Source organism: Achromobacter sp. ACM04, from assembly GCF_014851465.1.
GTDB classification, from domain to species: Bacteria; Pseudomonadota; Gammaproteobacteria; order Burkholderiales; family Burkholderiaceae_B; genus Achromobacter; species Achromobacter aegrifaciens.
In genome coordinates this window covers 557,325-613,784 of the sequence record NZ_JACUZS010000002.1, presented here as the reverse complement: position 1 = coordinate 613,784, position 56,460 = coordinate 557,325, and the positions used below count along the sequence as shown (strand labels likewise).

General features: G+C 67.0%; 50 protein-coding genes (1 of these 50 cut by a window edge). 26 read left to right on the top strand and 24 right to left on the bottom strand.

Features of this window, described 5'->3' with window-relative positions; translation table 11 throughout:
- Positions 1-175 precede the first annotated feature (175 nt).
- The 4 genes from IB259_RS13680 to IB259_RS13665 all read left to right on the top strand — a co-directional run bounded on the left by IB259_RS13680 (position 176) and on the right by IB259_RS13665 (position 3,415).
- Positions 176-640, top strand: coding sequence for a MarR family winged helix-turn-helix transcriptional regulator (locus IB259_RS13680; protein WP_054451854.1), 465 nt, complete (start codon positions 176-178; stop codon positions 638-640).
- 6 nt (positions 641-646) lie between these two features.
- Entirely contained in the window at positions 647-1,555 is a 909-nt protein-coding gene (locus tag IB259_RS13675; RefSeq protein ID WP_054451853.1) for a LysR family transcriptional regulator, read from the top strand.
- Positions 1,556-1,635: 80 nt separating this feature from the next.
- A complete protein-coding gene (locus IB259_RS13670) occupies positions 1,636-2,316 on the top strand; it encodes a DsbA family protein (RefSeq protein WP_225596852.1) in 681 nt (226 codons plus the stop codon).
- Positions 2,317-2,401: 85 nt separating this feature from the next.
- Entirely contained in the window at positions 2,402-3,415 is a 1,014-nt protein-coding gene (locus IB259_RS13665; RefSeq protein ID WP_192329299.1) for a cyclase family protein, read from the top strand.
- A gap of 1 nt (position 3,416) precedes the next feature.
- On the opposite strand, the gene IB259_RS13660 is transcribed toward IB259_RS13665, so the two are convergent.
- The 3 genes from IB259_RS13660 to IB259_RS13650 form a co-directional block, all read right to left on the bottom strand.
- Entirely contained in the window at positions 3,417-4,028 is a 612-nt protein-coding gene (locus IB259_RS13660) for a TetR/AcrR family transcriptional regulator (protein ID WP_192329297.1), read from the bottom strand.
- Positions 4,025-4,648 carry an NAD(P)H-dependent oxidoreductase gene (locus IB259_RS13655; RefSeq protein ID WP_119451884.1) on the bottom strand — a complete coding sequence of 208 codons (624 nt, stop codon included), beginning with the start codon at positions 4,646-4,648 and terminating at the stop codon, positions 4,025-4,027. Before IB259_RS13655 ends, IB259_RS13660 begins: the two co-directional genes overlap by 4 nt.
- 129 nt (positions 4,649-4,777) lie before the next feature.
- Positions 4,778-5,485, bottom strand: coding sequence for a GntR family transcriptional regulator (locus IB259_RS13650; RefSeq protein ID WP_192329295.1), 708 nt, complete (start codon positions 5,483-5,485; stop codon positions 4,778-4,780).
- Between the two features lie 114 nt (positions 5,486-5,599).
- Between IB259_RS13650 and IB259_RS13645 the strand changes: the two genes are divergently transcribed.
- From IB259_RS13645 to IB259_RS13630, 4 genes are all read left to right on the top strand, one after another.
- Positions 5,600-6,454: a fumarylacetoacetate hydrolase family protein gene (locus tag IB259_RS13645; RefSeq protein ID WP_054451848.1), complete on the top strand. Its 855-nt coding sequence runs from the start codon at positions 5,600-5,602 to the stop codon at positions 6,452-6,454.
- Between the two features lie 82 nt (positions 6,455-6,536).
- Positions 6,537-7,556, top strand: coding sequence for a tripartite tricarboxylate transporter substrate binding protein (locus IB259_RS13640; protein ID WP_119451885.1), 1,020 nt, complete (start codon positions 6,537-6,539; stop codon positions 7,554-7,556).
- A 69-nt stretch (positions 7,557-7,625) separates the two neighbouring features.
- A complete protein-coding gene (locus IB259_RS13635; protein ID WP_082400792.1) occupies positions 7,626-8,612 on the top strand; it encodes a tripartite tricarboxylate transporter substrate binding protein in 987 nt (328 codons plus the stop codon).
- Between the two features lie 47 nt (positions 8,613-8,659).
- Entirely contained in the window at positions 8,660-9,598 is a 939-nt protein-coding gene (locus tag IB259_RS13630) for a VOC family protein (RefSeq protein ID WP_199728348.1), read from the top strand.
- An 18-nt stretch (positions 9,599-9,616) separates the two neighbouring features.
- On the opposite strand, the gene IB259_RS13625 is transcribed toward IB259_RS13630, so the two are convergent.
- From IB259_RS13625 to IB259_RS13610, 4 genes are all read right to left on the bottom strand, one after another.
- Positions 9,617-10,768, bottom strand: coding sequence for an acyl-CoA dehydrogenase family protein (locus IB259_RS13625; RefSeq protein ID WP_054451844.1), 1,152 nt, complete (start codon positions 10,766-10,768; stop codon positions 9,617-9,619).
- A 4-nt stretch (positions 10,769-10,772) separates the two neighbouring features.
- On the bottom strand, positions 10,773-11,744 hold the full coding sequence (locus IB259_RS13620; RefSeq protein ID WP_054451843.1) for a tripartite tricarboxylate transporter substrate binding protein: 972 nt from the start codon (positions 11,742-11,744) through the stop codon (positions 10,773-10,775).
- Positions 11,745-12,001: 257 nt separating this feature from the next.
- Positions 12,002-13,021, bottom strand: a complete 1,020-nt coding sequence (locus IB259_RS13615) for a nitronate monooxygenase (RefSeq protein ID WP_192329293.1) — start codon at positions 13,019-13,021, stop codon at positions 12,002-12,004.
- Positions 13,018-13,839 carry an IclR family transcriptional regulator gene (locus IB259_RS13610; RefSeq protein WP_054451842.1) on the bottom strand — a complete coding sequence of 274 codons (822 nt, stop codon included), beginning with the start codon at positions 13,837-13,839 and terminating at the stop codon, positions 13,018-13,020. The genes IB259_RS13615 and IB259_RS13610 overlap by 4 nt, the downstream gene beginning before the upstream one ends.
- Before the next feature lie 80 nt (positions 13,840-13,919).
- Between IB259_RS13610 and IB259_RS13605 the strand changes: the two genes are divergently transcribed.
- From IB259_RS13605 to IB259_RS13575, 7 genes are read left to right on the top strand one after another with little or no spacing between them, the layout of a single operon-like run.
- The gene (locus IB259_RS13605; RefSeq protein ID WP_175160295.1) at positions 13,920-15,113 is read left to right on the top strand and encodes an iron-containing alcohol dehydrogenase family protein; all 1,194 of its coding nucleotides are present in this window, start codon (positions 13,920-13,922) and stop codon (positions 15,111-15,113) included.
- 11 nt (positions 15,114-15,124) lie between these two features.
- The gene (locus tag IB259_RS13600) at positions 15,125-16,588 is read left to right on the top strand and encodes an aldehyde dehydrogenase family protein (RefSeq protein ID WP_054451840.1); all 1,464 of its coding nucleotides are present in this window, start codon (positions 15,125-15,127) and stop codon (positions 16,586-16,588) included.
- A gap of 22 nt (positions 16,589-16,610) precedes the next feature.
- Positions 16,611-17,576, top strand: a complete 966-nt coding sequence (locus IB259_RS13595; RefSeq protein ID WP_192329291.1) for a tripartite tricarboxylate transporter substrate binding protein — start codon at positions 16,611-16,613, stop codon at positions 17,574-17,576.
- Between the two features lie 60 nt (positions 17,577-17,636).
- The gene (locus tag IB259_RS13590; protein WP_054452294.1) at positions 17,637-18,386 is read left to right on the top strand and encodes an SDR family NAD(P)-dependent oxidoreductase; all 750 of its coding nucleotides are present in this window, start codon (positions 17,637-17,639) and stop codon (positions 18,384-18,386) included.
- Complete coding sequence (locus tag IB259_RS13585) at positions 18,383-18,880, top strand: MaoC/PaaZ C-terminal domain-containing protein (RefSeq protein ID WP_192329289.1); 498 nt, start codon at positions 18,383-18,385, stop codon at positions 18,878-18,880. Before IB259_RS13590 ends, IB259_RS13585 begins: the two co-directional genes overlap by 4 nt.
- Complete coding sequence (locus tag IB259_RS13580) at positions 18,877-21,012, top strand: acetate--CoA ligase family protein (protein WP_192329287.1); 2,136 nt, start codon at positions 18,877-18,879, stop codon at positions 21,010-21,012. Before IB259_RS13585 ends, IB259_RS13580 begins: the two co-directional genes overlap by 4 nt.
- Positions 21,013-21,064: 52 nt before the next feature.
- Complete coding sequence (locus tag IB259_RS13575) at positions 21,065-21,811, top strand: citryl-CoA lyase (RefSeq protein ID WP_054451836.1); 747 nt, start codon at positions 21,065-21,067, stop codon at positions 21,809-21,811.
- A 19-nt stretch (positions 21,812-21,830) separates the two neighbouring features.
- Here IB259_RS13575 and IB259_RS13570 read toward each other — a convergent pair whose 3' ends face one another.
- Positions 21,831-22,490: a glutathione S-transferase family protein gene (locus IB259_RS13570; protein ID WP_125470942.1), complete on the bottom strand. Its 660-nt coding sequence runs from the start codon at positions 22,488-22,490 to the stop codon at positions 21,831-21,833.
- Between the two features lie 326 nt (positions 22,491-22,816).
- On the opposite strand from IB259_RS13570, the gene IB259_RS13565 reads away from it, so the two are divergent.
- The gene (locus IB259_RS13565) at positions 22,817-23,866 is read left to right on the top strand and encodes a hypothetical protein (RefSeq protein WP_119451893.1); all 1,050 of its coding nucleotides are present in this window, start codon (positions 22,817-22,819) and stop codon (positions 23,864-23,866) included.
- A 200-nt stretch (positions 23,867-24,066) separates the two neighbouring features.
- Positions 24,067-25,287, top strand: a complete 1,221-nt coding sequence (locus IB259_RS13560) for a hypothetical protein (protein WP_192329285.1) — start codon at positions 24,067-24,069, stop codon at positions 25,285-25,287.
- 12 nt (positions 25,288-25,299) lie between these two features.
- Here the strand turns inward: IB259_RS13560 and IB259_RS13555 are convergent, their stop codons facing one another.
- From IB259_RS13555 to IB259_RS13545, 3 genes are all read right to left on the bottom strand, one after another.
- Positions 25,300-26,517, bottom strand: coding sequence for a hypothetical protein (locus tag IB259_RS13555; RefSeq protein ID WP_192329283.1), 1,218 nt, complete (start codon positions 26,515-26,517; stop codon positions 25,300-25,302).
- Between the two features lie 52 nt (positions 26,518-26,569).
- Positions 26,570-27,529 carry an LLM class oxidoreductase gene (locus IB259_RS13550; RefSeq protein WP_208949719.1) on the bottom strand — a complete coding sequence of 320 codons (960 nt, stop codon included), beginning with the start codon at positions 27,527-27,529 and terminating at the stop codon, positions 26,570-26,572.
- A 98-nt stretch (positions 27,530-27,627) separates the two neighbouring features.
- Positions 27,628-28,251, bottom strand: a complete 624-nt coding sequence (locus IB259_RS13545) for a glutathione S-transferase family protein (protein ID WP_054451831.1) — start codon at positions 28,249-28,251, stop codon at positions 27,628-27,630.
- A 119-nt stretch (positions 28,252-28,370) separates the two neighbouring features.
- Between IB259_RS13545 and IB259_RS13540 the strand changes: the two genes are divergently transcribed.
- Positions 28,371-29,246 (top strand): LysR substrate-binding domain-containing protein, encoded by an 876-nt coding sequence (locus tag IB259_RS13540; protein ID WP_192329281.1) that lies wholly within the window; start codon positions 28,371-28,373, stop codon positions 29,244-29,246.
- Positions 29,247-29,277: 31 nt separating this feature from the next.
- Here IB259_RS13540 and IB259_RS13535 read toward each other — a convergent pair whose 3' ends face one another.
- The 7 genes from IB259_RS13535 to IB259_RS13505 are packed head-to-tail and all read right to left on the bottom strand — an operon-like array spanning position 29,278 to position 37,707.
- Positions 29,278-30,663 (bottom strand): amidase, encoded by a 1,386-nt coding sequence (locus tag IB259_RS13535; RefSeq protein WP_192329279.1) that lies wholly within the window; start codon positions 30,661-30,663, stop codon positions 29,278-29,280.
- Complete coding sequence (locus IB259_RS13530; RefSeq protein WP_175160281.1) at positions 30,660-31,667, bottom strand: ABC transporter ATP-binding protein; 1,008 nt, start codon at positions 31,665-31,667, stop codon at positions 30,660-30,662. The genes IB259_RS13535 and IB259_RS13530 overlap by 4 nt, the downstream gene beginning before the upstream one ends.
- The gene (locus IB259_RS13525; protein WP_054451825.1) at positions 31,664-32,734 is read right to left on the bottom strand and encodes an ABC transporter ATP-binding protein; all 1,071 of its coding nucleotides are present in this window, start codon (positions 32,732-32,734) and stop codon (positions 31,664-31,666) included. Before IB259_RS13525 ends, IB259_RS13530 begins: the two co-directional genes overlap by 4 nt.
- 9 nt (positions 32,735-32,743) lie before the next feature.
- Positions 32,744-33,637, bottom strand: coding sequence for an ABC transporter permease (locus IB259_RS13520; RefSeq protein ID WP_054451823.1), 894 nt, complete (start codon positions 33,635-33,637; stop codon positions 32,744-32,746).
- A 19-nt stretch (positions 33,638-33,656) separates the two neighbouring features.
- On the bottom strand, positions 33,657-34,592 hold the full coding sequence (locus tag IB259_RS13515; protein WP_054451821.1) for an ABC transporter permease: 936 nt from the start codon (positions 34,590-34,592) through the stop codon (positions 33,657-33,659).
- A 34-nt stretch (positions 34,593-34,626) separates the two neighbouring features.
- On the bottom strand, positions 34,627-36,210 hold the full coding sequence (locus tag IB259_RS13510; protein ID WP_119451899.1) for an ABC transporter substrate-binding protein: 1,584 nt from the start codon (positions 36,208-36,210) through the stop codon (positions 34,627-34,629).
- A 57-nt stretch (positions 36,211-36,267) separates the two neighbouring features.
- On the bottom strand, positions 36,268-37,707 hold the full coding sequence (locus IB259_RS13505; protein ID WP_192329632.1) for a M81 family metallopeptidase: 1,440 nt from the start codon (positions 37,705-37,707) through the stop codon (positions 36,268-36,270).
- A 447-nt stretch (positions 37,708-38,154) separates the two neighbouring features.
- Here IB259_RS13505 and IB259_RS13500 point away from each other — a divergent pair, with 447 nt between their 5' ends.
- Positions 38,155-39,597 carry a M81 family metallopeptidase gene (locus IB259_RS13500; RefSeq protein WP_192329277.1) on the top strand — a complete coding sequence of 481 codons (1,443 nt, stop codon included), beginning with the start codon at positions 38,155-38,157 and terminating at the stop codon, positions 39,595-39,597.
- Between the two features lie 39 nt (positions 39,598-39,636).
- Here the strand turns inward: IB259_RS13500 and IB259_RS13495 are convergent, their stop codons facing one another.
- The gene (locus IB259_RS13495) at positions 39,637-40,314 is read right to left on the bottom strand and encodes a TetR/AcrR family transcriptional regulator (protein WP_119451901.1); all 678 of its coding nucleotides are present in this window, start codon (positions 40,312-40,314) and stop codon (positions 39,637-39,639) included.
- 142 nt (positions 40,315-40,456) lie between these two features.
- On the opposite strand from IB259_RS13495, the gene IB259_RS13490 reads away from it, so the two are divergent.
- The 7 genes from IB259_RS13490 to IB259_RS13460 all read left to right on the top strand — a co-directional run bounded on the left by IB259_RS13490 (position 40,457) and on the right by IB259_RS13460 (position 49,977).
- Positions 40,457-42,259, top strand: a complete 1,803-nt coding sequence (locus IB259_RS13490; RefSeq protein WP_192329275.1) for an ABC transporter ATP-binding protein — start codon at positions 40,457-40,459, stop codon at positions 42,257-42,259.
- Positions 42,253-44,007, top strand: a complete 1,755-nt coding sequence (locus IB259_RS13485) for an ABC transporter ATP-binding protein (protein ID WP_192329273.1) — start codon at positions 42,253-42,255, stop codon at positions 44,005-44,007. The genes IB259_RS13490 and IB259_RS13485 overlap by 7 nt, the downstream gene beginning before the upstream one ends.
- Positions 44,007-44,948 carry an ABC transporter permease gene (locus IB259_RS13480; RefSeq protein WP_054451809.1) on the top strand — a complete coding sequence of 314 codons (942 nt, stop codon included), beginning with the start codon at positions 44,007-44,009 and terminating at the stop codon, positions 44,946-44,948. The genes IB259_RS13485 and IB259_RS13480 overlap by 1 nt, the downstream gene beginning before the upstream one ends.
- Positions 44,948-45,895 carry an iron chelate uptake ABC transporter family permease subunit gene (locus IB259_RS13475; RefSeq protein ID WP_119451905.1) on the top strand — a complete coding sequence of 316 codons (948 nt, stop codon included), beginning with the start codon at positions 44,948-44,950 and terminating at the stop codon, positions 45,893-45,895. Before IB259_RS13480 ends, IB259_RS13475 begins: the two co-directional genes overlap by 1 nt.
- Positions 45,892-46,668 (top strand): ABC transporter ATP-binding protein, encoded by a 777-nt coding sequence (locus IB259_RS13470; protein WP_192329271.1) that lies wholly within the window; start codon positions 45,892-45,894, stop codon positions 46,666-46,668. The genes IB259_RS13475 and IB259_RS13470 overlap by 4 nt, the downstream gene beginning before the upstream one ends.
- On the top strand, positions 46,665-47,669 hold the full coding sequence (locus IB259_RS13465; RefSeq protein WP_192329269.1) for a siderophore ABC transporter substrate-binding protein: 1,005 nt from the start codon (positions 46,665-46,667) through the stop codon (positions 47,667-47,669). The genes IB259_RS13470 and IB259_RS13465 overlap by 4 nt, the downstream gene beginning before the upstream one ends.
- Before the next feature lie 100 nt (positions 47,670-47,769).
- Positions 47,770-49,977 (top strand): TonB-dependent siderophore receptor, encoded by a 2,208-nt coding sequence (locus tag IB259_RS13460; RefSeq protein WP_192329267.1) that lies wholly within the window; start codon positions 47,770-47,772, stop codon positions 49,975-49,977.
- Positions 49,978-50,014: 37 nt separating this feature from the next.
- Here IB259_RS13460 and IB259_RS13455 read toward each other — a convergent pair whose 3' ends face one another.
- The 5 genes from IB259_RS13455 to IB259_RS13435 all read right to left on the bottom strand — a co-directional run.
- The gene (locus IB259_RS13455) at positions 50,015-51,532 is read right to left on the bottom strand and encodes a thymidine phosphorylase family protein (protein ID WP_370528702.1); all 1,518 of its coding nucleotides are present in this window, start codon (positions 51,530-51,532) and stop codon (positions 50,015-50,017) included.
- On the bottom strand, positions 51,529-52,887 hold the full coding sequence (locus tag IB259_RS13450; RefSeq protein ID WP_192329265.1) for an MBL fold metallo-hydrolase RNA specificity domain-containing protein: 1,359 nt from the start codon (positions 52,885-52,887) through the stop codon (positions 51,529-51,531). Before IB259_RS13450 ends, IB259_RS13455 begins: the two co-directional genes overlap by 4 nt.
- Before the next feature lie 26 nt (positions 52,888-52,913).
- The gene (locus IB259_RS13445; RefSeq protein ID WP_192329263.1) at positions 52,914-55,268 is read right to left on the bottom strand and encodes a xylulose 5-phosphate 3-epimerase; all 2,355 of its coding nucleotides are present in this window, start codon (positions 55,266-55,268) and stop codon (positions 52,914-52,916) included.
- A 25-nt stretch (positions 55,269-55,293) separates the two neighbouring features.
- Entirely contained in the window at positions 55,294-56,175 is an 882-nt protein-coding gene (locus IB259_RS13440) for a ribose-phosphate pyrophosphokinase (RefSeq protein WP_054451796.1), read from the bottom strand.
- Positions 56,176-56,328: 153 nt separating this feature from the next.
- A protein-coding gene (locus IB259_RS13435) for a class I SAM-dependent methyltransferase (protein ID WP_119451909.1) crosses the window boundary here: on the bottom strand, positions 56,329-56,460 show its 3' portion. It continues 480 nt past the right edge of the window; 132 of the gene's 612 nt are visible here — the last part of the coding sequence; its start codon lies off the right edge, out of view — the gene reads right to left on this strand; the stop codon is at positions 56,329-56,331.

Sequence of the window (56,460 nt, the reverse complement as noted above, 5' to 3'; positions counted from 1 at the left end):
TCAGTTGGAATTTAAATCGGATTCGATTAAATCGAATGCGATTGAAGCGCATGGTAAGAAGCGCGAGTCCCGGCGTCAAGAGGCTGAAGCGAGGAAATTCGTATCAAATCGTTTACGACTGCATCGCATGCGATGTAAAGTGGCGCCATCAGGCAGACCAGATACCGAGGTGCACATGAAGCCCAAGACCCCAAACGATCCATCCCAGAGAAAGCTGGCGGAATTCCTCTGTTTCGCGGTTTATTCGACCAACCTGGCGTTCGGCCGCGTGTACCGCCCCATCCTCGACGCGCTCGGGCTCACCTACACGCAGTACGTGACGATGATTGCCCTCTTCGAAGAGGACGATCAGACGGTCGGCAGCCTGGGCGAAAAGCTCTTTCTTGAATCCAACACCCTCACGCCGATACTCAAGAAGCTCGAAGGCATGGGCTATCTGGAACGCGTGCGCGACTCGGTGGACGAGCGGCTGGTCCGGGTGCGCGTGACCGACGAAGGGCGGCGCTTGCGCGAGAAGACCGCAAGCATCAACCTGAGCGATGCTTGCGGTCTCACGGGCGATCAGTTCGCGGCGTTGAGGGAGCAGGTTGTCGCGCTGCGCGACAACCTGGTCGAGGCGGCGCGGCCGGACGGCGGTTGAACGCAGGTGGACACCTTCAACTACATGCGCGCCTTCCGGCGCATCGTCGAACTGGGCAGCCTGGCCAAGGCGGCCGAGGCGCTGGATATGTCGTCCGCCGGGCTCAGCAAGCAGTTGCGGGCGCTGGAAGCCCACCTGGGGGCCGTGCTCATCCAGCGGACCACCCGCAAGATGAGCCTGACCGACACGGGCGCGGCCTATTACGCCGAATGCTGCCGGCTGCTGGACGAACTGGACGCCCTGGAAAAATCCGTCAGGCGCGAGTCCCGCCTGGTGTCGGGGCGGCTGCGCGTGAACGCGCCGGTCTCGTTTGCCTTGAGCGTGCTGACGCCGCTGCTGGCGCGCTTTCTGCGCCAATATCCGGAACTGCGCCTGGACCTGGCGATGGAAGACCGGCTGGTCGATGCGGTGGGACAGGGCTTTGACGTGTCCATACGGCTGCGCGCGCAACTGGACGATTCTTCGCTGATTGCGCGCCGGCTGGCGTCGCTGACGCAGGTGCTGTGCGCGGCGCCGTCCTACCTCGACAGCCGCGGCACTCCGGAAAGCGTGGACGCGCTGCGCGGGCATGACATCCTCAGCTATACCTTGGCCGAAAGCCCTGGCGCGGTTGCGGACGAGGATGCAGGCCAGCAGGCGGATCCGTTGGCCGGACCCGCGCTGGTGCAGGTCAACAACAGCCTGATGCTGCGGGACCTGCTGGAAGAGGGGCTGGGCATAGGCGCCTTGCCGTCGTTCCTGGCCGCGCCCGCCATCGCCAGCGGCAGGCTGGTGCGCGTTTTACCCCAACAGCCCGCCGCGCCTCGCCATGTCTACGCGGTCTATCCGACCAGCCGCCACTTGCAGCCCAAGGTCAAGGCCTTTGTGGATTTCATGGCGGACCATCTGCCGGCGGCCATGCGCGGCGATTGTTGACGCGCAGCGAATAAAGTCCTGCCGGCGGACCCCTTATTCTCGCGCCGGCCCGTCCTTAAGCTGGCGTCCATTGAAACGAGATGGACGCCATCATGACTTCGACCTCCAATTACGCACCCGCCGCGCCGCTGACCGTGGACTTCTTCCATGACGTGGTTTGCGGCTGGTGCTATGTCATGTCTCCCCGCCTGCGCCAGGTCGCGGCCGAATTGGGCATTGCCGTGCGCCAGCGCAGCTTCGTGCTGCAGGAATCGCCTGAACAGATGTGCCAGGTGTTCGGCTCGATGCCGCGCGCCAAGCAGGTGATCCTGGGCCATTGGGAAGCCTGCGCCCGCCATGAGGACCAACCCCGCATCGACGTCGAGGGCATGCGCGCCGAATCATTCGATTACCCCAGCGGGATGGCCGGCGCGCTGGCTTGCCAGGCCGCGCATCTGCTGGCCGGCAACGCGGGCCATTGGGACATGTTCGACGCGATTCAGCATGCCCACCTGAGCGAGCACCGTAATGTCGGCGATCACGCCGTGCTGTTGGACATCGCAGCAGGGCTGGGCCATGACCGGGCCGAATTCGCCGCCCTCATGCAGGGCGACGAAGCCCTGCTACGCGTGCAGGCCGATCGCGCCGCCGCCGCGCGGCTGGCCATCGACTCCATACCCACGTTGATAGCCGGGCCGCACCGGGCCCGTCTGCACACCATGTCCACGGCCGATCTGCGGGACAGGCTGCGGGCGCTGATGCCCGCCGCGGTCGAGGCCTGATCGCCGGGTATCGGCGCGTCGCCCACGTCTTCCTTCTTTCCATTTTTCCGTCCGCGGGACGGAAGCCAAACGCACAAGGTGCATCATGACTACCCGTTACACCCAAAAATTGCTCGGCCTGGCGCTGGGCGCCGCCCTCAGCTTCAACGTGCTCGCGCACGGCGCGCCCGCCCGGGCGCCGGCCTCCGGACAGGAGGTGGGCATCAGCCCCTGGGGACCGGACGATGAGATCGGCCGCCTCAACCTGATCACGCCCGAATCGCGCGCCGCGGTAATGTCGCGCGTGGCTGGCGGCAAGGTCTATGACCTGGCCACGGAATACTACGTGGGCATGCCCAGTTGGCAGGACGCGGGCGATCCGCACTACCAGTTCTGGATGACGCACACGCCGCGCGGCACCGAAGTCGACGATCCCATGGGCATGGGCCGCGACATGAACGCCATGCGCAGCTACACCGGCACGGCGTTCTCGATGTACAGCCACACCGGCACGCATATCGATGCGCTCAACCACTTCGGCATCCATGGCAAGATCTGGAACGGCTTCCGGGCCGACGAGCATCTGGGCGACCGCGGCTGGAAGCGCACGGGCATCGAGAAATTCCCGCCGCTGGTGGCGCGTGGCGTGCTGATCGACGTGGCCGCGCTCAAGGGCGTGGAGATGCTTCCCGATCAGTACCGCATTACCCGGCAGGACCTGAAAGCCGCGCTGGCGCGCCAGAAGACCGAGCTGCGCGAAGGCGACATCGTCCTGATCCGCACTGGCCGCATGAAGCTGTACAACGATCCGGCGGCCTACATGGCCAAGCCGCCGGGCATGGGCCTGGACGCGGCGCGTTATCTGGTCGAGGAGGGCGGCGCCATGATTCTGGGGGCGGACAACCTCAGTTTCGAGACCTTCCCTTCAGAGGTGTCCGACGACTATGTGCCGTTGCATACCTATCTGCTGGCGCAGAAGGGCGTGCCCATCATCGAGCTGGCGGCGCTGGACGAGCTGTCGCGCGACCAGGTCTATGAATTCGCCTTCATCGGCGGGCCGCTGAAGATCCGCGGCGGCGATGCGGCGCCGCTGCGTCCGGTGGCGATGCCGCTGCGCTGATTCACTTGCTGCGTTTGACCATCGCCATGATGGTATCCATCAACTCGTCGCGCGCCTGATCCACGCTGATGTCCTGAGCCACGGCCGCGTGCGCCAGGCCGTCAGCCGCGCCCAGCATCGCCCACATGCTGGCCGGCGATATTCCCGTGGGTCCGGCGTAAGGCGCAAGTATGGATTGGCATTTCTTGATGAAGGCCTGCTGGTATTGATGCTTTACTGTTGTCAGTTCCGGGGAGCCGCCCAGCGCGGCCAGCACGCCGGGAATCTCGCGGCCCTGCGTCATGACGCATTCGATGTAGCCCGCTGCGATGACCCGGGCCTTTTCCTTCAAGGCCGGCTTGCTGGCGGCGATCGCGGCGTCGATGAGCGCGGTCTGGCGGACGTCGAAGTCCTGGTACAGCGCCACCAGCAGCCCGTTGCGCGTGCCGAAGTGGTCATAGGCCACGGGCTTGGTGATGCCGGCTTCCGTGGCCAGCCGTCCCAGGGTCAGGGCGTCCGTGCCTTCGTCGCTGATCAGCTTCCAGGCGACGTCCAGCAACTGGCGTTGGCGATCGTCGCGCGACAGGCGGCGCTGCGGGTTGGCTCTGGCGGGGCTTGGCATCTTTGCGGTCATGATTGTTGGACTTCCTCCTCGTGGATTACAGCACGCGAGGAGAAAATCTTCTGGCCTATCGTCCGGGCGGCGTCGAGATGGGCGGCGGGAAAGCCCGCGTCGGAGGGCAGCAGCAATTCCGAGGTGGCGACGTTGGCGCCGCAGTAGCCGAAGATGCCGTGGTCGATCTGCGTCTTCATGGCGCCGAAGTAGCCGTGCCGCGCATAGGTGCGCTGGTTGGCGCCGCCCAGAGCGACCAGATGCACGTTGAGGCGTTGCAGCTTCTTGACCAGCTTGCCGTCCGCATCTTCGTAGGCCCAGCCTTGGGTGAACACCCGGTCGATCCAGCCCTTGAGCAAGCCCGGGAAGGACCACCAGTACACGGGGTAGACCAGCACCAGAGCATCGGCGCGTTCAAGCCGCGCATGTTCCGCGGCGACTTCCGGCAGGGGCTCCCCCTTGCCCATGGCCAGCGCGACGTCCGGCTGGGTGAACCTAGGGTCAAAACCTTCGGCGGCCAGGTCTGCGACTTCGAACGTATGCCCGGCATCGGCAGCGGAAATTCCTTCAGCGACCTGTCGCGCCACCGCGTGGGTCAGCGACGCGGGATCGGGATGTGCAACAACGATTAGCGCATGCATGGCGTCCACACTCCATCAAAATAATTAACCTACCGATAGTAACTTACTTTTGGTAGGTTGTGATTTTGACGTGAGTAGCGAGGCGGCTCCCTGGGAAGACCGACAGCCCGGCGCTAGGCGGGGAGATTTCTAATGGCTGGGAATTTGGGCCAGCACCAGCTGCGTGGTCTGGCGCAGGTGCTGGGCCAGCAATTTGGCGGCGGTATCGGCGTCGCGGGCAAGCGCGGCTTCCAGCAGCTTGCGGTGTTCGTCGGCGACGTTGCGTTCCTTGCCCTTTTTCGAGCCGGAGGCGGCTTTGGTCCCGGAATTCAGCTGCACCGACAGGTAGCGGTAGCGCGCGGTCTGGTCACGCAGCAGCTCGGCGATGGCGATGAGCGACTTTGAATCGCTGCCGCTGATCAGCGCCGAATGGAAAGCGGAATGCGCTTGTTCCCATTCAGCCGACAAGCCGGAGCCGTCCGCAGCGTGCAGGGGCAGGCGGCTCAGGCGGTAGTGCGCGCCGGCCAGCCGCTCTTCCCAGTCCAGACTGCCGAGCGCGATAGCGCGGCGCAGCGCTTCGCATTCGATGTGGATCCGGGTTTCGGTGATGTCCAGCAGTTCTTCCGCCGACACGTCCGCCACGCGGAAGCCGCGCTGGTCTTCCGCGACCACGAATCCGCTGGTGGCCAGGCGCGAAAGCGCCTCTCGCAGCGGGATTGCGCCGCTGTCGTAGCGTTCGCAGAGATCCTTGATGCGCAGGCGTGCCCCCGGGGGCAGGCTGCCCGTGATGATGTCTGCGCGGATGTCATTGGCCAGGGCCGATGCCGCAGTCCGGAAAGGTGTGGAAACGGAGGTCATGCGAAACGATAAGGTTTTTATCTATGAAGCTCAAGTTATCCAGGGAAAACCAGAATATATATATTTTTATGAATTACATATTCTTCGTTCAACCCTAATCCATCAGGAGATCACGTGAAACTGGCCACCCTACAAATCGACGGCGCGCCTCGCGCCGCCGCACTCGTGCAGGGCCGCCTGGCGCTGCTGTCCGCTCCAGGCGTCGATCTGGGTACGCTGCTGCGCCAGGGCAAGACGCTGGCCGATCTGGAGCGCATGGCAGCCGCGGCCACGCAGTTCATCGATCCGGCTGCCGCGACCTTTCTGTCGCCGTCGATCGAACCTCCCAAGATCCTGTGCGTCGGCCTGAACTATGCCGACCACACCAAGGAAAGCCCGTACGACCAGCCCGATTACCCGACGCTGTTCCTGCGCGTGTCGACCAGCCTGGGCGCGCATGACGCGGTGGTGGAGCGTCCGGCCATCAGCGATACGCTGGACTACGAGGGCGAAATGGTCGTGGTGCTGGGCAAGGGCGGACGCCGGATCGCCAAGGAACAGGCGCTGGACCACGTGTTCGGCTACGCCGTGGGCAACGAAATCTCGGTGCGCGAATACCAGTTCAAGTCGCCGCAGTGGACCGTGGGCAAGAACTTCGACGGCACGGGCACCTGGGGGCCATACGTGGTCACGGCTGACGAACTGCCGGCGGGCGGTAGCGGGTTGCGGATCGAGACCCGCCTCAATGGCGAAACCATGCAATCGTCCAACACCAGCGACATGCTGTTCGATGTGGCTACCGTGATCTCGACCGTCAGCGAGGCCATTACCTTGCAGGCCGGCGACATCATTTTCTCCGGCACCCCCGCCGGCGTGGGCTTCGGGCGCACGCCCAAGCTCTACATGAAGGACGGCGACACGGTAGAGGTGGACATCGAGCGCATCGGTACGCTGCGCAACCGCATCCGCGACGAGGCGCCGTCCGCCTAGGTTTCTCACCACGCATCCAGCGGCCCCGGCGCCATCCGCGCGCCGGGGCGCACGGCCACGATCTACTCTTGGAACTCCAGACATGCGAATCGCAACTGCTTTTGTGAAGTCGTCCGTGAGCAATCCCGCCCGGCGTCGTTGGGCCAGGCTGTTGCTGGCCGCAGGCCTGGCGTCCAGCCTGGGCGTGGCCAGCGCGGCGGATTGGCCGGCGCGGCCGGTGAAGATCGTGGTGCCGTTTGCCGCCGGAGGAACCACCGACCTGATCGCGCGGCTGATCGCAACGCCCATGTCGCAAGAGCTGGGGCAGCCGGTGGTGGTCGAGAACCGTCCGGGCGTGGGCGGGCTGCTGGGCGCCGATGCCGTCGCCAAGGCGGCGCCCGACGGCTATACCGTATTGATGGCCAACATCTCCTATCCGTTGGCCGCCCTGGTGGCGCAGGGCGCGAAGCGGCTGAACTTCGATCCCTTGGCCGACCTGCGCAGCGTGAGCGTGGTGGCCAACGTGCCGCTGGTCATCACTTCCACGCCTTCGGTGCCGGCCCGCAACCTGAAGGAATTCGCGGAACTGCTCAAAAAGAATCCTTCGACCCACTACGCCTACGGCTCCACGGGACCCGGTTCGTACATCCACGTGTTCGGCATGTGGTTCCAGGAACAGACGGGCGCGTCGATGACGCACGTGCCCTTCAAGGGTGCTGCGCCCTTGAAGGGCGAAATGCTGGCGGGCCGCATCCAGATGGGCGGCGACCAATTGTCTTCGTCGCTGAGCGACATCCGGGCCGGATCCTTGACCGCGCTGGCGGTCACCTCGCCGCAACGCTCGCCGTCCCTGCCGGACACGCCCACTGTCAGCGAACTGGGTTTTACCGGCATCGATACCGAGGGCTGGAACGGCTTGCTCGCCCCGGCGCAGACGCCCGACGCCGTCGTGGCGCGTATCGGCCAGGCGGTGTCCAAGGCCGTTCAGCAGCCCGCCATCCGCCAGCGCCTTGCCGAACTGGGCGCCGAGGCCAGCGGTTCCAGTCCCGAGCAGATGAGCGCTTTGCTGAAAAGTCAGTTCGTCCAGTTCGGCCCCATGGTGTCGCGCCTGCAACTTGAGTGATGCCGTGGCGGGGATTCCAGATCCCCGGCAGCTTTGGCTTTCCAACGAGTCCAACCAGAAAGGCCTGCAATGAAAGCACTGCGTAGCGGCGTGGCCGCGAGTCTGCAGTTCCTGATCGGCATCCTGGCGTGCGCGAACGCGCAAGCCCAGGCCGACGCGCCGCCCGTCTCCATCGTCGTTCCGCAGCCGGTGGGCAATCCCACCGACGGCGTGGCGCGCAAGCTGCAGCCGCTGCTGCAGGCCGCGCTGGGCAGGACCATCATCGTCGAGAACCAACCCGGGGCGGGCGGTTCCATCGGCACGCAACGGGTGCTGAATGCGCCAGCGGACGGACGCATGCTGTTGATCGCGTCCCAGACCGAACCCATCCTGACCCCGGCCACGATGCAGCATGTGAAGTACCGGGCGGAGAACCTGCGCGCGGTGGCGGTGGTGGCGCGGCTGCCCTACATCCTGACCGGCGGCAACGCGGTCGCGGCCAAGAACCTGGGCGAACTGACCCAACTGGCGCAGGCCCAGGGAGACAAGGGACTGAACTTCGGACATATCGGTCCGGGCTCGATGATCCACCTATTGGGCGAGCAATGGGCGCGGCAAAGCCAGTTCAAGCTCAACCACGTCGTCTACCGGGGCGTTCCGCCCGTCACGCAGGACCTGATGGGCGGTCAGATAGAACTGAGCTTCCTGCCGCTGGGCGGGTCGACGCTGGACCTGATCGAGTCCGGCCGCATACGGGCCTACGCAACGACCGGCGCCGCACCTAGTCCCAGGCTGCCCCAAGTGCCGCCCTTGTCCGCATCCAGCGAAAAGTTGCGGGATTTCGTGTACGGCACGTGGATCGCCTTTCTGGTGCCGGCCAAGACGCCGGACGCGACCGTTGCCAGCCTGAACCGCGCGATCGTCCAGGCCATGGAAGATGCCGCGTTTCGCGAGTATGTTGTTTCCACGGGTATGGAGCTGGTGGCGCAGAACTCGGTGGCGGACATGCGGGACTTTTACCAGACGGAGACGGCGCTGTACCAGGGTCTGGCGCAGAAGGTCGCCGTCGAGCAATGAGCGCAGGGCAGCCTGCCGCAACCAGAACAAGATTCTTGGAGACAGACATGCAATCCAATGCGCAGACAGCGCCGCTCGCCGTGCACTCGGTGGACGAGTTCGTGTTCAGCGTTCCCGATCTCGAAGAGGCCAGGCGCTTTTATTCGAGTTTCGGCCTGGATGTGCGGGATGAAGGCGGCTGCCTGGCGTTGTACACCCATGGCCATCCGCACCGCTGGGCGCGCATCTTGAAGGGCGTACGCAAGCGTCTGCTGTGGGTGAGCATGGGGGTCCACGCGGACGACCTGGAACGGTTCGCCGTGAATCTGGACCGCCTGGGTATCGCCCGCCGCGACGCGCCGCAGGACGCCGACCCCGCAGGGCTCTGGATTGAGGCGCCCGACGGGCTGGCTCTGCAATTGCGGATTGCAGCCAAGTCTTCACCGTCGGCCCCCGCGCCGCAAGAGCCGCCACAGGCCAGCGGCGGCGCCGGCCGCGCGCCCGCGCGCAGCCAGGTGCGGCAGGTGCGGCCGCTGTATCTGTCGCACATCCTGTTGTTCAGCGCCGACGTGGTTCGGGCCACGCGCTTCTACGTGGATGCGCTTGGACTGCGCGTGTCGGATACCTCGGGCGATGCCATCGCCTTCATCCACAGTCCGCACGGCAGCGACCATCACCTGATCGCATTGGCCAAGTCGCATGGCCTGGGCCTGCATCACAGCAGCTGGTGCGTGCCGTCCATCGATGCGGTGGGGCAAGGCATGGAGCAGATGGGCGCGGCGGGGTATGCGGACGGCTGGGGCGTGGGCCGGCATGTGCTGGGTTCAAACTATTTCCGCTACGTGCGCGATCCCTGGGGCAGTTACGCCGAGTATTCGTACGACATCGACTTTATCGCCGAAGGGCAGAAGTGGCCGTCGGGGGATTATCCGCCGGAGGATTCGCTGTATGTGTGGGGCCCGGCGTTGCCGCCGGACTTCATCACCAATCATGAGCGGGATGGCTGAGGGCTGGCGCTCCGCCCGTCAGGCTATCGCGTTCATCCCCAGGATCTCCCGCCCCGCGATCAGCGTCTGGATCTCCGTCGTGCCTTCGGGAATCATGCCGCCACGCGTATCCCGGAAGATGCGCTCGATCGGATATTCCTCCGAGTAGCCCAGCCCGCCATGCACTTGCAGCGCCATGTTGGCCACTTCGTGGGCGGCCTCGGTGGCGTAGAGCTTGGCGATGGAGCAGGCCTGGCGCACGTCCTTGCCCGCTTCCAGCGCATGGGCCGCGCGCATGCCCAGCGCGCGCGCCGCTTCGACGCGGACCGTCATGTCGACGATGTGCTTCTGCACCAGCTGGAAGCTGCCGATGGGGCGGCCGAACTGTTCGCGCTGTTTCGCGTAGTCGATGGACATGTCCAGGGCCGCCTGCGCGGCGCCGACGGCTCCCATGGCTATGTTCAGGCGCGCGGCGTCCAGGCCCTTGAGCGTGCCGGCGAGCGCCGCGCCTTCCACGCCGACCAGGTTTTCCTTGGGGATGCGCACGTCGGCGAAGCCCAGTTCGGCCGTGCCGGTGCAGCGCAGCACCATGGTGTCGAGCTTGCGCACGTCATAGTTGGCCAACGCACGTTCGACGATGAAGGTCGACAGCTTGCCTTCGCAGGTGGGGCTGTAGGTGCGCGCCACCACCATGGCGAAGTCCGCGTCGCAGCCGTTGGTGATCCACAGCTTGCGGCCGTTCAGCACCCACTCGTCGCCAACCAGGTCGGCCCGCGTCTGGATGCCGGCGATGTTGGAGCCGGTGTTCGGCTCCGTCAGGCCGGTGCAGGCCTTGAGGCGGCCGGCCATGAGCGGCTTGAGGTACTTCTCTTTCTGCGCCGGCGAACCGTGGGCGGCCAGGCGCTTGATGGAGCCGTTGGTGATGTTGACGATGGTGCGCAGCGACAGCCAGTGGTAGCCCAGCTCTTCCATCATCATGGCCCAGGTGGGCATGTCGATGCCGTGTCCGCCCTGGTCTTCGGGCAGGTTGCCGCCCAGGTAGCCCAGCTCCGCCAGCTTGGGCATGAGTTCGAACGGAAAGGTCCGCGCCTTTTCGTGCTGCGCGACGATGGGCGCCACTTCCGCCAGCATGAAGCGGCGGATGCTGTGCTGCAGCTCCTGTTGTTCGGGCGTCAGGTCGATGTTGCTCATGCGTTTACTCCAGCTTCAGGTTGGCGCGTTCCACCAGGTCGCGGGTGACCTCGCGGTGCTCCGCCCAGAATTTGGCGAACGCTTCGGGCGAACTGCTGACCAGCGGGGTGGCGATGCGTTCGAAGCGTTCCTGCACGATGGGCATGGCGGCGGTTTCTTCCAGCGCCCGGGCCAGCTTGTCGATGATGGGCTTGGGCGTGCCGGCGGGGACGACCACGGCCTGCCAGGTGGTGACCTTGAAGCCCGGGACGCCGGACTCGGCGATGGTGGGCAGGTCCGGCAGATCCTTGACGCGGGTGGCGCCGCTGACCGCCAGGGGGCGCAGCATGCCGTCCTTGATGTAGGGCAGGGAACTGGAGCGGCTGTCGATCATGAAGGTCAACCGTCCGGCGACCAGGTCCTGCAGCGCGGGCGCGCTGCCCTTGTACGGCACGTGCGTGAGCTTGGTGTTCAAGGCCAGCGCGAGCGAGGACGCCGCGGTGTGCGCCGAACTGCCGTAGCCCGGCGATCCGTAGGTGATCGTCGCCTGCTTGTCCGCCTTGATCGCCTTGATCAGGTCCGCCATGGTCTGGTAGGGCGAATCCTTGGGCACCACCACCACCAGCGGCGAATCGGTCAGTTGCGCGACGGGCGCGAAGGCCTGGGCCGGGTCGATCTTCAGGTCCTTGTACAGGTACTGGTTGACGGCGATGGTGGCCGCATTGGTCCAGAGGATGGTGTAGCCGTCGGCGGGCGCGCTGGCCGCGGCCAGCAGCGAGAGATTGCCGTTGGCGCCAGGCTTGTATTCCGGGATGACGGGCTGGCCGAGCTTCTTGCTCAGCTCGTCCTGCATCATCTTGAACGCGATGTCGGAAGGTCCCCCGGGCGCAAAACCGATCACCGCGCGTATCGGCTTGTCCGGCCATTCCGCGGCCGAGGCCGCCGTCGCGAATCCCGCGGCCAGCAGGGCTGCCGCAACCATCTTGCTGAACTTCATTCCTGTCTCCTGTTTTTCTGGGTTGAGCGCGCTTGCGTTGCGCGGACGGATTCTTGGGTGATCCGTTTGTTATTCGCATTGCGAATTAATAATTCGTTTAATGAATTGATGATACTGCGGCCTCGGGAGCGCCGCAATAACGGGCTTGCGGCCCGATGCCAGATCTGTTCGCGCAGGCGCATGAAAAATCCCTGCCGCGCGCAGGGCGGGGCAGGGATGCGAGGGGTGTGGAACGGCCCGTTGGCACGGGCGGGAAATCAGGCGGAATCGACCATGCGCATGAAGCGCGCGCTGGCCTGCACGCATTCCCGCTGCAGCCGCAGGACGATGCTTTCCACGGGTTCTATGCCGCGGGCGAAGCCCACCGCCGGGCCCATGGACAGCATGCCTTCTTCATGCTGGCCCGCCTGATAGGCGAGGGCCTGGGTGCGTTCGCCGCTGATCAGTTCGCCGAAGTCCGCGTAGCTGCTGGCGCCCGCCTGTTCCAGCGCGGCGACCTTGCGGGCGTTTTCGTTGTCGAGAATGCGCCAGGTGTCGCCCAGGCTGCCGAGCACGGCGCGGGTGCCGTGCTCGCTGGTGTCGACCACGCGCTGCTTGTACGCGGCGTGCGCCGGGGTCTCCTGCGCTGGCGTGAAGACGCTGCCCATCACCACGGCGTCGGCGCCCAGGGCCAGCGCCGCGGCGATCTGCCGGCCGTGGCCGATGCCGCCGCCCAGCGCCAGCGGAATGCGCAGCTGTTCCAGGGCATAGGCGCCGTTGAGGAAGGTGGGCAGCTGGTTGCTGCCGGGGTGGCCGCCTTCTTCCATGCCGACCAGCGTGACTGCGTCCACGCCCATGTTCTGCGCCGCGACGGCATGGCGCACATGCGCGCACTTGTGGATGACGATGGCGCCAGCCTCGCGCAGCGCGGGCAGCAGCGGCGTGGGCGGCAGGCCCGCCGTTTCGAACAGGCGCACGCCTGCGTCGAGCGCGATGCGCAGCCGCGTCAGCATGGACTCGTTATTGGCCGCGCGGCGCGACAGCGTGAGGTTGACGCCGAACGGCAGGCCGCCCGTCAGTTCGCCGCAATCGCGCAGCGCCTGCCGGAAGTCCAGGTCCGTGCGTGAGCTGCGCGCGGTCATGAAACCCATGCCGCCTGCGCGCACCATGGCGGCGACCAGCCGCGCATCCGACAGCCACATCATGCCGCCCAGCAGCAACGGCCAGCGTATGCCCATCAGTTCGGTGATGCGGGTGGGCCAGCGTTGCGGAATGGCCGGAGCAAGAGGCTGGGTCACACGTGCCTCCCCATCAGCAGGATGGGCTGCAGTTCATGCGCCAACTGCCGTAGCGTGGGGCCGGCTTCATCGAGCATCAGTTGCCGGGGCAGCAGCGCCGCCGGGCCGCCGCAGCTGACCACGTAGCGTTCGCCGGCGGGCAGCTCGATGGCGGCGGCGACGGTGTTGATCTGATAGGCGGGGCGCTCGTGATAGACGAAGCCGCGCTCCGGATACCGGGCGATGGCGTCGGCAATGGCCTGTTGCTCCGTGGCATCGCCGGCCTTGCCGGATGCGCGGGCCTCTTGCAGCAGGGCCTCGCGTTCCTCGGGCGAGCAGCAGGCCAGGTAGGCCCAGCCGATCGCGCTATGGAACAGCGGTATGCGCGAACCCACGCGCAGATTCATCAGCAGCGGCGAATTTCCCTGGCAGCGCAGCAGGTAGACGATGCTGTCGCCGTCGCGCCGTCCCAGCGCCACCGCGACCTGATAGCGGTCGGCCAGCGCCTGCAACATGGGCCGGATGATGTCCAGCGCTTCCTGCCCCGCCAGCGCCGCGCCGCCCAGCGCGATGGCGGCGATGCCCAGTTGCAGCTTGTCCTTGCCTGGCACGGCGGCCAGGAATCCCGTCTTTTGCAGGGTATGGCACAGCCGCCAGACCGTGGGCTGGGCCAGGCCGGTCAGATGGGCCAGTTCCGTCGTGCCCAGCATGCGCCGTTCGGCGCTGAAGCAGCGCAGGATGTCCAGCCCGCGGGCCAGCGCGGTGACGAATTGGCGGTCGGGTTCCGCGGAATCTTCGGTGGCGTCGTTCTTGGGCGCGCGAGGCGAGGCTCTTGACATGGGCAAGCTCCTTTTCTATGATCAATTCACTAAATGAATTATAAATTCGCATAGCAAATTATGCAAGATCAGGAGGACGAATGAGCGGTCAGCAGGATTGTGCGCCACAGGCCCAGGGCGTGATGTCCTGGCCTGGCGTTTGCCATTGGGGCGGGAAGGCCCTGGCCAGAACCTTGGCGGCCGCGGGCGCACGCCTGCGCCTGCCGCTGGTGGTGACCGATGCCGGCACCTGGGGCGCTACGGGCGCCGCTGTCGAAGCGGCGCTTGCCGCCATGCCGGGACTGCAATGGCATGTCTATGACGGCGTGGTGCCCAATCCCGCCATGGACCAGGTGCGGGCCGCGCTGCACGTGGCGCGCGAGCAGGGCTGCGCCAGCGTGCTGGCGGTGGGCGGGGGCAGCGCCATCGACGTGGCCAAGGCGGTCTACGCCTGCCTGGCGGGCGGGTTCGATGCCGACGAATTGCAGGCGCCGTGTGGGCAAGCCTGGCTGAACGCCGCCGCCGAGCCCGCCGATCCGCTCTTCATCGCCGTGCCCACGACTTCGGGCACCGGCAGCGAAAGCAGCTCGGCCGCGCTGATCCAGGGCGACGACGGGCGCAAGCGCCTGTACCGTTCCTTGCGCGCCCGTCCGGCGCTGGTGGCGCTGCAGCCCGAGCTTACGCTCAGCCTGCCGCCGCGCCCCACCGCGCAGGGCGGCTTCGACGCCGTGCTGCATGCGCTGGGCGCCTGGATCAATACCGATCCTTCCCCTGTCGGCAAGGCCATGGCCTTGCAGGCCCTGCGCCTGTGCATGCGGGCGCTGCCCGACGTGCTGCGCGCCCCGGACAGCCTGCGCGCGCGCGCCGACATGCAGATGGGCGCATATATGGCGGGCCTGGCCATCGGCATGAGCAAGGTGGACGCCGTGCACGCCATGTGCACGCCGCTGGAGTCGCGCGTCCACATGGCGCATGCGGAAGTGCTGGGTCCGATCTTCAGCGTGGTGGCGCGCCACACGGCGCAGACCGCCGCCGCGCCTTACGCCGAGGCCGCCCGCGCGCTGGGCATAGCCGCGACGGGCGACGAACAACAGGACGCCCTGGCCCTGATCGAGGCGGTCGAGTCGCTGGCGCGGCTGGCGGGCATTCCCCTGCGCTTTTCCGGCTTGGCGCTGTCTGAGCAGGACGCCGCTCAGCTGGCCAGCCAGGCCATGCTGAGCGCGTCCATGCCCATCAATCCGCGCGTACTCGCGCCGGAAGAAATCCAATCCCTATACCTGCAAATGGCCGCGTAAGGAGCGCCCGCATGGATGTCATCGATTCCCGCCCCTATGAACTGCTGATCGGGGAAAACTGGCGCGCTGGCGCCGAAGGCCGCACGTTCGATACCTGCAACCCGGCCACGGCGCAGGTGCTCGCCAGCGTGCACGAAGCCTCGGCGGCAGATGTGGACGCCGCCGTGCAGGCTGCGCACACCGCCTTTGAAACGCACTGGCGCAAGACCACGCCGGCGCAGCGCGGCAAGCTGCTGCGGCGCCTGGCCGACCTGTTCGAGCGCGACCGCGAAAAGCTCGCCTGGATCGAAACGCTGAACGTGGGCAAGCCCATTACGCATTCGCTGGATTCGCTCAAGGGCATGCCGGCGTCGCTGGAGTACTTCGCGGGCATCATTCCGGCCCTGCGCGGCGAGACCATACCGGTGGGCAATGCCGACGTGCTCAATTTCACGATACGCGAGCCGCTGGGCGTGTGCGCGCTCATCATGCCGTGGAATTACCCGATGACGCTGACCGTCAACAAGCTCGGTCCGGCGCTGGCCGCGGGCAATACGGTGATCCTCAAGCCCTCGGAAGTGACGCCGCTGTCCAGCATGGCGCTGGCGCGCTTGTTCGAGGAAGCCGGCTTTCCGCCCGGCGTGATCAACGTGGTCAACGGTCCCGGCGCCACGGTGGGCGAGCGGCTGGTCACTCATCCGCTGGTATCACGGGTGTCGTTCACCGGCGGCACCGTGACCGGCGCGCGTATCCAGGCGTCCGCGGCCGCCGACGTCAAGCGCGTCACGCTGGAGCTGGGCGGCAAGTCGCCGCTGATCGTGTTCGAGGACGCGCCGCTGGACAAGGCGGCGGCCGTGGCCGCGGGCGACATCATCAAGAATTCCGGCCAGGTCTGCATCGCCTGCACGCGCCTGCTGGTGCAGGATTCCGTGCGCGAGGAATTCCTTGGCCTGCTGCAGCAGCGCCTGGACGCCGTGCGCATTGGCTCGCCCGCGGACCCAGCCACCGAGATGGGCCCCCTGGTCAGCTCGGCCCAGAAGCAGCGCGTCGAGAAGTACGTGGCGCTGGCGCGGGAAGAGGGCGCGCAGCCCGTCCATTACGGCAACATGAAGCTGGAAGGCGACACGGCCAAGGGCTACTTCGTGCCGCCCACGCTGCTGCTGAACTCCCATGCGCGCATGCAGAGCGCGCAGGACGAGATCTTCGGCCCGGTGCAATCCGTGATCGGCTTTCGCGACGAAGCCGACGCCTTGCGCATCGCCAACGACACGCGCTACGGGCTGGCCGCGGTGCTGTACACGCGCGACGGCGGCCGCGCCCTGCGCATGGCGCGCGGCCTGCAGTCGGGCAGCGTGGCCATCAACACCGGCCTGCGGACGTCGTTCGATGCGCCGTTTGGCGGCTACAAGCAGTCTGGCATCGGCAAGGAACGCGGGCTGGAAGCCATCTACGAAAACACCCAGCTCAAGAACGTCAAGTACGACACCACGATCTAGCGTGGCGCCCACAGGAGACAACATGAAGTTCATCGTCAAGCTGGCCTCGGGCCTGGCCGCCTGCATGCTGGCGGCCGGCGCGCACGCGGAATGGCCCGACCGTCCGCTGCGCATGGTCATCGGCTTCGCGCCCGGGGGCGCTTCGGACATCGCGTTCAAGATGGTGCAGGACGAGCTATCCAAAAAGCTCGGCCAGCCCGTGGTGCCGATCTACAAGCCCGGCGCCAACGGCAACATCGCCAACCAGGCCGTGGCCACGGCCGAACCCGACGGCTACACGGCGCTGTGGGCCAACGTCGGGCCGCTGGCCATCAACACTTATCTCTACAAGGGCGTGCAGGTCGATCCGGGCAAGGCCTTTGTGCCGGTCACGCAATTGACCGATTCGCCGCTGGTTGTGGTGGTGCCGAAGTCTTCGCCATTCCAGACCATGCAGGACCTGGTGCAGGCGGCGAAGAAGCCCGACGCGGGGCTGTCGTACGGGTCCGCCGGGCACGGCAGTTCCATGCACGTGGCGGGCGCCGCGCTGTCGCTGGCCCTGAACGCGCCCATGACGCACGTGCCTTACAAGGGCAGCGCGCCCGCGCTGCAGGACCTGATCGCCGGGCGCCTGTCCTTCATGGTGGACAGCCGCTCCACCACCGCGCCCTTCATCAAGGAAGGCGCGCTGCGCGCCCTTGCCGTCAGCGGCGACCAGCGCGTGGCGGACATGCCCGACGTGCCCACGGTGGCCGAGTCCGGCGTGCCCGGCTTCAAAGTGACGACCTGGCAGGCCGTGGTCATACCGGCGGGCACGCCCCAACCCATCGTCGACAAGTTCTCCAAGGCCTTGCGCGACACCCTGCAGATGCCCGAAGTGCAGGAACGCTTCGCGCGCATCTACACGCCGCTGGTGGGCAGCACGCCCGAAGCCTTCGCAGCCTTCTGGGCCAAGGAGAGGGCCGGCGCCCAGGCTCTGGTGGAGAAGGCGCGGCTGCAGGTCGATTGAACGCCGGGCCCGGGCGGGCCCGGCGCGGCAGGAACATTGAAACTCGAATGGAATGGCATCATGGATCTGGAACTGAAGGGTTGCACCGCTTTCATCACGGGCGGCGCGGGCACGCTGGGCATGGCAATGGCCAGGCGCTTCGTGCAGGAAGGCTGCAATGTGGTGGTGTGCGACGCCAATGAAGAGGCGATCGAATCCGCCTGCGCCGAACTGTCTGCCTTGGGCGGGAACGTCCTGGGCGTGCGCGCCGACGTGACCAACAAGGACGAGGTCGGCCGCGCCGTGCAGCAGGCGGTCGAGCGCTGGAAGAAGGTGGACATCCTGGTCAACAACGCGGGCTTCGCGCGCGACCGTTATCTGACCAAGATGTCCGAGGAAGATTGGCACGCGGTGCTGGACGTGACGCTGCAAGGGGCATTCCATTGCTCGCGCGCAGTGCTGCCGCTGATGATGGAACAGCGCTTCGGCCGCGTCATCAACATCGCCTCGCGCGCCCATCTGGGAAATCCCGGGCAGACCAACTACTCGGCCGCCAAGGCCGGGCTGATCGGCTTCACCCGTTCGTTGGCGCTGGAGTCCGGCAAGTTCGGCATCACCGCCAACGCGGTCGCCCCGGGCGTCATTTCGACGCCGCGCATGCAGAAGCGCCCCGACTACCAAGAGCTGACCGAACGCGCCAAGACCAACACGCCGGTCGGCCGGCTGGGCGACCCGGCCGATGTGGCCGCGACGGTAGCCTTCCTGGCATCGCGCCTGGCCGGCTTCACCACAGGCGAGACCGTGCACGTGACGGGAGGGCGTTACGCATGAGCACGCCATTCGATCTGGACGAACATCTGGGCCGCCGCCTGTACTTCGAGGACCTGGCGTCCGGGCAGTCCTGGGAAAGTCCGCGCCGCACGGTCACCGAAGCGGATGTGGTGCAGTTCGCCGGGCTGTCCGGCGACTACAACGCGCTGCACACGGATGCCGTATTCGCCGCCAGCCATCCCTTCGGCCAGCGCGCCGCGCACGGCATGCTGACCTTGGCCATCGCGTCGGGCCTGACCACCCGCATGCCGGTGTACCGCCTGATGGACGGCACCCGGCTGGCGCTGACCGAACTGCGCTGCGTGTGGCGCAAGCCCGTGCTCATCGGTGACACCATCCATGTCGAATTGAGCATAGGCGAGAAGACGCTGTCGCAGAAGCGCCCCGGCACGGGCCGCGTGACCATGCTGCGCACGGTGAAGAACCAGAACGGCGAGATCGTGGTGGAGTCGGAATGGACCACCCTGATGAAATGCCGACCGGAGGCCGCATGAGCGCCAGTCCTTCCCAGTTTGATCCCAACGTCCGCTTCGACGATCTGGTGGAGCTGACGCGGCCGCGTTCGGTCATGATCGTGGGCGCCTCCAGCAAGCCTGGCACGCTGGGCCACACCACAGTGGTCAACGTGCTGGAGCACTCGGATTTCGACGGCGAGGTGCACCTGGTCAACCCCAAGGGCGGCGAACTCTTCGGCAAACCCTTGCATGCCAGCGTGGACGCGGTGCCGGCGCAAGGCATCGACGTGGCCTTGCTGCTGGTGCCGGCCGAATCCGCCGTCGCCACGCTGCGCGCCTGCGCCGCCAAGGGCGTGCGCTACGTCATCGTGTTCACGGGCGGTTTCGCCGAGCTGGGCGTAGCGGGGCGCACGGTCGAGGCCGAGATGCTGGCGCTGGCGCAGCGCAGCGGCATGCGCCTGTACGGTCCCAACTGCGCGGGCATGACCATGCTGGCGCCGCGCCTGGGCCTGACCTTTTCCACCGAATTCCGCAACGACGGCAGGACGGGAAAGCTTTCGCGCATCGGCCTGGTGACGCAGGGCGGAGGCCTGGGCCGTTCGCTCATGCAGGGCAACGAGCGCGGCGTGTGCTTTTCGCGCTGGTTCTCCACCGGCAACGAACTGGACCTGGACAGCGCGGACTTCATCAACTGGCTGGCGCATGACCCGGGAACCGACCTGATCTGCACCGTGATGGAAGGCATACGCAGCGGCCCGCGTTTCATTGCGGCGGCGGCGGCCGCGCGCCGCGCGGGCAAGCCGCTGATCGCGCTGAAGATCGGCCGCTCGGATTTCGGCAAGAAGGCGGCGCAATCGCATACTGCCTCGCTGGCGGGCGAGGATGCCGTCAACGACGCGGTGTTCTCGCAGTACGGCGTCATCCGCGTCGAAGACCTGGACGAACTGCTGGACGTCGCCAGCCTGATATCGCGCGTGGGCGTGCGCCGCCTGCGCAACATCTGCGTGTATTCATCGTCGGGCGGCGCGGGCGTGCTATCGGCCGACAAGGTGGGCGAAGCCGGGCTGGCCATGGCCGCGCTGGCGGATGAAACCGTGGCCGAGATGGCGCGGCACGCGCCCGCCTACGCGGCCCTGACCAATCCCGTGGACCTGACCACCAAGGCGCTGACCGACCCGGATCTGGCGCGGCGCTGCCTGGCGCCGCTGTTTGCGGACCCGGGCGTGGACGCCGTGCTCTATCCCATCACCTCCAATTATTCGGCCAGCACCGAAGGGCTGGTGCGCAACATGCTGGCGGTCGCACAGGGCGGAGCCAAGGCCTTCGTGCCCGTCTGGATGAGCAGCCGCCGCGGGCCGGCGCACGACCTTCTGATCCAGGAAGGATTCGCGCCGGTCTACAGCCTGCGCAACGCCATGCAGGCGCTCAAGCGCGTCAGCGCGTACGCGGACCTGGGGGCCGACGAGGCGCCGGACGCTCCGCCCGCAGGCCTGCCGGCGGCCGCGCCTGTCGTAACGCTGCCCTGCAATGAAGCGCAGGCCAAGGCGCTGCTGGCGCAGTACGGCGTGCGCGCGCCCCGCGAATCCCAGGCGGCCACGGCGCAAGAGGCGGCGGCAGCCGCGTGCGCCATCGGTTTTCGGGTGGCGCTCAAGCTGGTGGCCGACGGCGTGCTGCACAAGAGCGAGATCGGCGGCGTGCAGCTGCGGCTGCGCGATGAAGCCGAAGTGCGGCAGGCTTTCGAGAACATTGTCGCGAACGCGGCGCGGCATCAGGTGCCCGTCGCGGCCATCCGCGGCGTGCTGGTGTCGGAGATGGTGGTCGACGGCGTGGAAATGCTGGTGGGCCTGCATCGCGACGAGGTCTTCGGCCCGGTGCTGAGCGTGGGCGCGGGCGGCGTGTGGGTGGAGGTCGAGGCCGACGTGGCGCGCTGCCACCTGCCGGCCAGCCGCAAGCAGATCGAGCGCGCGCTGGACCAAACGCGCATCGCGCGCCGCCTGGCCAGCCATCGCGGCCTGCCGGCGCGCGACAGGGCGGCCCTGGTGGATGCCGTGCTGCGCATCGCGGCCTTGTTCACGGCGCTGGGAGACGACGTGCAATCGCTGGAGGTCAACCCGCTTGTGGTATTGGACGAAGGGCGCGGCGTGGTGGCGCTGGATGCCGTCATCGAATAGCAGGCAGGCGCAGCGGCCGTCCGCTGCCCGGAAAAAAACACGGAGATTTCAGATGTTCGACAGCAAGATCGGAGGCGGCGACGCCCATACCATCCTGGTGCGAGGCCATGACCTGGTGCAGGACCTGTTCCAGCGCGATTTCATCGACGTGCTGGCCCTGGAGCTGCTGGGCGAGTTCCCCACGCCGCAGCTCAAGACCATGCTCAACCTGTTCCTGGTGAGCGCGACCGACCATGGCCTCACGCCCAGCGCCTTGTCGGCGCGGCTGACCCTGCACGGCGCGCCCGAGGCCATGCAGGGCGCCCTGGCGGCGGGATTGCTGGGCGCAGGCAGCCGCTTTCTTGGCGTGATCGAATACGCCGCGCGCTTTCTGCGCGACGCCCTGCCCAAGCAGGATAGCTACACGGACGAGGAACTGCGCCGCTATGCCGAGGAATGCGTCGCGGCCAACAAGGCGGCCAAGCGCAAGATTCCCGGCGTGGGGCATCCCATACACGTGGACGGCGATCCCCGTTGCGAAAAGATGTTCGAGATCGCCAGGGACTGCGGCTATTACGGCAATTACTCGCGCTTTGCCGTCGAGTTGGCCGCGGCGGCCGCCCGCCAGTCGGGCCGCAAGATTCCGCTGAATGCCACCGGGGCCAAGGGCGCCATCGTGCTCGATATGGGCCTGACGCCGGAGTTGGGCAAGGCCTTGACGATGATCGGCCGTTCGGTGGGCCTGATGGCGCACATCATCGAGGAACAGAAGAATCCCATCGCCCAGAAGGTGTGGGACATGGCCGCCGGCAACGAGTGACGCGTCTGCCGGCCCGGGGTCAATCCCGGTCCGGCGCGCCCAGCGGGAACAGCGGCCGGTACGGCCGCGCTTCTTCCACGGCCCGCGCGAACGATGGACGCGCAAGCAGCCGCGCCCGATAAGCGCGCAGCACCGGATACGATTCGGCGATGCGGTGCGTCCAGTCGCCATAGAACAGCGAGGGCGCGGCGGCGCAGTCCGCCAGGGTAAAGTCCTCGCCAGCCGCCCAGGTCTTGCCGGCCAGATGCGTTTCGAGCCATGCATAGGCGACTTCCAGCTTTTCCACCGCCAGGGCCAGCGTTTCCCGCCGCTTGTTCTCGTCGCCCGAGAGCGCGCCACCTACCGCATGCTGCGTCCAGTTCATGACGTGCAGGTCGAAGAACCGATCCAGGAAGCGCACCTGCAGCGCCGCCCTGGGATCGGAGGGCAGCAGGCGCTGCGGCCCGGGATGATCCAGCTGCAGATGCTCGATGATGATGCTGGTCTCGGCGATGTTGCGGCCGCCGTCTTCCAGCAGCGGGAACTTGTGCAGGGGCCAGCGGCGCAGCCATTCGGCCGCGTGCTCTGGCGTGTCGGGGCCGATGCAGCGGAACTCGAATGGAGTGCCGTTTTCGTACAGCGCGATCAGCACCTTCTGCGTGTAGGAGGAGAAGGGATGGCCGTAAAGGGCGAGCGACATGGCGGGGGTCTCCGGGCGGAATCGCGATGGACGACGCCTAGCGTCGCCGAGGCGAGAAACAATCGCAACAAATAATTTCAAACCTTTTGTGTCAGCGATCCGACCGCCCATGCGAGGCGGCGCGGCAGTACGGGGGAGCCGCGGCCCCCGCCGTTACTGGCCTTGCGGCTGCGAGGCATGGCCGGGCGCTTGCGCGGGTCTGCATGAACGCCGGATCGGAGCCGGCCGGCGTGTGTTTCAGCCGCTATGCAAGGATTGCGATCTGGCCCCGAGCCAGTAGTATGCGCGCTCAACCGACCGATCCCGCTCATACCAAGGACTGATCCATGACCCTGACGCGTCCGCGACTTGCCCTGTCCGCCCTGGCGCTCGCGCTGGCCCTGTCCGGCTGCGCGCCTCATCCGTTCCTGAGCGCCGAAGGCACCAGGAACGATCCGCGCTATGCCCAGCTGCTGGACCTGATCGACGCGGCGCTGAAGGACGATATGGCCGTGGTGCTGGTGGCCGACATCATGCCGCATCGTTCGCTGAGCGACGCGTTGGAAATGACTAAATGGACCTCGCGCGTCATCTGGATGTACGAAAAGGATCCGCGCATAACTTTCAGCCGCGGCTTTCAGACCAACTCGCTACAACGGGACAAGAAGACGACCTATCTGTTCCAGGCCTTCGAGGTGCATATCCTGCCGCCGGGCAAATATCTGCTGACCGGTGGCGACGACTACAAGCTGAATGCCTTGCTTGACCAGGTCGGCGCTGCGAGCGGCAAGGAGGGTTCGGGCCGCGGCGCCAACGGCACCGCCTATCTGTCGCCCGAGCTCTATCGCGAGTTCTACCGGGAAACCAACTGGCGCGACGCTACCTATGGCACCGAGACCAAGACGCGCACGGTCTGCACCGCCGTGCACGCGGCTTCGGGCGCCTGCGTGAGCTGGGGCGAGCAGCAATACAGCGAGACCACGCAGCTCGGTGCGGCCGGCTATCGCGAAGAGACCGATTCCCGCGATATCCCCGCGATCAAGGTGCAGGCCCGCATCCCGCCGCAGCAGGCGCTGGCAAGTTTCACGCTCAAGGGCGGCCAACTGGTGCTGAGCCAGCGCATGCACCTGAAGACGCCGAGCTACAAGTACCGGCAGTCCGCCTGCCGCGCGGTCGATCCGAAGATGATCGAATGTCCGCTCGAAGATCTGACCGTCTACACGCGTCCAGCGCCCATGGAGTTCACGCAGAAGTACATCGAGCGGCTTGAGAACGTAAGCGCGGAACACCGTCAGCTTCTGGCCAAGATGACACCGATGCAGATCACGCCCTTGGGCAAGCAGGGCATGGAAGACCCGATCTGGGGTGTGCCGCTGTCGCTGCGCAAGGGCAAGTAGGCGACGAGCCTCGGGGGGGGCGCTGGAAGGGCCGCCCGTCATCGTAGAGAACAGGACGGGCGCTGGCGGATTGACAGGCAAAATCCGCTTCCCGATCCAGAGCGGAACTGGAATTAGCGTTATCCTGCCGCCAGACTAGATCGTCGGCTGCCATGCCTACCGGGATGGCGCCGATGCCGCGACCGGCGAGGACTGCGCACTTGAAGCAAATCCGGCACTACCTGTTTGGCATCATCGTCTCCCTCCTGCTGGCGGGACTGCTGGCGTTCCTGGGCATCGTGTTCGTCTCCAGCCCCAATCTGGGCTGGGGCGCGCAGGCGCTGTTGAGCTATGGCGTGTTGTTCGGCGGGCCTCTGGCCCTGGTGCTGGCGCTGTGCTGGATCATCTATATGGTGCGCGATAAAGGCCAGGTGCCGGGGCGCGTCCACGCGTTGATGTTCCTGCCCACGGTGTTGGCACTTGCCATCGTGCCCGTCAGCGACTCCATCGAGCAGGGCAGGTGGGACCGTTTCCAGGCGTCGCACCCAGCGATCGAGGAAGCGCATGTCAATCTGAGCGGGCGCACGATCTGGACGGACCGGAGCGGCGGGAGCGTGTCGTCGGGCTCGTCGCCGTACCTGGAGCCCGGGTCGGTGGCTCAATACATGTTTTCGCGCTTTCGCCGCTATCCGAACCAGGGGGCCGCGGCCAGCGAGAATTTCCCCTACGACGGCGCGCGCCTGAAGGACGGCGTGGATCGCTACGTGTACTCCAGCCAGGACGGAACGCCAGGCGCGTCCGTGCCGCTGAAACGCCAGCCGTATCCGGATATGGGCAAGCTGCCCTCGGCGTCCGCGCAGGGCGAATCGGAGCTGGTGGTTTATCACTATTACCACTATGCCGATCACGTCGAGGTGGCGCCGGGCATCGCGCGCTTCGCTGGCACCACCGACGACCGGATGGAGGCGGCCGGGATGCCCGGGGTGGCGATATTCGGCCTGCAGAACCTGACGCCGCAGACCATCGCCCGGGTGGAGATCAACGGCCAGGCCTATGACATGGGCTCGCAGGCGGCGCGCAGCGTGCTGCGGCAGCCTTGCGATCCGGTGCGTGGCGGTAGCCCGGTCCTGCTCGATCTGGAGCAGCCCTTGCGGGTGCGTTGGCAGACGCTGGAAGAACCCGGGACCTGGCGGGAGGCGATAGTGAGCGTGCCGGCCTTCAGCGCGGCGAGCGGCAAGGACCCAGGCAAGGGCCTGCTGCGCGTGCGGCTGTACTTCCTGCCGGATGAGACGGTGGCTGCCGAACGCTACAGGGAGATCCGCGCGCGCGGCGAACTCTCCGTCCGCGCTACCGGCCTGCCCGCCGCCGCGCAAGCCTATACGGGCTGCGGCGGCGCGTATTCCGGCTACAACCCGCAGACGGTGAAGCTGCTGGGCAACTGAGGCCTGCGCGCGCTACACGTCTTCGATGCGCTGCGAGGGCGCAAGGGGCGTACCGAGGTCCAGCATGGCGTAGATCCGCTGCGTGAAACGCTGCCGCCGCGTGGGCCTGCCCATGCGCCAGCGCGTGTCCAGCCATAGCAGGGGCAGGGCGAAGCCCAGCCACACGATGAAGAAGAGCGCCAGCAGGAAGACGGCCAGTTCGGGAAAGTCCCGGAACGAACCGTCGTCCGGTCCGGCGAAAAACTGCAGGCCGACCACGAACAGCCAGGCCGTCAGCATCAACGCGCCTATCAGCTTGAGCAGGCGCGCGCGCTGGCTCATGCCCACGCGGATAGGCGTGTCCCTGCCTAGCTCGCCGCCGTAGTAGCGGTGGCACATATAGCAGCGGCCATCTTCCAGATTGCGCAGCGCATAGACGGCGCGCCGGCCATCCTGGTGGACGGAGGCCGTGCGCACTGCCAATTCGACGCGGTCGTCCTCGGCCAGGAAGGGCAGCGCGTCGCCGAACGCTTCCTGGGCGATCATCGCGTAGTCCACGCCGTTGACCGTGTAGCGGTAGATGCCATAGTTCGGCCCTTTGTGAACCTGGCGCATCTCATGCGTGAGGCCGGTAAGGCGGCCCCGCACGTATCCGATGGGCGGTTCGCCCTCGTCCTGCGTCGATAGCGGCTCCAGGCGTGGCGGCTCGGGCGGCGGGGCAGGTATGCCGGCAACCGGCTTTTGCTTGGGATCGAAAAGCGCTTCGGTGGCCAGGATCAGCGGGCGGTGGCGGCGGTTGTGCCAGAGGCCGTGCATGGCCGAACCCGCCACCACCAGCGCCACCAGGGCGACGACCAGCGAGAAGACCATCAGGAACACGCGTGTGAGGCTGGCGATGCCGAGCAGCCAAGCCAGCCACACGAACGCCGCGCAGACCGCGCCGCCGATGACGACCTCGCGCCAGCCGCGCCGTTTCAGGGTTTGGTAGTAGCGCGGCGGGATGGGATCGCCACGCGCCGGAACCGCCCAGGAGAAGACGGCCGGCCCCTCTTCGCCGTCCATCACACCCACGCGCGCCGGCATGCCCTGCTGATGCAGGCGCTGCAATTGATTGATCTGCGGCGCTTCCAGCCCGGCGGCGATCACGCTTTCTGTTCCTACGCGCAGGAACGCATCGTGCCGCACGAGCGGCACCGCGAGGCGGATCTGGTCGATGGTTCCTTCGAGTATGCGGGCGGAGGGCTGCGCCATGACGGGGTTGGAGGATGAAAACCGTCAAGGATAGCGTAGCCGCCTGCGTGAGCTACCAAGCGTCCGGCAAAGTCCCAGGCCCTTCATGCGTGGGGAAATGCGGCAGCACTTCCTCCGCCAGTTCCTGCAGCACGTCCGCCGCGGGCCGTTGCGAGAACTGGATGCCCAGCGCGGCGTGATTGACGCCGGCCTCCTGCCATTCTTCCAGCAACGCGATCAAGCCTTTCCTGCCCGTGCGCAGCACGAAGCCGTTATGCAAGGGCGTGCGGGGATGGTCGGGGTCTTCGGCCAGGTCCAGCCATTCATTGGTCATGTGCGGCCGGAAGCCGCCGTCGGGAATCTGGGCGCGCCAGGCGCGGATCTTGGCCCCCAGGCGCTTGGGTCCTGTCGACGTATCGGTGGCGTCGGGATAGGTCAGCCAGCCATCGGCGTGTTCGGCGATCCACGGCAGCGACTGCCCCGACGAACCCGTGACGATGAGCGGAATGACGCCCGCGGCGGGCTTGGGCAGGAATTCCGCGTTGCTGAAGCGCCCCAGCGGCGAATCGATCTCCAGGCGTCCTGGGCGCATCAACTGACGGAAGTACGAAACCGCCTCGGCGAAACGCGCAGCGCGTTCGTCGTGATTCAGCCCATAGGCAGGAAACTCGACCGGACGGTCTCCCGACGCAATCCCCAGCACCAGCCGGCCGCCCGACAATTGGTCGATGGTTGTCGCCGCCTTGGCCAGATCGATGGGGGGGCGCAGGGAAAAGATCGCGCTGCCCGTGGCCAGTGCAATCTTCTTCGTTTGCGCCGCCAGAAAGGCCAGGTAGGTGAACGGATCGAAGACCTGGCCGGCATCGCCGAACGAAGGGGAGTACAAGGGTACGTCGCGCACCCAGACGGCGGCAAACTCCTGCCGGTCGATCTGCCGCACAAGTTCGGCCTGCCCCGCAAGGACCGCCATGCTGCCTTCATAGAAGCGCAGCGGCAGGAAGATGCCCAGCGTCAGGCGGTCGGGCGCGAACATCCGCCGATAGCCGGGGTGCGCGGAAAAAGCGAAGTACGACGCTCCCGTCATGCCATGGAGAGAGAGGGTGGTGTCCATTCCGACTGTCCTTGTTTCCTTCAAGCGCCCGTTGCCGGCGCGGGCAGGGTGATGCCTTTGGCGACCGCGGGCCGCGCTGCCACGCGTTCGTGCCATGCGCTCAGGTGCCGGTGATGGCTGAAATCGAAATCGATGATCCGTGCGATGTGGCTCCAGCCGAAATGCGCGATATCGGCGATGGAGTAGGCGTCGCCGGCAAGGTAGGGCTGATCGGCCAGCCTGCGGTCCAGCACCGCGAGCGCATCCTCGGTCAGGCGCTGGTAGCGTTCGAGCGCGGCGGGGTTGCGCGCCTTGTCGAACACCTCGAAGTTCACGCGTTGCCCGATGATGGGACCGACGCTGCTGGAATGGAATTGCAGCCACTTGATCGCTTCCCAGCGGCCTTGGATGTCCGTGGGCAGCAGCCTCCCGGTCTTTTCCGCGAGATACAGCAGTATGGCCGCCGATTCGAACAGCGCCACGCCGGTTTCATCATCGGTCAGTACCGGAATGCGGCCGTGCGGATTCAGGGCCAGAAAATCCGGCTGGCGGTGCTCGCCCTGCGCGATGCGCACATGGTGCAGGCGGTAGGGCAGTTCCAGTTCTTCCAGCGCGATGGTGGCCTTGTAGCCATTGGGAGAACTATCGGTGTATAGATTCAGCATGGGCTTGCTCATTTAAGATTAGCTAAATATTCAGGATCCGCGGCGGCATTGAAATTTTCTTTGTTGAGCGGGATCCGGTACAGCGATCATTTCTCACTTTTAAATTTAGGAAATCTAAAATGACGGCAACGCTTCCCCTGCAGGCGCTGCGCACTTTTGTCGAGGTAAGCCAGCGCGGCGGCATCACCGCGGCGGCGCAGGCCTTGCATGTCACGCCGGGCGCCGTCAGCCAGCAGATCCGGCTGCTGGAGGACCGGCTCGGCATCGCCCTGCTGGTGCGCGAACGCCACGGCATGCGCATGACGGAGGGGGGCGCCGAGGCGTATCCGATGCTTAGCGCGGCGTTCGCGCAGATCGACAAGGCAGTGGACATGCTGGCCGCGAAGCAGGCGCGGCAAAGCCTGACCGTCAGCACCGTGGCGACGTTCGCGGCGTCTTGGCTGGTTCCACGCCTGGGGCGGTTCAAGGAACGGCATCCGCACATCGAAATCCGGGTAGAGGCGACGCCTGCCCTGGTCGATCTGCGGCGCGACCACGTCGATGTCGCCCTGCGCCACGGGCTGGGCGACTATCCGGGACTGGATGTGGTGCCGCTGATGGCGCCGGTGCTCGTGCCGGTGGCCGCGCCAGGCTTCGCAGCGGCGCTGGCCGAACCGGCGGACTGCCTGGATTACCCGCTGCTGCACGATGCGGACCGCGCCGATTGGCCGCTGTGGCTAAGCGCGCATGGCGTGGCCCAGGATGCCCGGGCGCAGCGCGGCAATGCGTTCGATGACGATTTCCTGCTGATCCGGGCGGCGGAAGCGGGCCAGGGACTTGCGCTGGTGCCCGCCGCGCACGCGCAGGAAGAGATCGCGGCCGGACGCCTGGTCCAGGCGCTGGACAAGCCCTGGCCCGCGAGGTTCGCCTACTACGCCGTCAGCAGGCCCGGCGCGGTCCAGCGTCCGGAAGTCCGCGCCTTCATCGACTGGATCGTCGAGGAGGCCAGGGCGTGACCGCTACGGCTGCTTACGCGGCAAGGAGTTTTCAAGCCTGGAAGCGCCGCGCAGCCTGAAACAGCTGGCGCTCGCTGCCCGCGCGACCCAGCAGTTCCAGGCCGACGGGTATTCCGCTGGGCGTGAAGCCGATGGGCACGCTCAAGGCCGGCAGTCCCGTCACCGCCGCGAGCAGCCCATTGCCGCCGCGCTGGGCCTGGCCCAGCAGTGCCGGCGCGCCACGCACGCTGGGATAGGCCAGCAGGTCCAGCTGGCCTTGGTCCATGGCAGTCAACAATTCGTCGCGCAGCGCCTGGGCGCGGGCCAGCACCGCGAGGCGCGCGCTGCCGTCGGGATCGCGCAGCGCATCGCGCTCGCGCAGCAGCGGCGCGACTTCCGGGTGGGGATAGCCGCCGTCCAGGATGTCGGTCAGGCTGCGCACGGGCAGACCCGCATCGCGCAGGCACAGGGCCAGCGCGTCGCGGAATTCATGGCCGGTGACGTTGGCGGCGGTCAGGCGCGCGTCTTCCAGCGCCAGCGCGACAGGCTGGATCTGTGCGCCCTCGGCTTGCCAACCGGCGAGCGCCGCGCGGACGTGGTGCGACACCTCCAGTTCCGCGCCGGCTGGGCCGAAGAATGCTTCCAGCGTGCCGATGCGCCAGGCCCGGTCCGCGCCGCGCGCGTCTTCGCCTTGTCCCGCCATCACCGACCACAGGGCTGAGATATCAGCAAGGCTGCGGGCCATCGGGCCGACCGTGTCGAGCGTCGGCGACAGCGGCACCACGCCGGCGTTGCTGTAGCGTCCGGCCGTGGGCCGCAGGCCCCAGACCTGGTTGAAGGCCGCGGGGATGCGGATCGAGCCGCTGGTGTCGGTGCCTATCGCGGCCGCCGCGAAGCTGGACGCCACCGCGACGGCGCTACCGCCGCTGGATCCGCCGGGAACGCGGGCGGCGTCGTAGGCGTTGCGCGTGCGGCCGGATAGTGAAGAAACGTTGGTGATGCCGCAGGCCAGTTCGTGCATCGTGGTCTTGCCCAGCACCACGGCGCCGGCTTCGCGCAGCCGGCGCACGACGTCGGCGTCGCGCTGCGGGCGGCGGCCGGCCAGCGCGAGCGAGCCAGCGGTGGCGGGCATGCCCACGGTATCGATGTTGTCCTTGAGCAGAAGGGGAATGCCGTGCAGCGGCCCCAGCGCCGCCCCGCGCTGTCTTTCCCTGTCCCGATCGGCGGCCTCGGCCAGCGCCTGGCTGTTCAGCGCGATGACCGCGTTGAGCGCTGGCCCGGCCTGGTCGTGCGCGGCGATGCGCGCCAGGTAGGCGCGCACCAGGTCCATGGCGCTGAGCGCGCCCGCTGCCATGGCCGACCGCAGCTCGGCGATGCCGCGGCCAAAGACCGGGTCGCTGCCCGGCAGAGGACCCGCCAGCAGGCGCGGCGCGCTCATCGGAAGTGGCACGCCACCCAGTGCTGCCCGGCGTCCGAGCCGTCTGGCCGCTGGGTCAGGACCGGCTGCTTCTCTTTGCACACTGGCTGCGCCAGCGGGCAGCGTGTGTGGAAGCGGCAGCCGCTGGGAGGATTCGCCGGGCTGGGCGGATCGCCCTGCAGCAGCTTGCGCTGCGCGGGCTTGTGCGGATCGGGAACCGGGACGGCCGACAGCAGGATTTCCGTGTACGGGTGCAGCGGGCGCGAGAACAGCGTGTCGCGGTCGGCGACCTCGACGATGCGGCCCAGGTACATCACCGCCACGCGATGGCTGATGTGGCGCACCACCGCCAGGTCATGCGCGACGAACAGGTAGGCGATGCCCATCTCTTCCTGCAGGTCCATCAGCAGGTTGATCACCTGCGCCTGCACCGACACGTCCAGCGCGGAGACCGGTTCGTCGCACACGATCAGCTTGGGCCGCAGGGCCAGCGCCCGCGCGATGCCCAGGCGCTGCCGCTGGCCGCCGGAGAACTCGTGCGGGAACTTCTTCATCGCCTCCGGACGCAGGCCGACCTTGGAGAACAGCCAGGCGATCTCATCGGCGCGTGACCGGCCGCCCGAGGCCGGGAAGTTCTGCAGCGGTTCGCCGACGATGTCGCCTGCCGTCAGCCGTGGATTCAGCGACGCGTACGGATCCTGGAAGATGATCTGCATGTCGCGCCGGCGGCTGCGCATCTGCTCGGCCGACAGCGCCAGGATTTCCTCGCCTTCCAGCCGTACGGATCCCGAGGTCGGCTGGATCAGGCGCAGCACGGACTTGCCGGTGGTGGTCTTGCCGCAGCCGGATTCGCCCACCAGCGCCAGGGTCTCGCCGCGGGCGACAGAGAACGACACGCCGTCCACGGCCTGGATGACCTTGCGGCGCGGCTTGAACCAGCCGCCCGCGCCGGGATAGTGCATCTTCAGGTCGCGCACTTCCAGCAAGGGCGTGGCCGGGGCGGCGGGCTGGTTGCGGGCGCTCATGCTTGGACTCCAGTCAGGGCGGCGCCGGGGGGCGTCGAAGCGGCCGCCTGCGGGGCCGGTTGCGCGGCGACGCGCGCCGCTTCGTGGCAGGCGACCACGTGGTCGCTGCCATGTTCCAGCAATTGCGGCGCTTCGGCCCGGCAGCGGTCGGTGGCGTAGGCGCAGCGCGGCGCGAAGCTGCAGCCTTTGCCCAGCTCGCTGGGCGCGGGCACCATGCCGGGGATCTCGGCCAGGCGTTGCGTCGACGCGTTCATCGACGGCATCGACGCCATCAGCGCCCGCGTGTACGGATGCAGGGGGCGGTCGAACAGTTCGGTGACGGGAGCTTCTTCCACCTTGCGGCCTGCGTACATCACGGCCACGCGGTCGCAGCATTCGGCCACCACGCCCAGGTCGTGGGTGATCAGCACGATGCCCATGCCCAAGCTCTGCTGCAGGCTGCGCAGCAGGTCCACGATCTGCGCCTGGATGGTCACGTCCAGCGCCGTGGTCGGTTCGTCGGCGATCAGCACTTCGGGATTACAGGCCAGGGCCAGCGCAATCATCACGCGCTGCCGCATGCCGCCGGAAAGCTGGTAGGGGTACTCGTGCACGCGCCGTTCGGGTTCCGCGATCTGCACCAGGCGCAGCATTTCCTCGGCGCGGCGGTAGGCCTCGCGGCGGCCGAGCTTTTGATGCAGCATCACCGTTTCCGCGATCTGCCGGCCCACTGTCAGCACGGGGTTCAGCGAGGTCATCGGTTCCTGGAAGATCATCGAGATCCGGTTGCCGCGGATCTGGCGCATCTGCTTTTCGGTCAGGCCCAGCAGGTCGGTGCCGCGGTAGCGGATCTGGCCGCCGGCATAGCGCCCGGGCGGCGTCGGGATCAGCCGCAGGATGGACAGCGCGGTGACGCTCTTGCCGCAGCCGGACTCGCCGACCACGCCCAGCGTGCGGCCTGCCCGCACCTGGTAGGACACGCCGTCCACCGAGCGCACGGTGCCGGACACGGTATCGAAGTAGGTGCGCAGGTTGTCGACTTCGAGCAGCACATCGCCAGGGGCGACGGCGGCGGGAGAGATTGCCATGGCGTGCTCCTAGCGTTGGTTGGTCAGGCGGGGGTCGAGCGCGTCGCGCAGGCCGTCGCCCATCAGGTTGATCGCCAGCACGGTGACGGCCAGCAGGATGCCCGGATACAGGATGGTGTAGAACGCCACCGCCACGTAGTTGCGGGCGTCGGCCATCATGTTGCCCCAGCTGGGCACCTGGGCTGGCACGCCTACGCCCAGGAACGACAGCACCGCTTCGGTCAGCACCGCGGTGGCGGCAATGAACGTGGCCTGCACCACCAGCGGCGTGACCATGTTGGGCAGCACGTGGCGCCGCAGGATCACCGGCAGGCGCGTGCCCACGGCGTGGGCGGCTTCGACGTAAAGCTGTTCGCGCAGCGTCAGCGCCAGCGAACGCACCAGGCGCACCACGCGCGGTACCTGCGGAATGGCGATCGCGATGATCACCGTGGTCAGGCTGGCGCGGATCACCGCCATCAGGGCGATGGCCAGCAGGATGTCGGGAATGGCCATCATGCCGTCCATGATGCGCATGATGATCGCGTCGGCCCAGCGCACGAAGCCCGCCATCAGGCCCAGCACCACGCCGACCGCGGTCGCGATCAGCGCCACCACGATGGCCACCACGAGCGACACGCGGCCGCCCCACACCACGCGGCTGAACACGTCGCGGCCCAGCGCGTCGGTGCCGAAGTAATGTTCGGCCGACGGCGGCTTCATGCGTTGCAGCGGATTGATGCTGATAGGGTTGTGCGTGGCGATCCAGGGCGCGGCGATGGCCAGGCCCGCCACGATCAACAGCAGCGCCAGGCCCAGGATCAGGGTGGGGTGCTTGCGTATCCAGCGCCAGCGGCGGCCGCTGGCGCTGAGCGCCTCGTGCAGCACCACGGGCGGGCTGGTGGAAATCGAGCTTTCTGACATGATTCTTTCCTGCGGCGGCTCAGTAACGGATGCGAGGATCGAACAGCCGGTAGCTGAGGTCGATCAGCAGATTGATCAGCACATAGGTGCCGGCCGATAGCAGCAGCACGCTCTGGATCACCGGATAGTCATGGTGCTGGACCGCGTCGATGACCAGCCGGCCGATGCCGGGAATGGCGAACACCGTCTCGGTCACGACCACGCCGCCGATCAGCAGCGCGATGCCCACGCCCACCGTGGTGGCAATCGGGATGGCGGCATTGCGCAACGCGTGCTCCAGCACGGGCAGCACCGCCAGGCCCTTGGCGCGCGCCGTGCGGATGTAGTCCTCGTGCAGCACTTCCACCACGGTTGCGCGGGTCATGCGGGTGATCAGCGCGATGTATACCAGCGCCAGGTTGATACAGGGCAGGGTCAGGTTGCGCAGCCAGGGGCCCACGCCCTCGGACAGGCTGACATAGCCCTGCACCGGCAGCCATTGCAGCTTGATGGCGAAGCCGTAGATCAGCAGGTAGCCGACCAGGAACACCGGCACCGAGAACGCCAGCACGGCGAACAGCATCACCAGGCGGTCGATCCAGGTGCCGGCGCGGTAGGCGGCCAGCACGCCCAGCGGCACGGCCACGATGATGGAGACCAGCATCGTGAGCGCGGCAATGGACAACGTAGGTTCCACCCGCTGCGCCAGCAGCTGCGTCACGGGCACGTGGGTGAAGATGGACGTGCCCAGGTCGCCTTGCAGCAGCTTGCCCGCCCACAGCCCGAACTGCCGCCACAGCGGCTCGTCCAGGCCCAGCGCCACGCGCAGCTTGGCGATGTCGTCGGCGGAGGCGAAATCCCCGGCGATGAGCGCCGCCGGGTCTCCCGGCGACAGGTGGATCAGCAGGAAGACGATCACCGCCACCACTGCCATGACAGGCACGATGGCAAGCACTCGCCGGATGATGTAACCCATGGTTGTCTCGCGTATCGATTAGGCTGGCTGCGGATTACTTGTCCAGCACCCACAGGTTCGGCAGGCTCCAGATCTTTTCCGCGTTCTTCAGGCTGTTGTGCGACGCGAATGCCCGCGAATACTGGCCCACCGAGATCGCGGGGAAGGCTTCATAGGCGCGCTCCTGGAACAGGTCGAGCACGCGCTTGCGCTCGTCCGAGCTGGTGGCTGCAATCCACTGGGCGCGCAGTTCGTCCAGCTTCTTGTCGCAGGGCCAGCCCGGCAGGCTGTTGCCGCATACCGCGCCCAGGTAGGTGTTGCTGATGGGCGAGTCGACGTTGAACTCCGAAGCGGCCGACAGGAAGATGTTCCAGCCGCCCTTGTCGATGGGTTCCTTGCGGGCGCGGCGCGCGGTCAGCGTGGCCCAGTCCATGGACTGGATGTCGAGGTTGACGCCGATGTCCTGCAGCGCCTGGATGGCGACCAGCGTGGCGGAGTTCAGGTAGGCCAGGTCGGTGGGCAGCAGGATCGCGACCTTCTCGCCCTTGTATCCGGCTTCGGCCAGCAGCTTCTTGGCCAGGGCGGGATCGGGCTTGGCGTAGGGCGCCGCGCCGGCAGTGGTGTCGTTGGGGCCGCCGCAGATGAAGACCGTGGCGCAGTACTTCATGCGCAGGTCGTCCGGGTAGCCCATGGCGGCGGTGAACTTGTCCTGGTCCACCAGGTGGGCCACGGCCTGGCGCGCCTTCTCGTTGTTGAACGGCGGCATGGACTGGTTCAGGATGATGTAGCCCTGGGCGCGCTCCATCACGCCGATCTTGACGTTCTTGTTGCCGCGCAAGGCGTCGATGTAGTCCGCCGGCGCCTGTTCGATCATGTCGACTTCGCCGTTGGTCAGCGCGGCCGTGGCGCTGTTGGAATCGGGCAGCACGCGCCATTCCACGCGCGGGATGTGCGGGGTCTTGTTGCCGGCCAAGCCGTCGGCCTGGGCCTTGGGGCCGACGTAGTTCGGATTCTGCTCGAACACGATCTTGCTGCCAGGCACCCATTCGGCGCGCTTGAAGAGGTAAGGGCCGGAACCTACGACCTCGGTCAGCGGGCGGTCGGCCGGCTGCGAGGCCAGGCGCTGGGGCAGGATGAACGCGGGATAGCTGGACACCTTCGCCAGGCCTTCGAGCACCAGGTCAAACGGCTGGTCCAGCGTCAGCTTGAAGGTGTTGGCGTCCACGGCTTCCCACTTGCCGCCGGCGCGCGTGATGGCCTGGCCGATGTTGTCGCGCGCGGACCAGCGCTGCAGCGACGCGATCACGTCGGCGGTGGTCAGCGCCTGGCCGTCGCTGAACTTCAGGCCAGGCAGCAGCGTGAAGGTCCAGGTCTTCTTGTCGTCGCTGGCCGAATACTTTTCCACCATCTGCGGCTGCGGCTTGCTGTGCGAGTCCATCGCGAACAGCGTGTCGTACACCATGTAGCCGAAGTTGCGCGTGATGTAGGCGGTGGTGAAGGTCGGATCCAGCACCTTCAGGTCGGCGTGCGGCACGATGCGCAGGGTCTTGGCCTGCTGCGCGTGCGCCGGCGCGGCGCCAAGGGTGAAGGCCAGGCCGAGGGTGGCCGTCGAGAACAGGCAAAGCAGGCGTTTTTTCATCGCGCTAGGCTCCCATCTTGTTGGTGGAGGCGCCGGCGTCCGCGCGCCGGCAGGTTCTTAGAGCGGCCACTTGGGCAGCCGGATATTGCGGTACGTGAGCGTTTTCCAGTCGGGCGTGGCGACGCCCTTGCCGCCGACATAGATGATGTGGCGCGCGACTTTCGAGAACGATGCATGGAAGTGCTGCGCGGACTTGACCACCACGATCTTCTTGGAAGAAAGATCGCAGCCCAGCTGCGTGAACAGGTCCATGTTGATGGCCTGGTTGCGCAGTGAGGTCAGCACGATCTCGATGCCCTGGGTCTCGACCAGCGCGCAGTCCCCCATCGCTGCCGGCGCGCCGGACAGGCCCGTCATGATCATGTCGGCCTGGATGGCCTTGACCGTGCAGCGCAGGTCCAGAGGGTCGCCGGACAAGGGACCGACCTTGCCGCCGATGCGCAGGTCCAGCACCGCGCCGGGACCGGCGTCGAACGCAATGCGCGCCGAAACCGGATCCCACATGGGACCCAGCGCCGCGTTCGTCACGCCGCGTTCCAGCATGCGGCTCAGGACAAACGTGGCGTCGCCGGGCGCGCCGCTGCCGGGATTGTCGGGCCGGTCGGCCAGCACCACCGGACCGTCGCCGAAGGCCAGCGCTTCGTCCAGCGCCTGGTCCACGCTGCGGTAGGGCACCATGAGCTGCTCGCGCATGCCGATGAGTTCATCGGCCAGGCGGCGCGCCAGCGCTTGCGCGGCGCTAGCGTCGCCATCGGCGTAGACCAGCACCTTGGTGCCCATTTCCGGCACGTCGCCGGTGGCGAAGCCTTGCGCCGTCGAGATCGACAGGATGCCGTCGCGGCCTTCCAGCGCCTTGATGCGGCTGACGAAGCCCTGCGCCGGCTCGCGGGTGGTGTGCATGGGCACGATCATGTCGCAGTCGACCAACGCCGCGACGGGTCGCGTGCGCCCGGCCTGCGCGTCCAGGCACAAGGCCAGCAGGTCTTCCGCGCGTTCACGGATGTCGGTGTGGGGATATTCCTTGAACAGGACCAGCACCGTGGCCTGTTCCACCATCAACGGACTCAGGTGCGCATGGGGATCCAGTTCGGCGCCCACCACCACATCGGGGCCGACGATCTCGCGCACGTGGCGCAGGATGTCGCCCTCGCAGTCGTCGTAGCCGTCGGCCACCATGGCGCCGTGCAGGCCCAGCAAGACCATGTCCACCGGCATCGCCGCGCGCAGGTCGGCCAGGATCTGGTCGCGCAGCGTCTCGTAGGCGGCGCGGGTGGTCGTGCCGCCCGGCTGCGCGGACGTGACCAGGCCTTCGGCCAGCGTCCAGCCGGCCTCGCGGCCGCGCTGCCGTGCCACGTACAGCGGCGCGCCTGCAAAGGTCACCGAGTCCGGATGCGTGCCCGCCGGATAGTAGTCGCGGTCCTGGAAGGAGGCGAGGCTGGTGGGCATGGGCGCGAAGGTGTTGGTTTCCGTGCCCAGGCCGGCGCTGAAGATCTTCATGGCCGGGCCTCCGGACAGGTTGCTGCATGCGCCGCGGCGCGCGCGGCGGTCCAGGTCGACGACATAGTTTTCCCCTTGTATGGATCGGATGTCCGTCATTGCCGCCACATGAGAGAGGCACTGCGTTCCGTATCGCGGATGATCGGCGGCACACCAGCGAGGCACAAATAGCTAACGTGTTCCCATGGATAACCCAAGGTTATGGTGTGCGCTTTTTCGGGGAAAATCGCGGCGAAAAGCGCGCAGATCGGCTGCTTTTAAGGGAAAACGATAGGCCGGCCGAAAGCCTTTCCGCGCGCATATGAAAGGTTATGGACAGTTCATGATTTGGAATTTGTGGGCGGGTCTGGCGGCGCTCAGAATCTGGAGCTGTTCCTGGCCGGCGGGCAAGCCGCAAGGCCGTCGCCTTTCAACCGCTAGCGGCGCGCCGCGCCCTGGAGTCGCCCCATGCGCATATTCACCGGCGCCCTCGCCACCGAAACCAATACGTTCTCGCCTTTGCCTACCGGGCTCGCAGCCTTCAAGTCGCGCGAGTATCTTCCCGGCGGCACGCATCCCGACCATATGACGTTCTACGCCGGACCGCTATGGGTTGCGCGCCAAGGCGCAAGCGCAGGAGGCTGGACGCTGGTCGAAGGGCTGGTGGCTTCGGCCCAGCCGGGCGGCACCACCACGCGCGCGGCCTACGAGACGCTGCGCGACCAGATCCTGGCCGACCTGCGCGCGGCGATGCCGGTGGACATGGTCTTGCTGGGCCTGCATGGCGCCATGGTGGCCGACGGCTACGACGACTGCGAGGGCGACATCCTGCGCCGCGTGCGCGAGATCGTCGGCCCCGACGTGGTGGTGGGCGCGGAGCTGGATCCGCACGCGCATCTCACGCCGCTGATGGTGGAGCAGGCCACGGTGCTGGTCCTGTTTAAGGAATATCCCCACACCGATGTACTGGAGCGCGCCGAGGACCTGCTGGCCTTGTGCCTGGACGCGCAGGCCGGGCGCACGCGACCCGTCGCGGCGTTGATCGACTGCGACATGATCGTGCCCATGCACACCACCCGCGAACCGGCGCAGGGCTTCGTCAGCCGCATCAAGGCGCAGGAAGGTCGCGACGGCATCCTGTCGATCTCGGCGGCGCAAGGCTTCGCCACGGGAGACGTGCCGGAAATGGGCACCAAGGTGCTGGTCTACGCCGATGGCGACGCTAGCGCCGCGCAAGCGCTGGCGCGCCGCCTGGCCGATGAACTCATCGGCATGCGCGAGCAGCTCATGGTGCCCTACCGCAGCGTGGACCAGGCGCTGGATGAAGCGCTGGCCCATGGCGACGGGCCGATCGTATTGGCCGACCGTTCGGACAATCCCGGCAGCGGCGCAGCCGGAGACTCCACTTATCTGCTGGCCAGGATGCGCGAGCGCGGCATACGCAATGCCGCCATCGGTCCGTTGTGGGATCCGGTTGCGGCGCGCATTGCGTTCGACGCTGGCCCCGGCGCGGTGCTGGACCTGCGTATCGGCGGCAAGGTCGGTCCGTTGTCCGGCAGCCCCGTGGACGCGCGCTGCCGGGTCGTGGCGACGCATGCGGACATGCACATGACGGGTAACTCCAACACCCGCATCGCCTTGGGCGACTGCGCGCTGGTCGACGTGGACGGCATCCTGGTCGTCCTGGTCTCGCTGCGTACACAGGCCTATCACACGGACCTCTTTACCCAGCTGGGCTGCGACCTGACGGCGCAGCGCCTGATCGTGGTGAAGTCCGCGCACCACTTCCACGCCAGGTATGCGCCCTTGGCCAAGGCGGTGTTGTACGTGGCCGCGCCCGGTTCCGCCAGCCCGGACTGGAGCAGCTTGCCGTACCGCAAGGCCAGGCTGCCGAAATGGCCGATTGCGTAGCGGGATTGCCATTCCGGCAATGGGCCGCGCGGCCGGCCCTCAGCCCTTGGACGGCTTTCTTTCCTGTCCGGGGACGCGCTTCTTGGGTGCGGCGGCGTCGGACCGCGGGGGGCCGTTATCCAGCATGGCGAGCAGGCCGATGATCAGCGCCTGCATGCCTTGGTCCAGTTCCACTTCCATCTCGGATTCTTCCGCCGCGCGTTCCGCCTCCACGACCGGCTCCAGCCCGGCGACCGAATACACCGTGTCGGCCACCGCCATGCCGTGAAAGGCCACCGTCGCCAGCAGGATGCGGGACTGTTCCCTGGAAATTCCGTAGGCCTTGGCGATGTGCCGCTGTTGTTCGTCGATCTTGGCGAGCATGGAAGGCGTCGCAGCCAGCCTGCGGATCACGTAGGGCGTGACGCCTGGGTGCGCCTTGACGAACTCGCGCACGGACGCGGCGAAAGTGGTCAGGTATTCCTTCAGTTCGCCGCGGTCGTTGCTACAGGCTTGCGGTATCTGCCAGCGCTTGAAGATCTCCTCGGCGACCAGGCGCTTGAGTTCCTCCAGGCTGGGCACGTGCTTGTACAGCGCCATATGGCTGACGCCCAGTGCCGCCGCGAGCCCGACGAAGGTGATGTTCGGCAGGCCCATCGCTATGCCGGCATCGGCAATCCGCTCCCGGGTGATGGTGGGAGGGCGTCCCCGCGCTGGTCGGCGCTCTGGCGGTGTCATGGCTGTTCCTGGTTCCTTGGCGTCATTCAGCCTTCACTTTAACCCGGCCCGATTTATTTAGTTTATTGCAATGAAACTAATTCGAGAATTTAGTTTATAGTGATGCAAATAATTATCACCAACATCTGGGTAAGTCGATTTCATGAGCAGTTCAGGAGCAGCCGCGGCCAAGCCTGGGAAACCCGGTCCGCTAGGCTTGGTGCTGGCCCCCGTACGCGGGCAATTGATGGCCGCCGCAGCGCTGGCCGCGGTGGGCACCATGCTTACCCTGGTGCCGCTGGCGGGGATCGCGCACATTGCCCGTATCGTCCTCGCTGGCGCCGAGCCTTCCGCGACCGCTCAAGCCTGGCCAGGAATCTGGTGGACTGTCGTCGCCAGCCTGGCGTGCATGTTCGCCGGCATGGCGCTGATCTCGGCCGGCGAATTGACGGCTCATCTGGCCGATAACCGCCTTACGCATCGACTGCGCCTGGCCGCCGCGCAGCGGCTGTCGCAGGTGCCGCTGGGCTGGTTCACCAGCAGGGCGTCGGGCGAGGTCAAGCAGGCGATGCAGGACGACATCGGCACGCTGCACAGCCTGGCCGCGCATTTCTACACGGCGGTGGGACGCGCCGCGGGCGCTATTGCGATTTCGGTCATCTACCTGTTCGCGCAGGACTGGCGCATGGCGTTGGCGGCGTTGCTGCCGTTCCCCGGCTTCTTCCTGTTCCTGCGCCGGGCCATGAAGGCCGGCGGGGCGAACATGCAGGAATTCGTCGAGCGGCTTGGGCGCCTCAATGGCGCAACGGTCGAGTTCGTCGGCGGCATCCCCGTGGTCAAGGCATTCGGCGATGCAGGCAAGGCGCATCGCGGCTATCGCGAGGCCGTCGACGCCTTCGCCGAGGCGTTTGCCAGTTTTACCCGTCCGCTGGTGGCGGCGATGGCGCATGCCCATGCAATGGTCGCGCCGGTCACGGTGCTGGGCGTGGTGCTGGGTTTTGGCGCCTTGTTCGTCGGGCTGGACTGGATGGCGCCGGTGGATGTGCTGCCGTTCGCGCTGGTGGCGCCGGGAATATGCGCGCCGGTGCTGTTGCTGCATACGCTGCTGCACGATCTGGGCAGCGCCGCGGGCGCCGCGCAGCGCGTGCAGGCGCTGCTGGAGACGCCGGTGCTGGAACCGCTGGCGCCCGGCCAGGAACAAATCCCCGAGGGCCATGAAGTCCGGTTCGAGAGCGTGGGTTATTCCTATGGCGGGGAGCGCCGGACGCTGTCGGGCATCAGCTTCACGCTGGAACCCGGCACGGTCACCGCCATCGTCGGGCCCTCGGGCGCGGGCAAGTCCACGCTGGCGCGGCTGCTGCTGCGATTCTTCGACCCCGACGAAGGGCGCATCACGCTGGGCGGCGCCGATCTCAGGCGGATCGCGAGCGCGCAGCTCTACCGGCGCGTGGGCTTCGTATTGCAGGAAGTGCGCCTGATCCATGCCAGCGTGCGCGACAACATCGCGCTGGGCCGGCCCTCCGCGACCCTGCAAGAGATCGAGGACGCCGCCCGCACCGCCAATATCCATGAGCGCATCCTGGCGCTGCCGCGCGGCTACGATTCGGTGATCGGCGAGGACGCGCAGCTTTCCGGCGGCGAACTCCAGCGCGCCAGCATTGCGCGCGCCGTGCTGCTGGATCCTCCCGTGCTGGTGCTGGACGAGGCCACGGCGGCGGCCGACGCCGGCAACGAGGCGGCGGTCCAGGGCGCGTTGTCGCGCTTCGCCCGGGGGCGCACGGTGATGGTGATCGCGCACCGGCTGGATACGGTGATGCACGCCGACCGCATTCTGGTCGTCGAGGACGGCGCCGTCGTCGAACAAGGCCGGCATGAGCAGTTGCTGGCGCAAGGCGGCAGTTATGCCCGGCTGTGGGCGCAGGGCGGCTACGAAAGCTCCGATGACAAAGAGGTGGCCGCATGCTGAAGACCTTCATGCTGTTGCTGGGGCAGGACGCGCCTGTCCTGCGCCGCTACGGCTGGATGGCCGTGGCCTACGGAGTGCTTTGCGGGCTGACTATTACCGCGCTGGCGCCGCTGCTCACGCATCTGCTTGAAGCGGACGTGAAGGCTGCCGCCCCGTGGCTGGCCGCGCTGCTGGCTGGGGTAGCGGTCTGCTGGGGCCTGCGGCGCCATGTGGAGCGGGCCGGCGTGCGCGTGGGCGTCGCCATCCTGCAAGACGCCCGCCATCGCCTCGGCGACCATGTGGCCAGCCTGCCCGTGGGTTGGTTCACGCCGCAGAATACGGCCCGTCTCGGGCACGTCGTCACGCAAGGCATGATGTCTGTGGCCCAGCTCCCCGCGCATGTCTTCACGCCCGTCATCGCCGGCGTGGTGACGCCAGCGGTGCTCGTCGTCGCACTGTTTGCGCAGCACTGGCTGTTGGGCCTGATCGCATTGGCGGCGCTGCCGTTGCTGGCAGGCTTGCTGGCGCTCACGGCAAGACTGGCGCGGCGCGCGGATGAGGCTTTCCAGCAGCGCTTTGCCGATGCCAGCCAGCGCATGGTCGAATTCGCGCAGGCCCAGTCGGTGCTGCGCGCGTTCAACGGAGCTGGCGGAGGCACGCGACTGCTCGAACAGGCAGTGGAACAACAGCGCGCGTCCGGGGCGCGGGTGATCTGGCTGTCGGCCGGGGCGGCCGTTCTCAACGTCTGGGCCGTGCAGGCCGTCTTTGCCGTCCTGCTGGCCGCCTCAGCCTGGTGGCTCGACGGCATCCTGGGCAGCCCGCTGGCAACCGGACAGATCGTGGCCGCGATCGTCGCGCTGATGCTTGCGGTCCGCTATATCGATGCATTGCTGGAGGTGGTCGGCTATGGGGAGGTGCTGCGCGGCGCGCGCGGGCAACTCGACGCCATCGAAGCGCTGTATGCCGTCCCGCCGCTGCCGGAGTCCGATGCGCCGCAGGAACCGCGCGATGCTTCGATCGAATTGCGCAATGTGCATTTCCGCTACGCGGATCACGCGCCCGAGGTGCTGCAAGGTGTGAATCTGCGTATCGAACCGGGCAGCATGGTTGCCCTGGTTGGCGCGTCCGGCTCCGGCAAGACCACGCTGGCGCGGCTGATTGCGCGTTTCTTCGACGTGAACCAGGGCGGCGTGCTGGTCGGTGGCGTGGACGTGCGGCAGATTTCCAGCTTGAGGCTGGCCGGCCAGATCAGCCAGGTCTTCCAGGACAACTATCTGTTCACGGGATCCATCGCCGAAAACATCCGCGCCGGCAGGCCGGGCTGCAGCGATGCCGAGTTGATGGATGTCGCCAAACAGGCCGGCGTGGACGGCATCGCCGCGCGCCTGCCGCAAGGGCTGGACACGCCGGTAGGCGAGGGCGGCGCGCGGCTGTCCGGCGGCGAACGCCAACGCATCGCCGTCGCCCGCGCGCTGCTCAACCCTGCGCCCATCATGCTGGTGGACGAGGCGACCGCGGCGCTGGACGCGGAGAACCAGGCCATTATCACCGGGACGCTGGCGCGGCTGCGCGGGAAGCGCACGCTGGTGGTGATCGCGCACCAGCTTTCCACCGTGGCGATGGCCGACCAGATCGTGGTGCTCGAGGACGGACGTATCGCCGAGCAAGGCACGCCCGCAGCTTTGCGTGAGAGCCAGGGGCGGTACGCGCAGTTCCTGGATCAGCGCAAGGCTGCCCGCGGCTGGCGCATTGCAGGGGCGCACGCCTGATGCGTGCCAGCCTGGTCGGCCTGTTCATCGTGCTTTGCGGCGCGTCGCTGCTGGTGGGCGCGCGCCAGATCGCCTGGCCGCAGCTGTACTCGCTGTCGGGTGATGCCTGGCTCACCTTGACCGCAAGCCGGCTGCCGCGCCTGGCGGCGCTGGTGCTGACGGGCATCGGGCTGGCCGTCTGCGGCGTGATCCTGCAGCACATCGTGCGCAACAAGTTCGTCGAGCCCGCCACGTCGGGCGGACTGGATGCCGCCAAGCTGGGCATCCTGGTGTCGATGCTGTCGATGCCTGCCGCCGGGCCGGCGGCGCGGATGCTGTTCGCGCTGGGCTTCTGCTTCGCGGCCAGCCTGCTCTTCGTCGCAGTCGTCCGCCGCATCAAGTTCAAGAATACGGTGCTCGTGCCCGTGATCGGCCTGATGTATGGCGGCGTGCTGAGCGCCCTGGCGGAGTTCTACGCGTATCGCAACAACATCATGCAGAGCATGCAGGGCTGGATGTTGGGCGACTTTTCCAAGATCGTGCAGGGCAACTACGAGATCATCTACCTGATCCTGCCGATCGTCGTGTTGACCTATCTGTACGCGCACCGCTTCACCGTCCTGGGCATGGGCGAAGGCATGGCGGCGAGCCTGGGCCTGAACTATCGGGCCACCGTGGCGCTGGGGCTGATCCTGGTGGCCGTCACCGTGTCCGCCACGGTCATTACCGTCGGGGCTATTCCCTTTGTGGGGCTGGTCATCCCCAATCTGGTCGCGCTGCGCTACGGCGACAACCTGGGTCGCACCTTGCCCGTCGTCGCGCTGGGAGGCGCGACGCTGCTGCTGGCCTGCGACATCCTGGGCCGCCTTCTGATCTATCCGTTCGAAGTGCCTATCGGACTGACCGCGGGCGGCGTGGGCGGCATCCTGTTCCTTATGCTGATCTTCTGGAGGCACCGGTGATGCGCGCGGTTCCCCGGCAGGCGGCATGGGTGACGGTCATCGCATTGGCCCTGGCTTTCCTGCTGTTCCGTTCCAACCTGGACTTCGACTACATCATTCCCAAGCGGCTTGCCCGGCTTGCGGCCATGCTCATCGGCGGGATCTGCATCGCGTGGTCTTCCATCGTGTTCCAGACCATCACCGGCAACCGGATCCTGACGCCGGCCATCATGGGCTACGAAGCCGTCTACCTGTTGCTGCAATCCCTGATGGTCCTGGCCATGGGGGCGCAGAGCCTGGTCCTGCTGGGCGCAAACGGCAACTTCTTCCTGTCCGTGCTGCTGATGCTGGGCTATTCGTGGATCATCCACCGCTGGCTGTTCCGCGATGGCAGGCAGAACGTGTACTTCCTGCTGCTGGTGGGGCTGGTGCTGACGATGGTGATCGGCACCTTCACGCAATTCGTGCAATTGAAGACCAGTCCTGGCGAATTCTCCATTCTGCTCGGCTTCACCCAGGCTTCCTTCAACAAGGCGGAGCCGGGCCAGTTGTTGGTTTCCGCGATCGTCGTCGCGGGCGTGTGCCTGGCTGGAGTCAAGACGTTGCCGGCGCTGGACGTGATCTCGCTGGGACGCGATCAGGCCATCTCCCTGGGCGTGGATTATCAGCGCGTCTTGCGGCTGCATCTGGCGCTGATTGCGGTGCTGGTCGCGGTGTCGACCAGTCTGCTGGGACCCACCGCCTTCATGGGCATCTTCGTCGCCAACACCGCCTATGCCCTGACGCGCACGCGCCGGCACCGCGCCACGCTGTCGGCCGGTTGCGCTATCGCGGTTGGCATTTTCATCCTGGCGCAGCTTGCGGTCGAACATCTCTTCAACTACCGGACCAGCGTCGGCATCCTGGTCAACCTGGTTTGCGGCGCCTGGTTCCTGGCGCTGATGGCGCGCTCGCGAGGCACCGCATGATCACGATCAAGAATCTCTCGAAGAGCTATGGCCCGAAGACGGTGCTGCGCGATGTCTGCTTGCAGTTCCCCGCCGGGCGGATGACCTCGCTCATCGGCCCCAACGGCGCGGGCAAGACCACCTTGCTGATGATGGCAGGGCGGCTGCTGGAGCCGAGCGAGGGCGAGATCCTGATCGAGGGCGCCAGGGCATCGGGTATCCGTATCGGCGATTACGCCAAGCGCGTGGCCACGTTGCGTCAATCGCCCGATTTCAATCTGCGCCTGACGGTGGAGGATCTCGTCGCCTTCGGGCGGTTCCCATATAGCCGCGGCGCGTTGACGCAGGAAGACCACCGCGTGATCGACGAGGCGATTGCGTTCCTCTCGCTGGAACCGCTACGCGCGGCCTATCTCGACGAACTCAGCGGCGGGCAGCGCCAGATGGCGTTCCTGGCCATGACGATCGCCCAGCAGACGGACTGCCTGCTGCTGGATGAACCGCTCAACAACCTCGACATCAAGCATGCGGTCCAGATCATGCGCGCGTTGCGCCGCCTGTGTGACGAGCACGGCCGCACCGTGATCCTGGTGGTGCACGACATCAACTTTGCGGCCAGCTATTCCGACCACATCGTTGCAATGAAGGCCGGGGCGGTGCATTGCGCCGGCAGCGTGCCCGAAGTCGTGACCGAGGACCGGTTGCGGGAACTTTATGGGCTGGACTTCGAGATCACGCAAGGCGCGCGCGGACGCCTGTGCAACTACTTCAATCCATCAGGAGAAATGAAATGATCCTCAAGCACGGGCGCAGGGCATGGGCGCTTGCCTTGCTGGCCGCCACGACGGCCGTGATGCAGGGCTGCGGGCAGGAGGCGGCGGAATCGTCCAAGGCGGCGCAGCCGGCCGCTACCAGTCCCGCGGCGCAAGGGGCATACCAACCCGTCGCTGTGCAGCACAAGCTGGGAACCACGGTGATCGGCAAGCTGCCGCAGCGCGTGGTCGCGCTGGACATGAACGAGGTGGATTTCCTGGATCAGCTGGGCGTTCCGGTCGCCGGCATGCCGAAGGACTTCGTGCCTCACTTTCTGGAGAAGTACAAGAACGCCGCGGATGTGCAGGACACGGGCGCGATCGTCCAGCCCAATCTGGAACGGGTGCACGCGGCCAAGCCTGACCTGATCCTGATCACCTCGCTGCAGGCGAACCACTACAAGGAGCTGAGCGAGATCGCGCCGACGATCCACTTCGACGTGGACTACCGCGACAGCGAAGCCAATCACATCGAGATCATCAAGGATCACCTCATCACGCTGGGACGGATCTTCGAGAAGGAAAGCCTGGCACGCGACAAGGCCGCCGCGCTGGACGCCAAGGTTCAGGAGGCGAAGCGCCTCATCCAGGACCGCCCCGAAAGAGCGCTCATTGTGCTGCACAACAACGGCGCCTTCAGTTCCTTCGGCGTCCAGTCGCGCTACGGCTTCATCTTCAGGGCCCTGGGCGTGAAGCCTGCGAGTCCCGACGCGGAGGCCGGCCTGCATGGCCAGCCGATATCCAGCGAATTCATCCAGCAGGCCAACCCCGACATCATCTACGTGGTGGATCGCACTGCCGTGATGGAGCGCCGGCCAACGCTGAACGCCGAGAGCTTGAGCAATCCGCTCTTGCGCCAGACCGCCGCCTGGCAGAACGGCCGCGTGGTCTTCGCCGATGCGCAAGCCTGGTACGTCATGGCTGCCAGCGCACAGTCGCTGGCGCTCATGATCGACGACGTTCTCAAGGCCTATCAGAACTGATGCAGTCCGGGGATCGGGGGAAATTGCCGGTCCATATGTAAATGATTCCCAGTCGCCTTATTTTGCAGGCGGCCCCAAGCTCAACCGAACGGAGCACTTCATGAGCAAACGTCGCCATAACGGCCGCGCCGCACGCCTGCCATCGCGGGTGCGGTACGCGCATTCAGGCTTTTCCCTCAACCATCTCGCCGCGGCGCTGCTCGGACTGAGCGTCGGCGCGGCGTCGCCGGCGTGGGCCCAGCAGGCGGCCGAGGCAGGAGTGAAAACACTGCCGGCAGTGACTGTCACGGGGCAGGCCGAAGCGCCCGCCGCGCCCTATGCCGGCGGACAGGTGACCTACGGCGGCCGCGTGGGCTTTCTAGGCGACAAGGATTCGATGGAGACGCCATTTTCCGTCATCAGCTACACGGAAAAGTACATCGAGGACTTGCAGGCGCAGGACATCACCGACGTAATCGCCCGGACCGATCCTTCGGTGTTCAGCAACGGCGTGACCGGCGCCTGGAGCGAAAACTACTCGATCCGCGGCTTCAGCTCCAGCACTACCGATATTTCGTTTGGCGGACTGTTCGGCATGGCGCCGTACTACCGGACCACGCCGGAAATGTTCGAGCGCATCGAAGTCCTGAAAGGTCCGTCCGCCTTGCTCAACGGCATGCCGCCAGGCGGTTCCGTCGGCGGTACCGTCAACCTGGTGCCCAAGCGCGCGGGCGCTGATCCCCTGACGCGCCTGACGGCGACCTACATGTCGGACTCGCAGTTCGGCGGGCACATAGACCTGGGACGGCGCTTCGGCGAGAACCAGCAGTTCGGCCTGCGCTTCAATGGTGTGTATAGGGACGGCGACGGCCCGGTCGACAACCAGAAGAAAAAGGCGCAGCTGGCCGCGCTGGGCCTGGATTGGCGCGGCGAACGCGCGCGCGTTTCCATAGACATGTATGACAGCGATGAGCGTGTGGACGGCGTGACCCGAGGGATCAATCTGGCGCCTGGCATAGGCGTGCCCAAGCCGCCCAAGCCTGAAACCCTGTTGAATCCGGACTGGGCCTATGTGAAGAACCAGGACAAGGCAGCCATGATCCGCGGCGAATTCGATGTCAGCGATAACCTGATGGCCTACGCCGCCATCGGCACCAGCCGGTCCGAATACACCTACAACGGCGCCATGGTGGCGCAGGTGTTCAATGAGGCGGGGGACTATCGCACCTCGATGGGCCAATTGAACATGAACGTGAAAAAGACGTCCGGAGAAGCCGGTTTGCGCGGCAAATTGCAGACCGGCGGCATCAAGCACCAGTGGGTGTTGAATGCCACGTACTACTCGGACAACCAGCGGGACTACGGCCGCAGAACGGTGCCGGGGGCGGACTGGGTCACCAACATCTACCACCCTGTGTGGGGGCCGGCCCCCGATACCAGTTGGCCGCCGATCCTGCACAGCAAGACGCGCCTGGTGAGCTACGGCCTGGCGGATACCTTGTCCTTCGCAGAGGACCGGGTGCAGCTGACGCTGGGCGCGCGGCGGCAGGAAGTGCGCACCGACAGCTACAGCGTCACGACCGGGGCGCGGACCAGCCGCTATGACGCCAGCGCCACGACGCCCGCCGCCGCGCTGCTGATCAGGGCGACCGACAACGTTTCGGTGTACGCCAACTACATCGAAGGCTTGAGCAAGGGCCAGACCGCGCCGGTCACCGCCGCCAACGCGGGACAGGTGTTCCCGCCCTACAAGACCAAGCAGACGGAAGTCGGCGTCAAGGTCGATCTGGGGGATTTCACCCATACCGTGAGCCTGTTCGAGATAAAGCGGCCCAGCAGCTATACGGACCCCGTCACCAACGTCTTCTCGTTCGGCGGCGAACAGCGCAACCAGGGCGTGGAGTGGGGCTTTTTCGGCGAACCGATGCGTGGTGTGCGCCTGATGGGCGGTGTGGCGTACATCGACCCCAAGGTCACGAAGACCGCCATCGCCGCCAACGAGGGCAAGCAGGCGACCGGTGTTCCCAAGCTCCAGGGCAAGCTGGGCGTGGAATGGGATGTGCCGGCGGTGCAGGGACTGACGTTGACGGCCAATGCAACCGCCGTGTCCAAACAGTACATCAGCGCCGACAATTCGCTATCGGTGGCGGGACGCACCACCTACGACGTAGGCGCGCGCTACGCCACCAAGGTGGCTGAGCGCCCGATCGTGCTGCGAGCCGCCATCAACAATCTGACGAACAAGGCCTATTGGGGCATGCCGCAGTTGTCGAGCCTGGCGCTGGGCGCGCCGCGCACCTTCATGCTGTCTGCCTCGATGGAGTTCTAGGCGGGCGGCTGAATGGCGGGCGGCGCTGCCGCCCGCTTCAGGCTTCGATGGTCACGATATCCCCGGCGTGCCGCGCATACTCCAGCGCATAGGCCATTTCGCTGCGGGTCTGCGCATGGAGATAGAGCCAGGGCTGCCCGCGCGCGACTTCATCGCCCAACCGCGCGTGCAGCGACACGCCGGCTGCAGGCCGTTCCGGCGCGCCGGCCAGCTTGGCCAGGCGCGACAGCTTGCGGTTGTCGATATGGGTCACGCGGCCGGCTTGCAACGCGACCAGAGGTTCGACGTGCGCGGCCTGCGGCGGTTCGCGCAGGCCGCCCTGGGCGGCGCAGATGCGGGCGAACTTCTCCCAGGCCTGGCCGCTGTCCAGGGTCCGTAGCGCCAGCGCAATGCCTTGCCCGGGCGGCGCCGCGCCGCCGATTTCGAGCACGGCGCCCGCAACCAGAGCGGCGCGTTCGCGCAGGTCCTGCGGCTGATCGGCGTCGTTGCGCAGCACGGCCAGCACGTCGCGGGCTTCCAGCGCGGGGCCGATGCCGCGGCCGACGGGCTGGCTGCCGTCGGTATACAGGCAGCGCAGGATCAGGCCGAAATGCGCGGCGGCTTCTACCAGGTGGCCGGCAAGGCGTTCCGCAGCCTCGCGGCTGCGGACCTTGGCGGTGGGCCCGACGGGGATGTCGATCACCACATGCGTCGCCCCGGCGGCGATCTTCTTGGATAGCACCGAGGCGATCAGCTGGCCCTCGGTGTCGATGTCCAGTTCGCGTTCCACCCGCACGAAGATGTCGTCGGCCGGGCTCAGGTGCATGGCGCCGCCCCAGGCGATGCAGCCGCCCTCGGCCTGGACCACCCGTTGCAGCTGCTCGATGTCCAGGTCCACCGGCGCCAGCATTTCCATGGTGTCGGCCGTGCCCGCCGGCGAAGTGATCGCGCGCGACGAGGTCTTGGGCATGACCAAGCCGTTGGCCGCGGCGATGGCGACCACCAGCGGGGTGGTGCGGTTGCCGGGCAGGCCTCCCACGCAATGCTTGTCCACCACGATCGGCGCCTGCCAGCTCAGGCGGTCGCCGACTTCGACCATGGCTTTGGTCAGGAAGATGGTCTCGTCGACGCTCAGCGGCAGCGTGGCCGTGGCGGTGAGAAAGGCCGACAGGTGCACGTCGGTGTAACGGCCGCGCACCACGTCGCGGACAATGGCGGCAAGATCCTCTTCGCCCAGGCGGCGGCCATAGATGCGCTGGCGCACGCCGGCCAGGGACTCCAGCACCGGCGGGTGGCGGACCTGCACGCTGTCGCCGTCGCGTATGTCCAGCGCGTCCCAGGCTTCCTCGGACAGCGCCACCTCGTCGAGCGCGAGCAGGTCGCTGTCGATCTGGTAGAGCTGGGCCTGTACTTCGTGGCCGTTCGAGGTGATCAGCACTTGCGAACGCGACGCCAAACCTTCGGAACGGCAGACGTGGCAGTCCGCGCGCATCAGCGCTATCGGCTGATGCTGCGCGTGCAGGCGCATGCGCGTGGCGCGCAGCGCGGGCGGCTTCAGTTCCGGCACGCTGCTCACAGCTCGTACCTCTGGTCCTGCAGCGGGACGGTGACATGCCAGCTGAGTTCGCGCTCGATGCGTTCGCGCAGCGCTTCGGAGGCCTCGGGTTCGCCATGGACGATGAAGACCCGGCGTGGCGCTTCCTGGAAGCCGGACAGCCAGCGCATCAGTTCGTCGCTGTCGGCATGCGCCGACAGCATGGGCAGTTCGGCGATCTCGGCATTGATGGGCGTCCACTGGCCGTAGATCTTGGTTTCAGTCGCGCCATTGAGCAGCTTGCGGCCGCGCGTGCCGGCGGCCTGGAAGCCGGAGAAAAGCAGGGTATTGCGATGGTCGCTGCCGAAGGCGGCGATATGGTGCAGCACCCGGCCGCCGGTGGCCATGCCGCTGGCCGAGATGATGACCTTGGGATAGCGGTTGGCCGACAGCGCCTTGGATTCTTCGACGTCGCGCACATAGGTCACGGCCGAGCAGGCGGCCTCGTATTCGCGCGGGGAGAGCTTGTGCTCGCCGGCATGGCGGTCCAGCAGTTCGGTGGCGCTGGTGGCCATGGGGCTGTCCAGGTAGACCGGGATGTTCTGCAGCCGGTCGGCCTGGCGCAGCTTCCACAGCGCATGGATCAGGGTCTGCGCCCGCCCGACGGCGAAGGCTGGAATGACGACCGTGCCGCCGCGCTGCACCGTGCGTTCGATCACGGCGCCCAGGGCTTCGACGGGATCGGCCGGGTCGTGACGCCGATTGCCGTAGGTGGACTCGATGACGATGTAGTCGGCCCGTGGCACGGGCTCGGGATCGTGCATCACCGGATCGTTGTAGCGGCCCAGGTCGCCCGAGAACACCACGCGCATGCCGCCGATATCGATCTGCGCGGTCGTTGCGCCCAGGATGTGGCCGGCGCGGCGCAAGGTCAGCTTCGCGCCGCCGGGCAAGGCGGTTTCCTGGTGCAGCGCTACATCGGAAAAATGCGTCAGCGCGCGTTCGGCGTCGACCACGCGATAGAGCGGCAGCGCGGGTTTGTGCTTGGAAAAGCCCTTGCGGTTGGCGAAGTCCGCGTCCTTTTCCTGCAGATTGGCGCTGTCCAGCAGGATCAGCTCGGCGACGTCGCGGGTTGCGGGCGTGGCGTGGATCTTGCCTTTGAAGCCTTCGGCCACCAGCCGCGGCAGATAGCCGCAATGATCCAGATGCGCGTGCGTAAGCACCACCGCATCGATGTCGGCGGGCGACAGCGGCAGTCGCTGCCAATTGAGTTCGCGCAGGTTCTTCAGGCCCTGGAACAGGCCGCAGTCGATCAGCAGGTGCGTGTCGGCGTGGCTCAGGAGGTGCTTGGAGCCGGTAACGGTGCCGGCTCCGCCCAGGCAGGTCAGTGTGAGCATGGTTTCCTTGTGCAGCATCAGAATGATCAGGCGAGGTCGGCGGGATTGCCCTTGCCGTCCAGGGCTTGCAGGCGCGGCGCGTCCAGCATGTCTACGCGGCGCCAGCCCGCGACGGCAGCGGCCGCATCTACTGCATGCGCCCAGGTGCAGCGGTTGGCGTACAGCATGCCGGCCACGTCCAGCGTGCCGCCGCGGCTGATGTAGCCCAGCGCCCGGGTGCGGGCCGGGCCGCCGTCCAGCCGGCGCAGCACGCCCAGCATGGGTTCGGGGCGCGTATGGCACAGCAGCACGCGCGGCAGGCCGGGCGGGAAAAGCGCGTGGACGGCTTCGTCGGACAGGACAAAAGCGGATTCGAGCTCGTCGCGCGGCGTGCGCAGTCGGCCAGGTTCCAGCACCACGGATACGCAGCACTCGCGTCCCTGCCGCGCCAGATGGGCACGGGCTTTCAACGCCTCTTCTACCTGGTACGCGCCGATGGCGACGAACTGCAGCACGCTGGTCTTCGGGTCGCCGGCGACGTGCGCGGCGCCCTGTTCGATCAGCGTCTGCGCGGCCTGGGCGTCGAAGCGCTGCGTGCCCTCGCGCTTGGACACGACCATGCAGGCCACCTGCGCGCGCTGCGCGTAGACCGCGCGCAGCGCCGCCGCGGCGCTGTTGCCGTCCACCGGAAAGAGCACGCGGGAGGTATCGGACATTTCACCCAGCAGGGCTTCGCCTATGGTGGGATCCTGGTGCGATTGCTCGTTCTTGGCGTTCTCCCACGTATGGGAGGTGACCACCAGCGGCACTGACAGCCAGCCCGGGGATTGTCCCAGTTCCTTCTGGCGGCGCGCGAAGATGATTTCCTGGCGCAGCAGGCCCAGCATCTTCACCGCGAAGGCCTCGTAGCTGACGATGAGGTTCAGGCCGCCCTTGTTCGCCAGCGCGGCGGCTGCCACCGCTTCCTCGTTCAGGGCGGTGATGACGGCGCCGTGCTGGTCTTCGGCCACGCCGGCCTCCGGATGGTCGACGCGGTGCTTCAGCAAGGCCAGCGTGCCGCCCATCTTGTTGCTGGCCAGTTCATCCGGATTGCCGATGCGCACGCGCAGGCGCGGATTGGCCCGCACCAGTTCGACGAACCAGCGGTCCAGCGCCGCCATGGCGCTGCCTTGGGCGCCTGCGGTTTCCCAGGCGGGTTCGGGCAGGGCAGGCGCATCGGGATGCCGGTGCGCCATGGGGTGTCCGCTTTCCAGCGGGCGTTGCTGCGCTCCGTGATTGGCCAGCGCCGCCAGCGCCGCGTCCAGTTCCGGCCCCGGGACGAACAACCGGGCCGCGCTGGCGTTGAAAGCTTCGCGGGCCGCGCTGTCAGTATGAGGGTTGCCGCCCAGCGGCAGGTTGTGCGCGGCGTTGGTGCCGGCGCCGGGAAAGCCGAATCCCTTTTCGGTTTCGGCGATGACGTAGGGTAGCCGGGCGGGGTACTGGAAGCCTGGCGCCGCGAGGCTTGCGGCCAGCGCGTCTTCCGCCGCCAGGATGGCCCAGGCGATGGCCGCCGGATCACGGCCGTCGACGATGAGCGGATCGAAGCCGTTGTGGCGCAGGTCCTCGGCCAGCCAATGCGCGCCGCCTTCCTGCACGATCTGCGTGCGCTGCTCGATGCGGCGGCCATTGAGGATCATGACCGGCACGGCCTGGCCGCAATCCTCGGCGCGCCACCAGCGCGTGGCCCAGTCGGAGCCGCGCTGTTCTTCGAACGCGCCGTCGCTCAGAAAGGCCACCAGGCTTTCGCCCGGCAGCGGCATGTGCACGTATTGCAGGCCGGCGAAGCCCAGGTAGCCGCCTTCCGACACGGCGCCCGCCGTGTTGGGGCCGGCGTGGCTGCCCAGCGGCACGGCTGCCAAACCCCGGGCGTCGATGGCGTAGGAATAGAAGTCCGTGATCAGGCGTCCCAGCCCGGCTTCGCTGCGGTCATAGCGGCCGCGCTGCGCCGGCGACACGTCGCCGGTCAGGGCGTTGACGGCCTCGATCGCGGCGACGCAGTGGCCCTGGCCCATCAGCCAGCCGCGGGTCTTGCCGCTTAACGCATTGGCCAGCAGGTAGGCGACGAAGGCGGGCGCCATGTTGAGCGACCCGCCGGTGTGGCCCTCGGGGTTGGGCTTGAAGTCGTCGGCGGCCAGCGGCGCGCCGTTCAGGTCGATGCGGCGCGCGTAGGTCATGTGCGCCACCACGTTCATGGCGGCACAGCTGAGGCGGTCGGCCGCGGCCAGCATGGCGTAGGCATCGTCCGCGCTGGCGATGCGGCCGCTGGCCGCCAGGCGTTGCACCAGCGCATCGATGCGCTCGACGGTTTCAGCGCGGTGCTGGATGGGGCCGTGGCCAGATAGCCAATGCTCGCGTAGCGTCATCGCGGGTTCCTTTCAAATCGGGTGATCAATCGCGCAGGTCGCGCAGAAGTGCATTGGCCAGCAAGGGCGCGAGTTCGATGCGGTTGCTGGGATGGGGCACCGCGTCGGTGGAAACGACGCGTTCAAAACAGGCGGATACCTGGGACCAGGCGTCCTCGGCGAAGAGCGCATGCACCACCACGCATTGCGGCGGCCGCATGCCCGCCAGCTTGCCGGCGGCCGTCACCAGGGTGCGGCCGGACGAGGCGATGTCGTCCACCAGCACCGGCGTGCAGTCGCGCCAGGCGGAGAGGTCGGGCGCTTCGATGTCGACCTGGCGGTCGCCGTGACGGGTCTTGCGCAGCACCACGTGTGGCGCGCCAATGCGCGCGGCGATGGAGCCGGCCCATTGCTCGCTTTCCTCGTCGGGGCCGACGATCAGCGGCGCTTGCACATTGCCGGCGATCCAGCTGGCCAGCCGCGGCGCGGCATGCAGCGTGGTGGTCGGGATGGTGTACAGCGCCGCCAGCGACGGATGCCGGTGCAGATGCGGATCGACCGTCAGCAGGCGGTCGAAGGTCGACGACACCAGGCGCGCGAACGACAGCGAACTCACGCTTTCTCCGTCCTGGAAGCGTTTGTCCTGGCGCATATAGGCCAGATAGGGCGCGATCAGGTTGACCTCTGTGGCGCCCAGGTCGCGCGCAGTGTCGGCCGCGAAGATCAGGCCGAGAAAGCTGGGATCCGGCCGGGCCAGCGTGCAGACGATGTCGACGGCGCGTCCGCGCGGGTCGCCATGCAGCCGTACGTAGCTTTCGCCGTCAGGAAAACGGCGGGTCTCGACGGCGCCGAGTTCACCTTGGCACAGGGCGGCAAGGCGCTTGGCGAATCCTTCGTTGCCGGGGAGCGGGAGGATAAGTCTTTGCATGAATGCCGGGTCCGCCTGATCGAGGTAAGGGAAACCGAAGAGGCCGGGTGGGCCCCGCGCAGCCCCAATGGGGCCGCGGCATTCTGATTATGGCGCAGGGGCGGCGTTTGCCGGCGTTGTCGGCCGGTCAAACCTTGATGTAACTCAAAGGTTTTATGTATGCCGCCGCGCCAGCCAGATGTTGGCGCCGCCGCAGGTCGTATCGCCTTCCACGTGGCGCACCACTTCGAAGCCGGCCTGGCGCAGCAATTCGCGGTACTCCGCGCTGTCCAGGCTGCCGTGATA

Bases quoted from the DNA above. Each gene is read 5' to 3' on its own strand.
- IB259_RS13680 (WP_054451854.1), top strand. From the start codon at position 176: ATGAAGCCCAAGACCCCAAACGATCCATCCCAGAGAAAGCTGGCGGAA.
- IB259_RS13670 (WP_225596852.1), top strand. From the start codon at position 1,636: ATGGACGCCATCATGACTTCGACCTCCAATTACGCACCCGCCGCGCCG.
- IB259_RS13665 (WP_192329299.1), top strand. From the start codon at position 2,402: ATGACTACCCGTTACACCCAAAAATTGCTCGGCCTGGCGCTGGGCGCC.
- IB259_RS13660 (WP_192329297.1), bottom strand. From the start codon at position 4,028: ATGACCGCAAAGATGCCAAGCCCCGCCAGAGCCAACCCGCAGCGCCGC.
- IB259_RS13655 (WP_119451884.1), bottom strand. From the start codon at position 4,648: ATGCATGCGCTAATCGTTGTTGCACATCCCGATCCCGCGTCGCTGACC.
- IB259_RS13650 (WP_192329295.1), bottom strand. From the start codon at position 5,485: ATGACCTCCGTTTCCACACCTTTCCGGACTGCGGCATCGGCCCTGGCC.
- IB259_RS13640 (WP_119451885.1), top strand. From the start codon at position 6,537: ATGCGAATCGCAACTGCTTTTGTGAAGTCGTCCGTGAGCAATCCCGCC.
- IB259_RS13635 (WP_082400792.1), top strand. From the start codon at position 7,626: ATGAAAGCACTGCGTAGCGGCGTGGCCGCGAGTCTGCAGTTCCTGATC.
- IB259_RS13630 (WP_199728348.1), top strand. From the start codon at position 8,660: ATGCAATCCAATGCGCAGACAGCGCCGCTCGCCGTGCACTCGGTGGAC.
- IB259_RS13625 (WP_054451844.1), bottom strand. From the start codon at position 10,768: ATGAGCAACATCGACCTGACGCCCGAACAACAGGAGCTGCAGCACAGC.
- IB259_RS13620 (WP_054451843.1), bottom strand. From the start codon at position 11,744: ATGAAGTTCAGCAAGATGGTTGCGGCAGCCCTGCTGGCCGCGGGATTC.
- IB259_RS13610 (WP_054451842.1), bottom strand. From the start codon at position 13,839: ATGTCAAGAGCCTCGCCTCGCGCGCCCAAGAACGACGCCACCGAAGAT.
- IB259_RS13605 (WP_175160295.1), top strand. From the start codon at position 13,920: ATGAGCGGTCAGCAGGATTGTGCGCCACAGGCCCAGGGCGTGATGTCC.
- IB259_RS13600 (WP_054451840.1), top strand. From the start codon at position 15,125: ATGGATGTCATCGATTCCCGCCCCTATGAACTGCTGATCGGGGAAAAC.
- IB259_RS13595 (WP_192329291.1), top strand. From the start codon at position 16,611: ATGAAGTTCATCGTCAAGCTGGCCTCGGGCCTGGCCGCCTGCATGCTG.
- IB259_RS13590 (WP_054452294.1), top strand. From the start codon at position 17,637: ATGGATCTGGAACTGAAGGGTTGCACCGCTTTCATCACGGGCGGCGCG.
- IB259_RS13585 (WP_192329289.1), top strand. From the start codon at position 18,383: ATGAGCACGCCATTCGATCTGGACGAACATCTGGGCCGCCGCCTGTAC.
- IB259_RS13580 (WP_192329287.1), top strand. From the start codon at position 18,877: ATGAGCGCCAGTCCTTCCCAGTTTGATCCCAACGTCCGCTTCGACGAT.
- IB259_RS13575 (WP_054451836.1), top strand. From the start codon at position 21,065: ATGTTCGACAGCAAGATCGGAGGCGGCGACGCCCATACCATCCTGGTG.
- IB259_RS13570 (WP_125470942.1), bottom strand. From the start codon at position 22,490: ATGTCGCTCGCCCTTTACGGCCATCCCTTCTCCTCCTACACGCAGAAG.
- IB259_RS13565 (WP_119451893.1), top strand. From the start codon at position 22,817: ATGACCCTGACGCGTCCGCGACTTGCCCTGTCCGCCCTGGCGCTCGCG.
- IB259_RS13555 (WP_192329283.1), bottom strand. From the start codon at position 26,517: ATGGCGCAGCCCTCCGCCCGCATACTCGAAGGAACCATCGACCAGATC.
- IB259_RS13550 (WP_208949719.1), bottom strand. From the start codon at position 27,529: ATGTTCGCGCCCGACCGCCTGACGCTGGGCATCTTCCTGCCGCTGCGC.
- IB259_RS13545 (WP_054451831.1), bottom strand. From the start codon at position 28,251: ATGCTGAATCTATACACCGATAGTTCTCCCAATGGCTACAAGGCCACC.
- IB259_RS13540 (WP_192329281.1), top strand. From the start codon at position 28,371: ATGACGGCAACGCTTCCCCTGCAGGCGCTGCGCACTTTTGTCGAGGTA.
- IB259_RS13535 (WP_192329279.1), bottom strand. From the start codon at position 30,663: ATGAGCGCGCCGCGCCTGCTGGCGGGTCCTCTGCCGGGCAGCGACCCG.
- IB259_RS13530 (WP_175160281.1), bottom strand. From the start codon at position 31,667: ATGAGCGCCCGCAACCAGCCCGCCGCCCCGGCCACGCCCTTGCTGGAA.
- IB259_RS13525 (WP_054451825.1), bottom strand. From the start codon at position 32,734: ATGGCAATCTCTCCCGCCGCCGTCGCCCCTGGCGATGTGCTGCTCGAA.
- IB259_RS13520 (WP_054451823.1), bottom strand. From the start codon at position 33,637: ATGTCAGAAAGCTCGATTTCCACCAGCCCGCCCGTGGTGCTGCACGAG.
- IB259_RS13515 (WP_054451821.1), bottom strand. From the start codon at position 34,592: ATGGGTTACATCATCCGGCGAGTGCTTGCCATCGTGCCTGTCATGGCA.
- IB259_RS13510 (WP_119451899.1), bottom strand. From the start codon at position 36,210: ATGAAAAAACGCCTGCTTTGCCTGTTCTCGACGGCCACCCTCGGCCTG.
- IB259_RS13505 (WP_192329632.1), bottom strand. From the start codon at position 37,707: ATGAAGATCTTCAGCGCCGGCCTGGGCACGGAAACCAACACCTTCGCG.
- IB259_RS13500 (WP_192329277.1), top strand. From the start codon at position 38,155: ATGCGCATATTCACCGGCGCCCTCGCCACCGAAACCAATACGTTCTCG.
- IB259_RS13495 (WP_119451901.1), bottom strand. From the start codon at position 40,314: ATGACACCGCCAGAGCGCCGACCAGCGCGGGGACGCCCTCCCACCATC.
- IB259_RS13490 (WP_192329275.1), top strand. From the start codon at position 40,457: ATGAGCAGTTCAGGAGCAGCCGCGGCCAAGCCTGGGAAACCCGGTCCG.
- IB259_RS13485 (WP_192329273.1), top strand. From the start codon at position 42,253: ATGCTGAAGACCTTCATGCTGTTGCTGGGGCAGGACGCGCCTGTCCTG.
- IB259_RS13480 (WP_054451809.1), top strand. From the start codon at position 44,007: ATGCGTGCCAGCCTGGTCGGCCTGTTCATCGTGCTTTGCGGCGCGTCG.
- IB259_RS13475 (WP_119451905.1), top strand. From the start codon at position 44,948: ATGCGCGCGGTTCCCCGGCAGGCGGCATGGGTGACGGTCATCGCATTG.
- IB259_RS13470 (WP_192329271.1), top strand. From the start codon at position 45,892: ATGATCACGATCAAGAATCTCTCGAAGAGCTATGGCCCGAAGACGGTG.
- IB259_RS13465 (WP_192329269.1), top strand. From the start codon at position 46,665: ATGATCCTCAAGCACGGGCGCAGGGCATGGGCGCTTGCCTTGCTGGCC.
- IB259_RS13460 (WP_192329267.1), top strand. From the start codon at position 47,770: ATGAGCAAACGTCGCCATAACGGCCGCGCCGCACGCCTGCCATCGCGG.
- IB259_RS13450 (WP_192329265.1), bottom strand. From the start codon at position 52,887: ATGCTCACACTGACCTGCCTGGGCGGAGCCGGCACCGTTACCGGCTCC.
- IB259_RS13445 (WP_192329263.1), bottom strand. From the start codon at position 55,268: ATGACGCTACGCGAGCATTGGCTATCTGGCCACGGCCCCATCCAGCAC.
- IB259_RS13440 (WP_054451796.1), bottom strand. From the start codon at position 56,175: ATGCAAAGACTTATCCTCCCGCTCCCCGGCAACGAAGGATTCGCCAAG.